This window comes from Planosporangium spinosum (genome assembly GCF_049999945.1).
GTDB lineage: Bacteria > Actinomycetota > Actinomycetes > Mycobacteriales > Micromonosporaceae > Planosporangium > Planosporangium spinosum.
The window spans coordinates 1-57,671 of record NZ_JBLYUB010000023.1; the positions used below are offsets into that span (position 1 = coordinate 1).

A 57,671-nucleotide genomic window follows, 5' to 3' on the forward strand; every position below is an offset into this window, starting at 1 on the left:
CCGAAACCGGCACAGAGCTCGTCGCCGCTTGACCGCCGTTTGTTGTCAGCCCGACGACGAACCGGAAAACTGAACAGCGCACAGAGCCTCACGCAGGCGATCTACACCATCCCACGGGACGTGACCGTTCGGCAGAGTCCGAGCGCGTCCACTGCGGACCAATCTCGATGGGCCGCCGGACACGAGCCGCCCGCCAGGTCACCGCATCGTCTGGTCAGCCTGCCGCACACACATCCGTTTACTGGTACGACGCACTGGCCGGCTGGCCGGCGGGGGAGCGGCGGTGACGGCCCGGCCCGGACTTGACGGCGCCGGCGAAGCGAAGCGTCCATGCACTGCTGACCTGCCAGCGGCTGAGGCGGAGCCGGACATCCGGGTGCTGGTGCCATCCGGTGAGCCGGTGCTCGAGTCGCCGGTGGCGCAGGCGCTACTCGAGCTGATCAAAGTACTCGCCCGGCCGGAAGCGCGGGCGGGGTACGACCACGTACAGACGCCAATGGAGGATCCGTGAAGTTCGCCTTCGCCGGCCGCTGCTCAACAGAGGATCAACAGGATCCCGAGTCGTCGCGGATCTGGCAACGTAGACGAGCGTCCGCATTGATCGAGCCTCGGGGCGGCCGGATCGTCGCCGAGTACTTCGATATCGGACAGAGTCGGTCGCTGCCCTGGCAGCGCCGACCACGGGTCAGCGCGCTGTTGGAGGCGCTGGCCGACCCCAATCGGGGGTTTGATGCGGTGGTGATCGGAGAGCCACATCGGGCCTTCTATGGCAACCAGTTCGGCCTGACCTTCCCGCTGTTCAACCACTACGGGGTCGAACTATGGGTGCCGGAAGTCGGCGGCCCGCTCGACCCGGATAACGAGGCACACGACCTGGTCATGTCGGTCTTCGGGGGAATGAGCAAGAGAGAACGCAACCGCGTCAAGGTCCGGGTCCGGGCGGCGATGGCGGCGCAGGCTCAAGTCGAAGGCCGGTTTCTTGGTGGGCGACCACCCTATGGTTACCAGATCGTGGATGCCGGCCCGCACCCCAATCCGAGCAAGGTCGCCGACGGCCGCCGCCTGCACCGACTCGACCTCGACCCCATGACGGCGCCGGTCGTCGAACGCATCTTCCGGGAGTATCTGGCCGGGAGGGCATCTTCGCGATCGCCGAAGAGCTCACCCGGGATGGCATCCCCTGTCCATCCGCGCACGACCCGGGCCGCAACCGGCACCGCTCCGGGATCGCCTGGTCAAAGATGGCCATCCGCGCGATCCTGACCAACCCCCGCTACACCGGCTACCAATGCTGGAACCGCCAGCGCAAAGACGAGATCCTCGTCAACGTCAAAGACGTCGCGCTGGGCCACACCACCCGGCTGCGCTGGAACACCAGCGACAAGTGGATCCGATCCGACAAGCCGGCGCATGCGGCGATCGTCAACCTGGACACGTTCGATCAAGTCCAGGCCAAGCTGGCCACCCGAGGAGCAACAACCACGCAGGTCAAACCCCGCCGTACCCCACGGCCGTACATCTTCCGCGGCCTGCTGTTCTGCGCGGTATGCGGCCGGCGCATGCAGGGCCAGTGGCTACACGGGATGGCTTACTATCGCTGCCGGTTCCCCGAGGAATACGCTCTCGCCAATAAGCTGGCCCACCCCCGTAACGTCTACCTCCGCCAGGATCACCTCGTCGACCCGCTTGACGAGTGGCTGCTGGCCGCGTTGGCCCCGCACAACCTCGAGGCCACCATTGCTGCGATGGAGGCCGCCCAACCCATCCCTGCGCAGCCGAGTACCGACGCGGCCGACCACATCCTGGCCGAATGCGACCGCAAGATCGCGAACTATCGAGCCCTGCTCGACGCGGGAACCGACCCCAGTCTCGTGGCGGGCTGGATCTCCGAGATCACCGCCATCCGCACGGCGGCGGAGAACCAACGAGATCGCCGCCGCGGCGGCGCGACCGTGCCGGCAAGGCTCACCAAAGAGCAGATTCGCGGTCTGATCACGGCGGTCGGCGACCTCAGAACAGCCCTGCGCCGGGCCGACGCCGCGACCGCGAAAGCGGAGCTGTACCGGCGGCTGCGGATCCGGCTCACTTACGACCCTGGAAAGCAGATCGTCCGGGCTGAGTCAGAACTCAGCCCGGACGACGTAGGCATCGGGTCAGTGTCCGAGGGGGGACTTGAACCCCCACGCCCTATACGGGCACTAGCACCTCAAGCTAGCGCGTCTGCCATTCCGCCACTCGGACCTACCATGCTCCCGGCGCAGCACGACGGGGCGTACTTCCCCGTCGGCCTGGCCGGCCGCACGGAGAATGACTGTACACCCCCGGCGTCGATCATGCGAAACGGCTCGCGGGACTTCTTCCGTCGCACTGGGGAGGGCGCGTCCCGTCGATGGCGCCGGCCGTCGTCACGGGGGCCTGGGTGGCGCCTGCCATGCTCAGGGCGCCCGGTTGACAGCGCTCCACGGCGCGCTGAGACGTTCGTGGTGCGGACAGGCCGGTGGGCCTGGCGGAGGCGCACAACCCTGCCAGGCCCACCGGAGGGCGGGGCTCGCGGCCGGTGGGGAGCCCGGCGCGGCCCCTGTCACTAGCTGAAGATGCTGACACCGCCCGGGCCGACCAGCAGACCGACGATGATCAGCACGATTCCCCACAGCACCTGCGACCGCAGGAGGGCCACGATGCCGGAGACGACCAGTACCACCGCGAGGATCCACAGAAGAGTAGCCATGACCTTTGATTTCCCTTCTTTTCCGATTGATAAACGCTGAGACCTAAAGGTCCTCAGGCCAGGTGGTACGCCCGACTACGACGTCGCGGATCTTGTCCACCACGCCGACCGCCGGGTCGACCACCTTGTTGGCCGGGGGAGTAAGGGGGGTCGCCGGGTGCGGCCGGGTGGGTGCCGCCTCGTGGGCGATCTCGACCCGGTTACCTAGGCGGATCAGCTCGTTCTCGCTGCACCGCTCCCGCAGGCGGGGAAAGATCTCGTACGACGCCCGCTCGGCGTGGCGCGCGACCTGCCGGGTGACGGTGTCGACGAGCCTCGGGTAGGCGGGGTCGTCGACGGGCGTGGTGTGCAGTTCCTTGAGCGTGTGCAGCATCGCCGCGTCCTCGCTGAGTTCCTGGTCGGCGAGGAGGGCGCCGTCAGGGAGGACGGCCCGGGCGGTGGGATAGGTGTACTGCTCGTCCACCGACAGGTGCCGCGACAACATCGCGACCAGGACGTCGGTCAGTGACGGGGTCTCCGCCGGGTCCGTCAGGTGCTCGCCGAGCCGGTTGCACAGGGCGATGATCTGGTGGTGGTCGTCGATCAGAATGTCGACCATGCTGCGGCCGCCCGGATGGACGTCGTCGTCACTGACCGCCGGGGCGGGCGGTAGGGGAGGCAGGGGCGCGGCCACGGATGGGACTCCTTCGGGCGTACTGACGTTGCCCGATCTCTACCCCCACCGCTCGACCGTCAAACCGCAGTTCGAACCAGGCCCGGGGCCGGCGGCCGAACCGCAGCTCGGACCGCGCCCGGGGCCGGCGGCCGAGCCGCGGCCCGGACCGTCGGCTGAACGAGCTCCGAACGCGGCCTTGGTCGGCTGCTGAGCCGCGGTCCGGACCGTCACCTGAGCGGAGTTCGGGACCGGCTCGTGCCGGCCCTCGGGATCGCGGTCCTCACCCGTCCGGATCGCGGTCCGTTCCCGTCCGTGCTTGACGGAACGTGACAGCCCATTCACCAATAGCGAATTCAGTTATGCCCATGGATTCACGTTTCCGTGCGATAAAGAAAGTTACCCCTTGGTAACCCCGCCGCACGAAACGAGGTCCACCCATGAGACTCGTGCGCCCCGGCCTGCTCGCCCTCACCATGGGCCTGGCCACCGCCGTCGCGTCCAGCACCCCGGCCCATGCGGCCGCCGGACCGCCGCCCAGCTCGATGGCGAGCATGGGCGACTCGATCACCCGCGGCTTCAACGCCTGCGGCTGGTTCGTCGACTGCACCTCCCGGTCGTTCAGTACCGGTGACGACACCGGCGTCAACAGCCACTACCTGCGCATCCGGGCGAAGAACAGCGCGATCGGCGGCAGGAACTACAACGACGCCCGCAGTGGCGCCAAGGCCGCCGACATGCCGGGCCAGGCCGACACCGCGGTCTCCCAGCGCGTCCAGTACGTCACGATGCTCATCGGCGCCAACGACGCGTGCACCAGCTCGGAGTCGACGATGACCTCGGTCAGCGCGTTCCGTGCGTCGATCGACACCGCGCTGGGCAAGCTCAAGGCCGGCCTGCCGGGCAGCAAGGTCCTGGTTGTGAGCATCCCCGACGTCAAGCGCCTGTGGGCGGTGGGCAAGGACAACGCCAGTGCCCGTGGCGCGTGGTCGCTGTTCGGAATCTGCCAGTCGCTGCTGGCCAACCCGACCTCGACGGCGGCCACGGACAACGCCCGCCGTGACCGGGTACGCCAGCGGGTGGTCGACTTCAACGCCCAACTGGCGCAGGCGTGCGCCGCGTACGGCTCCGACTGCGCGTTCGACGGCAACGCGGTCTTCGCCTATCCCTTCGTCCTGTCGCAGGTGTCCACCTGGGACTACTTCCACCCCAACGCCAGCGGCCAGGCAGTCCTGGCCCAGGTCTCGTACACCGCCGGCTTCAACTGGTGACACCGGGCCGGACCGGCCGTCCCGCACCGGTGACGCGGGGCCACAAACCCGCCGTCCCGCGCACCGGTGACGGCCCGTCCGGCCAGTGCCGCCGGCCGCCGGCCCCTGCGTGAGCCAGTGCCGCCAGCCGCCGGCCCCTGCGTGAGCCGGAACCGGCGGCGTTCTGCCCGATCGGTGCCGGCTGGTATGAAGAGGGGTATGACCTCACACGACGCCCCGGCGGGCGGCCACCCTGTCAGCGCCGTCGACGAGGTGGTCGAGATCTGCCGCGACCTGCTGCGCATCGACACCACCAACACCGGCGACACCGCCACGAGCGCCGGCGAGCGCGCCGCCGCCGAGTACGTCGCGGAGAAGCTGGCCGAGGTCGGCCTGCAGCCGGAGATCCGGGAGAGCGCGCGGGGCCGCACCAGCGTGGTGGCCCGGTACGAGGGTGCCGACCCCGACCGCGGGGCGCTGCTCATCCACGGCCACCTCGACGTCGTGCCGGCCGACGCGGCCGAATGGTCGGTCCACCCGTTCTCCGGTGAGATCTCCGATGGGTACCTGTGGGGTCGGGGCGCCATCGACATGAAGGACTTCGACGCGATGGCCCTCGCGACGGTCCGGCAGTGGCGGCGGGAGGGCCGGGTCCCCCCACGCGACCTGGTGCTGGCGTTCCTCGCCGACGAGGAGGCCGGGGGGCGCTACGGCGCGCAGTTCATGGTCGACCGGCACCCCGACCTGTTCGAGGGCTGTACGGAGGCGATCGGCGAGGTCGGTGGCTTCTCCTACACCGTCGACCAGGACCTGCGCCTGTACCTGGTGGAGACCGCCGAGAAGAGCATCGAGTGGCTGCGCCTGATCGCCACCGGCCGTCCGGGCCACGGATCGATGATCAACGACGACAACGCGATCACCGCGCTGAGCGAGGCCGTGGCACGGCTCGGCCGCCACCGGTTCCCGGTCGTGATGACCGACACGGTACGTGCCTTCCTGGCCCAGGTCTCCGAGGCGCTGCACATCGAGGTCGACCTCGACGACCCCGAGCTGGCCATCGCCAAGCTCGGCCCGATCGCCACGATCATCGGCGCCACGGTGCGTAACACTGCGAACCCGACCAGGCTCGACGCCGGATACAAGGAGAACGTCATCCCCGGCCGGGCCGTCGCGACCGTCGACTGCCGCGCCCTGCCCGGCCAGGAGCACCTCTTCGAGGAGCAGTTGCGGGCGGTGATCGGCCCGGACATCGACATCGAGTACATCGAGCGGCTGCCCGCGCTGGAGACAACCTTCGACGGCCCCCTGGTCGAGGCGATGGGCGCCGCCCTGCGGGCGGAGGACCCGGCGGCGCGGGCCGTGCCCTACATGCTGTCGGGCGGCACCGACGCGAAGGCGTTCAGCCGGCTGGGCATCCGCTGCTTCGGCTTCGCGCCGCTGCGGCTGCCGGCCGATCTCAACTTCGGGGCGCTGTTCCACGGCATCGACGAACGGGTACCGGTGGACGGGCTAAAGTTCGGCGTGCGCGTGCTCGACCGGTTCCTCGCCGCGAGCTGACACCCGCACAGTCCCGCCGTAGCACCGAGTCGACGCCGCACCCGCGTCGCCGACACCGCACCATCACACCCGAAGGGGAGCGACAGCCATGACCGACCGGCACGCGGAGCTGGACACCGCACTGGAGCGGGTGATCTCCGCCGCCCGGGCCCACCTGGCCGCCGTCAAGGCGGCCGACGGGCGCACCGACGACGACCAGGTGTGGCGCGCCTACGTCGAGCTCAACAACGCCTCGTTCGAGTACGACGAGCTGCTGCTCGACGCGTTCGGCGAGGTGACGCCGTGGGACGTGGACGCGATCGACCCGGACGAGGCCGACCGCCAGTTCGCGATGGGTACCGAGGAGGCCGACGACCCGCACCCGCGGGTGATCTCGGTGCGGCAGCGCCGCGACTACCGGGTACCGAGCGTGAGCGCCCTGCTGCGGATGGCCGAGGCGGCGCGGCAGGCCGGCCCGCACGCCGAGAGCGAGCCGGAGCAGCCGATCGAGTCGGTGGGCGAGGCGCTGCTGGAACTCATGCAGGCCGGCGACGGGTCGCTGGGCGCACTCGACATCCCGGAGCTGGAGTCGCTCAACGGGGTCGTGGTGGTCGCCGAGGTCGGCGCCTCGCTGGACCCGGAGGCGTTCGAGGATCACGACGGCACCGGGCCGTTCCAGATCGAGGCCGATGACCGGCTCGTCGACCGGCTCGACGAGCACACCTATGTGCAGTTCGACACCGACGAGGCTGGCGACGATCGGAGCGACCAGGCGGGCGACCGCGCCTGACCGCCCGGGGCCGGCCGGCCCGGGTCACTACGGCGGGCGCCGTCGGGTCAGTACGACAGGCCGGGCTGCGGCTCGGCGCTGACCCGGCGGCGCAGCATGACCTGCCGCGTGCCGTCGGCGAACAGCCGCACCCGGGCCAGTTCCCAACCGCCGTACTCGGCCTGGATCGTCAACTGCGCCGTCGCCGTCAACCGGTCGACGTTCGACGGCAACCGCAACGGCGCGTACTCGTAGTCCATGGTTAACGATCCTGCCCCGCCGGCGCCGGTTCTGACCAGTACGGCGGGTCAGGTTTGGCGCTCCGGGTATCCCCAGGCGACCGCCGACACGTCGTCGAGGGCGGCGCGGATCTCCGGCGGGAGGTCCACCTCCTCCGCCTGCAGCGCGCCGAGCAGTTGGCCGACGGTACGGGCGCCGAGTACCGGGGCGACGACGCCGGGCCGGTCGCGGACCCACGACAGCGCCACCTCCAGGGGCGACACGCCAAGCCCGGTGGCGGCGGTGACCACCGCCTCGACGATGCCGGCGCAGCGCGCGTCGAGGTAGGGCGCGACGAACCGCTCGAAGTGCGGCGAGGCCGCGCGCGAGTCGGCCGGCATCCCGGTGCGGTACTTGCCGGTCAGGACCCCGCGGCCGAGCGGCGACCAGGGCAGGACGCCGATGCCGAGCGCGGCGCAGGCCGGCAGCACCTCCCGCTCCACGCCCCGCTCCAGCAGCGAGTACTCCACCTGGGCGCTGACCAGCGGGGTGCGGCCCGGCCAGGCGAGCTGCCAGGTGGCGGCGCGGGCGGTCTGCCAGCCCGAGAAGTTGGAGATCCCGGCGTAGCGCACCCTGCCGGTGGCCACGGCGGTGTCCAGCGCGGCGAGCGTCTCGTCCAGGGGCGTGTCCGGGTCGTACCCGTGCACCTGCCACAGGTCCAGGTAGTCGGTGCCGAGCCGGGACAGCGTGGCGTCGAGCGCGCGCAGCAGGTGCGACCGGGAGCCGTCGCGGCGGCGGGCCGCCCCGGGCCGCAGCCCGGCCTTGGAGGCGATGATCAGCTCGTCGCGGGGGACTAGGGCGTCCAGTAGGCTGCCGACGACCGCCTCGGCGTCACCGTCGCCGTACACGTCGGCGGTGTCCAGCAGGTCGCCGCCGGCGTCCCGGAACGTCTTGAGCTGCGCGGCGGCGTCGTCGGTGTCGGTGTCCCGTCCCCATGACATCGTGCCGAGGGCCAGGCGGGAGACCGTCAGCCCGCTTCGGCCGAGCGGTCGCTGTTGCATGGACAGAAACGATACGGCGCGGGTGATCGGAATGGGGCTCCGGCGCCCCGTTACCCTGACGGTGCCCGCCCGTCCGAGGCGCGGCGACTTGCGACTTCCATCCGATTCTCGATGGGGAGACTCCATGCGTCTGGCACTCAATCTCGGCTATCAGACCGCCTGGTCCAGTGCGGCCGATCACCTGGTCCTCACCCAGGAGGCGGACCGCCTCGGTTACTCGACGGTGTGGGTCGCCGAGGCGTACGGTTCGGACGCTCCGACGATGCTGGCCTGGTTCGCCGGCCAGACCAGCCGTATCGAGCTCGGCAGCGCCATCTTCCAGATCCCGGCCCGTACGCCGGCGATGACCGCGATGACCGCCGCCACCCTGGACACGATCTCCGGTGGCCGGTTCCGGCTCGGCCTGGGCGTGTCCGGCCCGCAGGTCTCCGAGGGCTGGCACGGGGTGCGCTTCGGCAAGCCGCTCGAGCGCACCCGCGAGTACGTCGACATCGTCAAGATGGCGCTGTCCCGCAAGAACGTCGAGTACCACGGCAACCACTACGAGCTGCCGTTGCCCGACGGCCCGGGCAAGGCGCTGCGGCTGACCCTGCACCCGGTGCGCGACCAGATCCCGATCTACCTCGCCGCGGTGGGACCGAAGAACCTGGAGCTGGCCGGCGAGATCGCCGACGGCTGGCTGGCGATCTTCTACTCACCGGAGTTCGCGGCCGAGCAGCATGCCCAGATCGCCGCGGGCCGTGCCAGGGCCGGCAAGGACATGACCGGCTTCGACGTGGTGGCCAACGTGCCGACCGTGATCGGCGACGACGTGGAGTCGTGCGCCGAGCTGGTCCGCAACTACGCCGCCCTGTACGTGGGCGGCATGGGCAGCCGGGAGAAGAACTTCTACAACCAGCTCGCCACCCGGATGGGCTACGGCGAGGCCGCCCGCGAGGTGCAGGATCTGTACCTGGCCAAGCGCCACCGCGACGCGGCCGCCGCGATCCCGATGGAGTTCATCGACCGCACGTCGCTGATCGGCCCGGTCGACCGGATCGCCGAGCGGATGCGCGCGTACGCCGAGGCCGGCGTGACCACGCTGTCGGCGGTACTGTTCGTCGGCGACGCCTCCGACGGCGTCCGCGCACTGCGCCAGATCCACGAGGCGTACGCCAAGTCCGGGGTGGGGGAGTAACCGACCGTGCACATCTGGCAGGCGATTCTGCTCGGCATCGTCGAGGGTCTGACCGAGTTCCTCCCGGTGTCGTCGACCGGTCATCTGACCGTCACCGAGAAGCTGCTGGGACTCAAGCTCGACGACCCGGGTCTCACCGCGTACACGGCGATCATCCAGATCGGCGCGATCGCGGCGGCGATCATCTACTTCTGGCGCGACATCGTGCGCTGCATCATGGGCTTCGTGCGCGGCCTGACCAGCGCGCAGGGTCGCCAGTCGGAGGACTGGCGGATGGCGCTCAACGTGATCGTCGGCTCCCTCCCGATCGGCGTGGTCGGGCTGCTCGCCAAGCCGCTGATCGAGGGACCGCTGCGCAGCCTGTGGGTGGTCGCCAACACGTTGATCGCGTGGTGTCTGGTCCTGGTGTACGCCGAGTACCGGGCCACCCAGAAGCGCGCCGAGGGCGACGTGACGCTCAAGGACGCGGTGATCATCGGGGCGGCGCAGAGCCTGGCGCTCATCCCCGGTGTGTCCCGCTCCGGCGCCACGATCAGCGCCGGGCTGCTGCGGGGCATCGACCGGGTGACCGCGACCCGGCTGTCGTTCCTGCTGGGCATCCCGGCCCTGACCGCCGCGGGCCTCCTCGAAGCGGTCAGCCAGGCCGACCAGGTGTCGGCCACGGTGGGCTGGGGCGCGACCGGCATCGGCATCGTGGTCAGCTTCGTGGTCGGGTACGCCTCGATCGCCTGGCTGTTGAAGTTCGTCGCCAACCACTCGCTGGTGTCGTTCGTCTGGTACCGGGTGCTCGCCGGCCTGGCGATCATCGGCCTGCTGGCGGCCGGCGTCGTCACCGCGACCTGATCGGGGCACTCTTCCATGATCATGGGTGCGGGGCCGGGTCGCCACGTAGGCTCCCCGTCGTGACCACCGTCATCCTGCTCCGGCACGGCCGGACCACCGCCAATGCCGACGGCACCCTCGCCGGCCACCAGCCGGTCGGGCTCGACGACCTCGGCCAGTTGCAGGCCAAGGCGGCCGGGGAGCGCCTGGCCGGGGTGCCGCTGGCCGCCGTGGTGACCAGCCCGCTGGCCCGCTGCCGCGAGACCCTCGCGCTGGCGCTGCCCGACGCCCAACCGCGCGTCGACGACCGGTTCATCGAGTGCGGCTACGGCGACTGGGAGGGCCAGTCGCTGGCGAAGTTGGCCAAGGACCCGCTGTGGAAGGTGGTGCAGCAGCACCCGTCCTCGGCGACGTTCCCCGGCGGGGAGCCCCTCGCGGTCATGTCGGCGCGGGCGGTGGCGGCCGTGCGGGACTGGGACGCGCGGATCAGCGCCGAGCACGGCCCGCACGCCCTGTGGCTGGCGTGCAGCCACGGCGATGTGATCAAGGCCATCGTCGCCGACGCCCTCGGCGTACACCTGGACATGTTCCAGCGCGTCGTGGTGGAACCGGCCTCCGTGACGGTGATCAACTACACCCCGCTGCGGCCGTTCGTGGTCCGGCTCAACGACACCGGTAACGCCTTGAGCAGCCTGGTTCCGCGCGGACGGACCCGGCGACGGCGGACCGCGCGCGAGTCCGACGCCGCGGTCGGCGGTGGTGCCGGCGCGCCGGAGGCGTAGCCCGTGATGAGTACCTACCAGCGCGACACGCGGCGCCTGGGCGGATAGGGTCTTCCATATGACCCACCAGGTGTACGCGTTCGAACCGCCGGAGCGGTTCGTGGCCGGAACCGTGGGTGCGCCGGGAGAACGGACGTTCTTCCTGCAGGCCCGCGGGGGCGGCCGGCTGGTTACCGTGGCGCTGGAGAAGGTGCAGGTGGCCCTGCTGGCCGAGAAACTCGACGAGCTGCTCGTCGAGGCGCACCGCCGCTTCGGTGTCGAGTTGCCGCCCACCGACCCGACACCCGCCGACAACGAACCCCTCGAGACCCCCCTCGATGAGGAGTTTCGGGTCGGGACGCTCGGCCTGGCCTTCGACGTCGACACCGCGACCGTCGTCATCGAGGCGATCGCCGTTGGCGAGGGCGAGGCCGAGGAGGAGGAAGACGAAGACGAAGACGACGAGGAACTGGCGGCCGACCGCGACCGGCTACGGGTGCGGCTCACCCCGCAGGCGGCCCGGGCCTTCATCGACCGGGCCCGCAAGGTGGTCGCCTCCGGGCGCCCGCCGTGCCCGCTGTGTGGCCAGCCGCTCGACGCGCGCGGGCATCTCTGCCCGCGGCACAACGGCTACCGTCGGTAACGTGCGGTGACCGTGGATCCGACCGGCGCGGCCCACCAACCGGCCGGCCCGCCGCCGGCTGCGCTCGACGAGTCCGCTGCGCTCACCCTGCTGCGCACCGGAGACCTGGAGTTGGAGGGGCGCCTGGTCGACGCGTCGAACGCCACCCTCCGGGCCGTCATCACCGCCGACGGGGTGACCGCGCGGTGCGTGTACAAGCCGGTCCGCGGCGAGCGGCCGCTGTGGGACTTCCCCGACGGCACCCTGGCCGATCGGGAGGCCGCCGCGTACCTGTTGTCCAGCGGCGCCGGTTTCGACGTGGTACCGCCGACCGTCCTGCGCGACGGTCCGCTCGGACCGGGCATGTGCCAGCTGTGGATCGACGAGGAGCGCCAGGACGAGCCGCTGCTGGGGTTCGTGCCGCACCGGGAGGTGCCGGCCGGCTGGCGCCGGGTCGCCGCCGCGCGTGACGAGCGGGGCCGACCGTACGCGCTGGCCCACGCCGACGACCCGCGACTCGCCCGGATGGCGATCTTCGATGCGGTGGTCAACAACGCCGACCGCAAGGGCGGCCACGTCATCGTCACCGTCGACGGCCGGGTGTACGGCGTCGACCACGGCGTGACCTTCCACACCGAGGACAAACTGCGCACGGTCCTGTGGGGCTGGGTCGGCGAGCCGCTGCCCGCCGAGGGCGTCGAACTGCTGGAGAAGCTGCGCGTCGAGCTGACCGGGCGGCTGGGCGGGACGCTCGCCGAACACCTGACCGAGATGGAGGTCGGCACGCTCGCGATGCGGGTGGACCGGCTGCTGGCCACGCGTTGCTTTCCGCAACCGAGCGAGGAGTGGCCGTCGATACCGTGGCCGCCGATCTGACGGTGTGACCGAACCGTCGGTGCGAAGTGATCGTGCCGGCGACGTGACGGTCGTCGGGCGGCACTACCCTTGACCGCCATGGACTCTTGGTCGGCACCCGATGTCCCCTCGTTGCCCGGCACCGGCGCGACGCTCGCCCTGTACGACTCGGCCCGGCGCGCGGTCGCCCCGACACTCGGTGTGGACTCCGGCCGCCCGGCCACGATGTACGTGTGCGGCATCACCCCGTACGACGCCACCCACCTCGGCCACGCCGCCACGATGATCACGTTCGACCTGGTGAACCGGGTCTGGCGCGACGGTGGCCTGCCGGTGCGGTACGTGCAGAACGTCACCGACATCGACGACCCGCTGTTGGAGCGGGCCGCCCGCGACTCCGAGGACTGGGTCGTGCTGGCCATGCGCGAGACCGCCCTGTTCCGCGAGGACATGGAGGCGCTGCGGATCCTGCCGCCGGAGCGGTACGTGGGCGCGGTCGAGTCGATTCCGCGGATCGCCGAGCGGGTCGACGCCCTGCTCGACCGGGGCGCCGCCTACCGCCTCGAGGACGGCACCGGTGACGTGTACTTCGACATCGGCGCCGCGCCGCGGTTCGGGTACGAGTCGAACCTGAGCCGGCCGGAGATGGTCCGCCTCGCCGCCGAGCGCGGGGGAGACCCGGACCGGCCGGGTAAGCGCGACCCGCTCGACCCGCTGCTGTGGCGCGGGTCGCGCGAGGGCGAGCCGTCGTGGCCCGGCGGCGAGCTGGGACCGGGGCGCCCCGGTTGGCACATCGAGTGCGCGGTCATCGCCATGGAGATCCTCGGCGACACCCTCGACGTCCAGGGCGGCGGCAACGACCTGCTCTTCCCGCACCACGAGTGTTCGGCGGCGCACGCCGAGGTGCTCAGCGGGGTGACGCCGTTCGCGCGGCACTACGTGCACGCCGGCATGATCGGCCTGAACGGCGAGAAGATGTCCAAGAGTCGCGGCAACCTGGTGTTCGTGTCGCGGCTGCGGGGTGACCACGTCGACCCGATGGCCGTGCGGCTCGGCCTGCTCACCGACCACTACCGCGCCGACCGGATGTGGACCGACGACGTGCTCAAGGCCGGACAGCAGCGGCTGGCCCGCTGGCGGGAGGCGGTGGCGGCCCCCGCCGGGCCGTCCGGCGCCGCCGTCCTGGCGGGACTGCGCGAGCGGCTGGCCGACGACCTGGACGCACCGGGGGCGCTCGCCGTCGTCGACGTGTGGGCCGACGCGGCGCTCGCCGGGGACGGCACCGACCCGGCCGCTCCGGCGCTGGTCCGCGCAGCCGTCGACGCGCTGCTCGGCGTCGCGCTTTGATCCCTTGATCCACACAACGTCCGGGAAGGTGTGGTCTCCGGTCGGTCAGGACACCACACCTTCCCGGACGTTGTCCTGACCTTGGGGCGGCCGCGCGGGCCCGGAACGAGCCGAGCGCGATGTCGGGCTTAGCCGAGCGCGATGTCGGGCTCCTCGGGCAGGGCCGGCCGGGCGCCGGGGATCTTGTACTCCTCGGTCAGCGTCGTCATCGGACCCGGCCAGGTCGCCTCGGCGACCTCGATCGGGCGGTGGTCGGCGTCGTAGGCCACGTGCAGCAGCACGAGGACCGGCGTGTCGGGGCGGATCTGCAGCAGCTCCGCCTCCTCCCGGGTGGGCAGCCGGGCGCTGAGCTGGTCGGTGGCGCTGGTGTACACCCGGCCGGTGACCTCCTCGACCTCCTGGTACAGCGGCCGGCCGAAGGTCTGCGGCTGTTCCAGGGAGGTGCCGGCGGTGTCGGCCGGGCGCAGCCAGGAGGCGCCCACCTCGACCGGGGCGTCGCCGGTGCGTACCAGATGCCGGCGGGTGACCAGCTCGGCGCCGGCGGACAGGCCGAACGCCTCGGCCACCTCGGCCGGGGCGGCGGCGCGACCCACGAAGATCAGGTGCTGCCGGTACCGGGCCGCGAGGTCGGCGTGGTATCCGCGCTGGGCGCCGTAGCGGCCCCGGGACAGCCGGTTGAGCCGCCGCTTGGTGCCGCGCACGTACGTGCCGGAACCGGGCTTGGTGATCAACAATCCCTCGACCCGGAGCTGGTCGATGGTGCGCTGCACGGTCTGCTTGGCGACGCCGTACGCCTCGGCCATGGCCGGGATCGACGGTAGCCGCTCGCCGGGAGCCCACTCGCCCCGGTGGATCCGGGCGCGCAGTTGAGCGGCGATCTGGCGGTGCGGGAACTCCGCCGCGCCGGGGTTGATGCTCATGGTCCTCAACCTAGCATCCTAGGACGCCGTACGGGGAGTGGTGCACCTCATCCCGCCCGGCGTGTCGCGGGCTCGCCGGCGCGTCATCGCACCTCGGATCGGTGCGTCATCGCACCTCGGATCGGCGTGTCGCGGACCACAAAGCGCCCATGCGGCGGGATACCAGCGCGTAATGCCGGCCCGACTCTCTAAGGTGGCGACATGCAGGTGACTCAGTCGGCCAAGCTCGCGAACGTCTGTTACGAGATCCGGGGACCGGTCCTGCGCCAGGCGAAGCAGATGGAGGCCGAGGGGCAGCGCATCCTCAAGCTCAACATCGGCAACCCGGCGCCTTTCGGCTTCGAGGCGCCGGAGGAGATCCTGCAGGACGTCATCCTCAACCTGCCCAACGCCCACGGCTACGGCGACTCCAAGGGGCTGCTGTCGGCCCGGCGTGCGGTCGTGCAGTACTACCAGCAGAAGGGCCTGCCCGGCGTCGACATCGAGGACGTGTACCTCGGCAACGGCGTCTCCGAGCTCATCGTCATGGCGATGCAGGGGCTGCTCGACAACGGCGACGAGGTGCTCATCCCGGCGCCCGACTACCCGCTGTGGACCGCGGCGGTCAGTCTCTCCGGCGGCCGGCCGGTGCACTACGTCTGCGACGAGCAGGCCGGCTGGTTCCCCGACCCGGCCGACATCGAGTCGCGGATCACCGACCGTACCCGGGCGATGGTGATCATCAACCCCAACAACCCGACCGGCGCGGTCTACCCCACGGAGCTGCTCGAGCGGCTCGTCGAGATCGCCCGCCGACACAACCTGGTCGTCTTCTCCGACGAGATCTACGACAAGATCCTCTATGACGGCGTGACCCACACCTCGACCGCGACCCTCGCGCCGGACCTGCTCTGCGTGACGTTCAACGGCCTGTCCAAGGCCTACCGGGTCGCCGGGTTCCGCACCGGATGGATGGTCATCTCCGGGGCCAAGCAGCACGCCGAGAGCTACATCGAGGGCCTGGACGTGCTGTCCAACATGCGGCTGTGCCCCAACATGCCGACCCAGTTCGCGGTGCAGACGGCCCTGGGCGGCTACCAGAGCATCGACGACCTGGTCCTGCCCGGGGGCCGGCTGGTCGCGCAGCGCGACACCACGTGGAAGCTGCTCAACGAGATCCCCGGGGTGAGCTGCGTCAAGCCGACCGGCGCGCTGTACGCGTTCCCGCGGCTGGACCCGAAGATGTACCCGATCGTCGACGACGAGAAGTTCGTCATGGACCTGCTGGTGGCCGAGCGGGTCCTCGTCGTGCAGGGGACCGGCTTCAACTGGGGCGCCCCGGACCACTTCCGGATCGTCACGCTGCCCCGGGTGGCCGACCTCGAGGACGCGATCGGCCGGATCGCCCGGTTCCTCAGCCGGTACCGCCCGTAGCGGAACGGCACCCGCGCACACCGGTGCGTCTTCCGGCGTGCGCGGGTGCCGTTCCGGCAGGGTCTACCAGGAGGGGCCGGTCGGCCCGGTGGCCGACGGGCCGGCCTGGCCACCGCGGCGGCGCAGGTACTTCTCGAACTCGTGGGCGATCTCGTCGCCGGAGAGCGGTTGCAGGCCGGCGTCGCCGGAGCGCTCCTCCAGCTCCCGGACGTACTCGGCCAGCTCGGCGTCCTGTTCGGCGGCGGCCCGCAGCCGCTCCTCCCACTCGGCCGACTCCTCGCCCAGGTCGGCCACCGGCACCGGCAGGTCGAGCACGTCCTCGACCCGGTGCAGCAGCGACAGCGTCGCCTTCGGACAGGGCGGGTTGTTGGCGTAGTGCGGCACGTGCACCCAGAACGAGATCGCCGGCAGGTCGGCACGGGTGCAGGCGTCCTGCAGGATGCCGACGATGCCGGTGGGGCCCTCGTACCGGTTGGGGGTCAGGTTGTACTTCTCGATGGTGGCCACGTCGGACGCGCTGCCGGTCACCGGCAGCGGTCGGGTGTAGGGCACGTCGGCGAGCAGCGCGCCGAGCAACACGACCTGGGTCACCTCGAGGCTGTGACAGATCTCCAGGAGCGAATCGCAGAAGGTGCGCCAGCGCATGCTCGGCTCGATGCCGCGGATGAGCACCACGTCCCGGTCGGCGCCGGGTGGGCTGGCGACCGAGAACCGGGTGGTCGGCCACTCGATACGCCGGGTCTCGCCGTCGGCGAGCGCCACGATCGGGCGGTTGACCTGGAAGTCGTAGAACTCCTCGGGATCGATCTCGGTCACCGGGCGGGCATCCCACATCTGCTCCAGGTGTTCCACCGCGGCGGTGGACGCGTCAGCGGCGTCGTTCCACCCCTCGAAGGCGGCGATGGCGATGGGGGAGCGCAGTACGGGGAGGCCGTCGAACTCGGTCACGCTGCCAAGCGTACGTGTCCGTATCGGATTCGGCGCCTCGGCCGCGCCGCCGGCCGTGTCGGAAGGGGCGCGATCCGCGAGGTACGGGTACCGCATGACGGGAGTGAAGTGGGGAATTGCCCTCTTTTCCGGCTAGCCTCTTACGACGTGTCGAGCTCATTGTTCAGTGTGCTGTCGGAGCGGATCCTGGTCGCCGACGGGGCGATGGGAACGATGCTGCAGGCGGCGGACCTGACCCTCGACGACTTCGATGGGCACGACGGGTGTAACGAGGTTCTCAATGTAACCCGTCCGGACGTCGTCCGCAGCGTTCACGATGCATACCTGGCAGCCGGTGCGGACTGCGTCGAGACGAACACGTTCGGTGCCAACCTCGGCAACCTGGGGGAGTACGGGATCGAGTCCCGGATCCGGGAGCTGTCCGAGGCCGGCGCCCGACTGGCGCGCGACGCGGCCGACGCCTGGTCGACACCCGACCAGCCGCGGTTCGTCCTCGGCTCGGTCGGCCCCGGCACGAAGCTCCCGACGCTCGGGCACGCCCCGTACGCGCGGCTGCGCGACGCGTACCGCGAGAACGTCGCCGGCCTGCTCGCCGGCGGGGTCGACGCGATCCTGGTGGAGACCTGTCAGGACCTGCTGCAGGCGAAGGCGGCCGTGATCGGTGCCCGGCGCGCCATGGCGGACGCTGGTAGCACCGTGCCGCTGATCTGCCACGTCACCGTCGAGACCACCGGAACGATGCTGCTGGGCAGCGAGATCGGCGCGGCGCTGACCGCGCTCGAACCGCTCGGCATCGACCTGATCGGGCTCAACTGCGCCACCGGCCCGGCCGAGATGAGCGAGCACCTGCGCTACCTGTCGCGGTACGCCCGGGTGCCGCTGTCGGTCATGCCCAACGCCGGGCTGCCCCAGCTCACCAGTGAGGGAGCGGTCTACCCGCTGACGCCGGACGAACTGGCAGACGCGCTCGACCGGTTCACCGCCGAGTACGGGGTGTCGCTGGTGGGTGGCTGCTGCGGCACCACCCCGGCGCACGTGGCGGCGGTCGCGCGGCGCCTGGCCGGCCGGCCGCCCGCGCCCCGCGAGCCCCGCCCCGAGGCCGGCGTGGCCAGCATCTACCACCACGTACCGTTCGCCCAGGACGCCAGCGTCCTCATGGTCGGAGAGCGCACCAACGCCAACGGGTCGAAGGCGTTCCGCGAGGCGATGCTGGCGCACGACTGGCAGGCCTGCGTGGAGATCGCCCGCAGCCAGGCCCGGGACGGCTCGCACGTGCTCGACCTGTGCGTGGACTACGTCGGCCGGGACGGCGCGGCGGACATGCGCGAGGTGGCCGGGCGGTTCGCCACCGCCTCCACGCTGCCGATCATGCTCGACTCGACCGAGCCGAACGTGATCGAGGCCGGGCTGGAGATGCTCGGCGGCCGCTGCGTGATCAACTCGGTCAACTACGAGGACGGCGACGGCCCCACCTCGCGGTACGCGCGGGTGATGCCGGTCGTGCGCGAGCACGGCGCCGCCGTCGTCGCGCTCACCATCGACGAGGAGGGCCAGGCCCGCACCGCCGAGTGGAAGGTCCGGGTGGCGTCGCGGCTGATCGACGATCTGACCGGCCGGTGGGGCATGCGGCCGGCCGACATCTTCGTCGACTGTCTCACGTTCCCGATCGCCACCGGTCAGGAGGAGACCCGCCGCGACGCGATCGAGACCATCGAGGCGATCCGCCAGATCGCCCGGCGGTACCCGGGGGTCAACTTCACCCTGGGCATCTCGAACGTGTCGTTCGGCCTGAACCCGGCCGCCCGGCAGGTGCTCAACTCGGTGTTCCTGCACGAGTGCGTGCAGGCCGGCCTGACCAGTGCGATCGTGCACGCCTCCAAGATCCTGCCGATCGCCCGTATCCCCGACGAGCAACGCGAGGTCGCCCTCGACCTGGTCTACGACCGGCGCCGCGACGGCTACGACCCGGTCCAGCGGTTCATCGAGCTGTTCGAGGGCGTGGACGCCACCAGCGCCCGCGCCACCCGGGCCCAGGAACTGGCGGGCCTGCCGCTCGACGAGCGGCTCAAGCGGCGCATCATCGACGGTGAACGCAACGGACTGGAGGCCGACCTCGACGCCGCCCTCGACGAGCGCCCGGCCCTGTCGATCATCAACGACATCCTGCTCGACGGGATGAAGGTCGTCGGTGAGCTGTTCGGCTCCGGCCAGATGCAGCTGCCGTTCGTGCTCCAGTCGGCCGAGGTGATGAAGGCCGCGGTTGCCTACCTCGAACCGCACATGGAGAAGAGCGACGCCGGCGGTAAGGGGCGCATCGTGCTCGCCACCGTCAAGGGCGACGTGCACGACATCGGCAAGAATCTCGTCGACATCATCCTGTCCAACAACGGCTACGAGGTCGTCAACCTCGGCATCAAGCAGCCGATCACCGCGATCCTGGAGGCCGCCGAGACCCACGACGCCGACGCGATCGGGATGTCCGGCCTGCTCGTCAAGTCCACGGTGATCATGAAGGAGAACCTGGAGGAGATGAACGGCCGCGGCGTCGCGCAGCGCTGGCCGGTCCTGCTCGGCGGCGCCGCGCTGACCCGCGCGTACGTCGAGGACGACCTGCGCGCCCGGTACGCCGGCGACGTCCACTACGCCCGGGATGCCTTCGAGGGACTGTCGCTGATGGACCGGGTGATGACCGCCAAGCGGGGCGGCGTGGCCGTCGTCGACCCCGAGCGCGAGGCCGCACTCGCCGCCCGCCGGGCCCGCCGGCAGAAGAGCGCGACGGTACGCGAGCAGCTACCCGGCCTCGACGACACCTCGGTCCGCTCCGACGTGGCCGCCGACGCGCCCGTACCGGCGGCGCCGTTCCTCGGTACCCGGGTCGTGCGTGGCATCCCGCTCGCCGACTACGCCGCGCTGCTCGACGAGCGGGCGACATTCCTGGGCCAGTGGGGGCTGCGCGGCGCCCGGGGCGGCGGCGGACCGTCCTACGAGGAGCTGATCGAGACCGAGGGCCGGCCGCGGCTGCGGTACTGGCTGGACCGGCTCGCCGCCGACAAGGTCCTCGAGGCGGCCGTGGTCTACGGGTACTTCCCGGCGTACTCCGAAGCGAACGACCTGGTCGTGCTCGACGAGAACGGGCACGCCGAGGTCGCCCGGTTCACGTTCCCGCGCCAGCGCAGCGAGCGCCGGCTGTGCCTGGCCGACTTCTTCCGCGGCCGCGACTCCGGGCACCTCGACGTGGTCGGCTTCCAACTGGTCACGGTCGGCCAGCCGATCAGCGAGTACACCGCCAAGCTGTTCGCCGGGCACTCCTACCGCGACTATCTGGAAGTCCACGGCCTGTCCGTGCAGCTCACCGAGGCCCTCGCCGAGTACTGGCACAAGCGGATGCGCGAGGAACTGGTCCTGCCCGACGGGCGGCGGGTCGCCGACGACGACCCGGCCGACCTCGACGGGCTGCTGCGCACCGACTACCGGGGTTGCCGGTACGCGTTCGGTTATCCGGCCTGCCCGGATCTGGAGGACCGGACGAAGATCGTGGAGCTGCTGCGGCCCGACCGGATCGGTGTGACGCTGAGCGAGGAGTACCAGCTCATGCCCGAGCAGGCCACGGACGCGATCATCGTGCACCACCCGGAGGCGAGCTACTTCAACGCCAAGTGAGGCGTCCGTCCGCGATCGTGGACGGACAGGCCGGCTTCCGGTCGCCGGCTTGTGACACCGGTGGCGCTCCACCGAGATCGAATGTCACGGATTGGCCCCAAAGCCTTCCCGGGCGTTCCCTCGATCCTTCACCCCGGATTAGATTTCCGCTACTCGATGACGCCATGGACGCCGTCGTACGTGAGGGGTGAGGAATGCAGGCACGAAGGCTGAGGGTGGCGGCTGTCGTCGCCGCCGGCGCGCTGGTGATCGGCGCGGCCGGCTGCGCCGAGAGCAAACGCGGTTCGGAGCCGGCCAAGACCGGAGGCACGTTCGTCTTCGCCGGCGCCGGCGACCCGAAGAACCTCGATCCGATCTTCAACGATGACGGCGAATCGTTCCGGCCGGCCCGTCAGATGTTCGACACTCTGGTCCAGCACAAGCCGGGCACCGCCGAGTTGGCGCCGGGCCTGGCGGAGAAGTGGGAGAGCGACCCGACCGGCAAGGTGTGGACGTTCACCCTGCGCAAGGGGGTCAAGTTCCACGACGGCAGCGACTTCAACGCCGCCGCGGTCTGCTTCAACTTCGACCGCTGGTTCAACATGAAGGGCGCCGCCGCGCAGAGCCAGATGATCTACTACGGCGACGTGTTCGAGGGCTTCGCCAAGAACGAGGGCGACACCACGGGCGAGTCGATCTACGACAAGTGTGAGGCGAAGGACGACGGCACGGCCGTCCTCACGCTCAAGAGGTACAAGGGAGCGTTCCCGGGCGCGTTCGCGCTGACCTCGTTCTCCATCTCCAGCCCGAAGGCGCTGCAGCAGTACGGCGCCGACAAGGTGACCCAGCAGGGCGACTCGTTCGAGTACAGCGAGTACGCCAACGCGCACCCGACCGGTACCGGCCCGTTCACCTACGGCGGCTGGGACAAGGCCAACAACACGATCACGCTGAACCGCAACCCCAACTACTGGGGCGAGAAGGCCAAGGTCGACAAGCTCGTCATCAAGGTCATTAAGGACGAGACGGCGCGCAAGCAGGAACTGCGTGCCGGCACGGTCGACGGTATCGACTTCCCGGCGCCCGCCGACGCCAAGGCGCTGTCCGGCGAGGGCTTCAACGTCCTGGCCCGCCCCGCGTTCAACATCCTCTACCTGGGGATCAACCAGAAGAACAACCCCGCGCTCAAGGATCTCCGGGTGCGCCAGGCGCTGGCGTACGCCATCAACCGCGAGCAGTTGGTGCAGACCAAGGCCCCCAAGGGCGCCGAGGTGGCCAAGGAGTTCATGCCGAAGACGGTCCTCGGGTACGCCGACGACGTCACCGACTACAAGTACGACCCGGCGAAGGCCAAGAGCCTGCTCGCCGAGGCCGGCGCGACCAACCTGACGCTCAACTTCTACTACCCGCCGGACGTCACCCGGCCCTACATGCCCAACCCGCAGGAGATCTTCACCGTCATCTCCAACGACCTGCAGGCGGTCGGCATCAAGGTCACCGGCGTACCGCGGCCGTGGAACGGCGGCTACAAGGACGACGTGCAGAAGCTCGGCAAGCACGACCTGCACATCCTCGGCTGGACCGGCGACTACAACGACCCGGGCAACTTCGCCGGGACGTTCTTCGGCCGCGGCAAGGCGGAGTTCGGTGACGAGGCGATGACCGAGATGTTCGACGTCATCGCCAAGGCCGACGCCGAGCCCGACCAGGCCAAGAAGAAGGCCGCCTGGCAGCAGGCCAACAAGGACATCATGGCCAAGTACCTGCCGGCCATCCCGGTGTGGCACTCGCCACCGTCCATCGTGGTTGGCAAGAAGGTCAAGGGCCTCGTCGCCAGCCCGCTGACCGACGAGCGCTTCAACACCGTCTCCAAGAGCTAACCGGCGATTGACGGCCGGCCCGGGTCGGGGAAACCCGACCCGGGCCGGCCCGATGCAAAGGACAGGTGGTCCCTCAATGCTGCGGGTCGTGATCCGCCGTCTGCTCCAGATGGTGGTCACCCTCATCGCGCTTTCGGCGCTGATTTTCGTCTGGCTGCGAAACCTCCCCGGCGGGCCGGTGGAGGCGCTCCTCGGTGAGCGCGCCACCCCCGAACGCCGCGCGCTGCTGACCAAGGCGCTGGGCTACGACCAGCCGATCTGGGTGCAGTACGGCAAGTTCGTCCAGCGCGTCGTCACCGGCAACTTCGGCAACTCCATCCGCAGCGGCGACAGCGTCACCGACACGATCGGGCGGGCGTTCCCGGCCACGATCGAACTGTCCGTCGCGGCGCTCATCATCGCGGTGGGGCTCGGTATCCCGCTCGGCTACCTGGCCGCCCGCCACCGCGGCCGCCTGGTCGACACCGTCATCGTCATCGGCACGCTGATGGGCATCGCGATCCCGATCTTCTTCATGGGCTACCTGCTCAAGGACCAGCTCACCCAGAACCTGCACTGGTTCCCGCCGTCCGGCCGGCAGTCGATCGGCATCGACGCCACCCGGGTCACCGGCTTCTTCGTCCTCGACGGGATCCTCACCCGCGAGTGGGACGCGGCAGGTGACGCCCTCTGGCACCTGGTCCTGCCGGCGATGACGCTCGCGACCATCCCCCTCGCCGTCATCACCCGGATCACCCGGGCCAGCGTGCTCGACGTCCTGGGCGAGGACTACGTCCGCACCGCGGAGGCGAAGGGCCTGCGTAACCGGACGATCCGCGGCCGGCACGTGCTGCGCAACGCGCTGCTGCCGGTCGTTACGACGATCGGGTTGCAGACCGGCGCGCTGCTCGGCGGTGCCGTCCTCACCGAACGGGTGTTCAACTGGGGCGGGATCGGCTCGCTGATCTCGGACTCCATCTCCGGTAGCCGGGACTATCCGGTGCTGCAGGCGCTCATCCTGCTCGCGGCGCTGGTCTTCGTGCTGGTCAATCTGATCGTCGACCTGTCGTACGCGTTGATCGACCCCAGGGTGCGTGTCGGGTGAAGGCAGTCACGGAACGCACGATCGACAAGCTGGACCGGCTCGCCGCCAGTACGGCCGAGGCCGGCGGCGTCAGCCTGCTGCGCGACGCGCTGCGCCGGCTGTCCCGCAACCCGGTGGCCATCGTGGGCGCCGCGATCGTGCTGCTGTTCATCCTGGTCGCGGCGCTCGCCCCGGTCATCGCGCCGCACGACCCGGTCGCCCGGTACCCGGAACTGACCCACGACCTCACCGTCGACAACATCCCCGGCGCCCGGTCCGGCTTCCCGCTCGGCTCCGACCCGCTCGGCCGGGACTTCCTCTCCCGCATGATCCACGGATCCCGCCAGACCCTCTTCGTCGGCGTCGTCGCGACCGCCCTCGGCCTCGCCATCGGGATCGCGCTCGGCACCCTCGCGGGTGCGTTCCCCGGCCGGCTGGGCAAATGGCTGGACCTGGGCATCATGCGACTGACCGACGTGATGCTCGCGCTGCCGAGCCTGCTGCTGGCCGTCACCCTGGTCGCGCTCGTGGCCCGGCCCAGCCAGTGGACGGTCATCGTCGCGGTGGCGCTGGTCAACGTACCCATCTTCGCGCGGCTGCTGCGCGGTTCCATGCTGGCGCAGCGGGAGAGTGACCACGTCCTCGCGGCCCGGTCGCTCGGCGTCCGGCAGGGCACGATCGTGCTGCGGCACATCCTGCCTAACTCGGTCGGGCCGGTGATCGTACAGGGCACGCTCACCTTCGGCACGGCCATCATCGAGGCGGCCGCACTGTCCTTCCTCGGCCTCGGCGACCCGGACATCAACCGGGCCGAGTGGGGCCAGATGCTCGGCGTCGACGGCGTCCGGTACCTCGAGGTACGGCCCGAACTCGCGTACTACCCGGCCATCGCCATCATCATCGTCGCGCTCGGCTTCACCCTGCTCGGCGAGGCGATGCGCGAGGCCCTCGATCCGAAGAACCGCCGGTGACCCCGCAGAAACTCGGTGCCCACGATGCCACTGCTTGACGTACGGGACCTCAGCGTCGTCTTCAAACGCCGCGGCGAGCAGCCGTTCACGGCCGTCGACGGCGTCAGCTTCAACGTCGAGGCGGGCCAGACCGTCGGCCTGGTCGGCGAGTCCGGCTGCGGCAAGAGCGTCACCAGCCTCGCGATCATGCGGTTGCTGCCCCGGCGCGGCAACACGGTCACCGGCACGGTCCGCTTCGACGGTACCGATCTGCTGCGGCTGTCCGACGACGAGATGCGGGACCGGCGCGGCCGGGACATCGGCATGATCTTCCAGGACCCGCTGTCGTCGCTGAACCCGGTCATCCCGATCGGCGTCCAGGTCGCCGAGGTGCTTCAGCGCCACCAGGGGCAGGACAAGCGCGAGTCCGCCCGCAACGCCCGCAACCTCCTCGACGCCGTCGGCATCCCGGACCCGGACCGGCGGCTCAAGGAGTACCCGCACCAGATCTCCGGCGGGATGCGCCAGCGCGCCCTCATCGCCATGGCGCTCGCCTGTAAACCGCGGCTGCTCATCGCCGACGAGCCGACCACCGCGCTCGACGTCACCATCCAGGCGCAGATCCTCACCCTGCTCAAGGACCTCGTCCACGAGACCGGCAGCGCCCTCATCATGATCACTCACGATCTCGGGGTGGTCGCCGGGCTGTGCGACACCGTCAACGTGCTGTACGCCGGCAAAGTAGTGGAGACCAGCCCACGGCGCCCGCTGTTCGCCGAGCCGCGCCACCCGTACACCAACGGGCTGATGAACTCGATCCCGCGCCTGGACCTGCCACGCGGTGCGCCGCTGACGCCGATCCGGGGCTCGGTCAACGACAACATCCCGTGGCGGGAAGGGTGCGCGTTCGCCCCGCGCTGCGACAACGTGCTCGACGTGTGCCTGGAGGGCACCCCGCCGCTGGCCGACGACGGCTATCAGGGACTGCGCTGCAACAACCCGGTATCCCGGCCGCAGGAGGTGGCGACGCCATGACGACCGCTGTCGAGGCACGGACGCTGATCGACATCCGCAACCTGAAGGTGCACTTCCCGATCTCCAGCGGCGTCCTGTTCAACCGGACCGTCGGGTACGTGTACGCCGTCGACGGGGTCTCGCTGTCGATCCCGAAGGGCGGCACCTACGGCCTGGTCGGCGAGTCCGGCTGCGGCAAGTCGACCCTCGGCCGCGGCCTGCTGCGCCTCGTGGAACCGACCGACGGTGAGATCATCTTCGACGGGCAGGACGTCCGGGCGCTCAGCGGCGAGGCGCTGCGCCGGCAGCGCCGGCGGATGCAGATGGTGTTCCAGGACCCGCTGTCCAGCCTCGACCCCCGCCAGAGCGTCGAGTCGCTGCTCGTCGAGGGGCTCAAGGCGCACGGGCTCGCCAGGGACCGGGCGGCGACGTCACAGCGGCTACGCGAGGTGCTCGACTCGGTGGGGCTGCCGGCGAGCGCGCTGCGGAAGTACCCCCACGAGTTCTCCGGCGGGCAGCGGCAGCGGATCGGGATCGCCCGCGCGCTGATCCTGGGGCCGGAGCTGATCGTCGCCGACGAGCCGGTGTCGGCGCTGGACGTGTCGATCCAGGCGCAGGTGATCAACCTGCTGGCGGACCTGCAACGGTCGCTGGGCCTGACGTACCTGGTGATCGCGCACGACCTCGCCGTCGTCCGGCACATCTCCGACACGGTCGGCGTGATGTACCTGGGCACCCTCGCGGAGGAGGCCGGCGCGGACGAGTTGTACGCGTCTCCGCTGCACCCGTACACGAAGGCGCTGATGTCGGCGGTGCCGGTGCCCAACCCGACCGTCGAGGACCGGCGGGAGCGGATCCTGCTCGCCGGTGACCTGCCGTCGCCGGCCAACCCGCCCAGCGGCTGCCGGTTCCACACCCGCTGCCCGTGGGCGCAGCCGACCCGGTGCTCCGACGAGCGGCCGCAGCTGCGCGAGGTACGCCCGGGGCACCGGGTCGCGTGCCACTGGGCCGAGGAGATCGCCGACGGCCGGATCCGTCCACATGAGGTGGAGCCCGAGCTGGTGCACCCGGAGACCGGACCGGCGGAGCTGCCGGACGACCTGAAACCGCAGGCGATTCTCTAAATTCAGCCGGCCGGGACGGACCCGGCGGCCGGTGCCCTCGCGGCTGCCGCGTGCGCGGCCGTCGCACCCGGGCGGCGGGGTGGCCCAGGGCCACCCCGCCGCCCGGGCCGTTCGCTCAGCTGGGCAGGCCGCCCACCTGGGTGTTGATCCACGTGCGGATCGACGGCAGGTCCTCGTAGATGGACGGGCCGGTGGCGCAGACCGCGCTGCCGTTGCCGGACCGGCTGGTCGCACCGATGAGGTTCCACCTGCCGTTGACCATCCGCACCTGCGGACCGCCGGAGTCGCCGTAGCAGGCGCCGGCGTTGCCGTTGGTGTTGTTGGTGCAGATCTCGTACGGGCCGTTGATTCCCGAGCAGCGGCTGTCGGCGACGATCGACGTGTCGAGCTCGTTGGCGGTGACCGGCGCCGAGCCGCAGCCCTGGGTCGGGCAGGTCTGACCCCAGCCGATGATCCGGGTGGCGGTACCGACCGCGCCGGAGGTGGTCGGGATCGGCGCCGGTGCGTAGCTCACCGAGCTGCCCAGGCGCAGCAGCTTGACGTCGATGCTCGGATGGTTGACCGAGCCGGTTACCGAGACCACGGTCCCGCCGCTGGTGCGGTTCACGCTGCCCACCCGTACCGACGCCGGCGTCGCGCAGTGCTTGGCGGTGACCGCCCAGTTCGCCGTGATCAGCGAGCCGGTGCAGCCGGACACGTACACGAGGAACGGGTAGTTCTCCGACGCCGGCCGGCCGTTGACGACCAACGGTGTGACGTCGGGGTCCGCGGTAGCCTCGGCGTCCGGTGCGGTGCCGGCGTACGCGGGGGTCCACTCGTACGCGCGGGGCCCGGTCGTCTGCAGGGTCGCGAAGTTGCTGTTGACCTCGGCGGTTTCCCGGCTGCTCGGGTAGGCGTTGGTGCACGACACGGGTGCGCTGCTGCCGGACATCAGGTCGCTGCACAGGCCGGTGCGCCGGTCGGGCAGGCCGAGGATGTGCCCGAACTCGTGCGCGGCGATGCGTGGCTGGTAGTAGCCCTGGTTGACCGCCTGACGGCCCATGTACCAGTAGCCGTTACCGAGCGACGAGGTGTACGTGCGCGGCCAGCCGTCGTCGGCGTACACGGTGATGGTGGCCCGCTGGCCGGCCGATACCGGTTGCAGGCGGACGTTGCTGACCCGGCTGTTCCAGATCTGTGCGCCCTGGTTGACGACGGAGACGAACTCCGCCGCGCGGCTGGCGTCGTAGTACAGCACCCGGGGTGCGGCGTGCGCCGGTGCCGCGCCGGCGAGCTGGACCGCCGCGACCACGAGGGTACCGAGCGCCGCGGCCGACAGTCTTCGTAGGGGCATGGGTGACCTCCTGGACGTCATGGGAGGGGCGGTGACCCCGCCCACACGCTACTCAGGAAGTGACGTTCTTCGATATAGCCGTGCCGGAAGATGCCAATCGCGGGTGGTCGCCCGGCCGTCCGACGGTGGGAACCGGCCGAGGAGGTCCCGATGGCCGAAGACCATGAGCCGAGAGTCCGGTTCGCCGCCCGGGAACTCGCGTTCCTGCGGTACGCCCGGTTCGGTGAGCTTCCGACCGGGTCCTGCCCGACGACCAGTGGGAATCCGCGCGCGGGGAGGGGGCGGTAGCCGCGCCGGCCATCCCGTCGCGCAGAGTAGCGTTCACGTCATGGGGAGTGTTGAGTCCAGGTCCCCAGGCCCGGAACGGGACGGGCATACGCTGCCGTACGCCTCGGAGGCCACGCGGCTGGCGAGCCTGGCGGCATGGACATGCCAGGGGCTCAGCCGCGGTGACAAGGTCATTTACGCCGAGACGTGCCACGCGGCGGGTAAGTCAGTGCTGGACGTGGCGGACGGGTGGGGAGCCGCCCTGGCCGGGAGTACGCCGTGCCCGCCCTGACCGTCACCAACCACGTCCACCAGATGCTGCTCTGGGAGTCACCGGATGACCTGCTCACCGCGGCCGTGCCGTTCCTGCGCGCGGGGCTGACCGCCGGCGACGCGGCGATCCTGGCCTGCCGCGACGAGTACAACGCGCTGCTGGCCGGCGCTCTCGGACGGGATCCGCGCGTTGACCGTGTCCGGTCCGCCGGCATCTACACCCGGGCGGCGGTGACCGCCGAGACCTACCGCCGCCTGATCAACCAGCGGATCGACGCCGGCGCCCGACGGGTGCGCGTGGTGGGCGAGCCGAACTTCGGCACGGGCCCTGACGCCTGGGCGGAGTGCGAACGGTACGAGGCGATCGTCAACGTCGCGCTGGCCGCGTGCCGGGTGACGACCACCTGCGCCCTCGACGCCCGGACCCTGCCCGCGCCCGTGATCGAGGACCTGATCACCGCCCACCCGTTCGTGCTCACACCCGCCGGCCGCGTCCCCAACGAACGGTACGTCGACCCCGCGACGTCCCTGCGCCGGTCCGCGCCCGGACCTGACCCGGTGGAGTGGACCGGCCCCGCCGTGGAGTTCGCCGCGGTGACCGATCTCCACCAGGTACCCGATCTGCGTCACCAGTTGCGCGTCGCGCTCGACACCTACGGGGTGGCCCGGCGAATCGGTGAGAACGTCGTGGCCGCGGTCCATGAGCTCGTCGTCAACGGCCTGGTGCACGGCAGAGCACCGGTACGGGTACGGTTCTGGGTCCCACCGGGGAGGCTGGTGTGCATGGTCACCGACACCGGCCAGGGCTTCGACGACCCGCTCGCCGGCTACGCACGCCCGGCCGCCGATAACCCCATCGGCACCGGCACCGGACTGTGGCTGGCCCGGCAACTGTGCGACCGGATCGAGATGGTGCGGACCCGGTCCGGCTTCACCGTGCGACTGTCCATATCGACCCGGGAGGCTAGCTGACGTACCAGCCGACCCCGGGCATCTCGCCGACGGTCGCCCTATCGCGCGCCGAAGTCGGGAACGGTGATCGCGCCGTCCCGGTCGAGCGGGAAGCCGGGATTGTGCGCGATCTCCCAGACGTGGCCGTCCGGATCGGTGAACCAGCCCGCGTAACCGCCGTAGGACGTCTCCGCCGCCGGCCGGGTGATCACGGCACCGGCTTCCGCCGCGACGCGCATCACCTCGTCGACCTCGGTCCGCGAGCGGACGTTGTGCGCCAGGGCGATCGCGCCGAAACCGCCGGTTTCGAAGGCGGCGATACCCGCGTCGGCGGAGAGCTTGTCCCTGCCCCACAGGACGAGCGCGAGCCCACCGGCCTGGAAGAACACCGTCTCTTCGACCTCCTGGCCCCGCCAGCCGAGCCGCTCGTAGAACGTCCGGGACCGCGTGACGTCGGCGACTCCGAGCGTGATCAGGCTGATTCGTTGCTCCATCCCCGCAAGGTACCGCCGGGTGCGTCGCCGGGCGAGCCCGCCCGGGGTACGCACCCGCCGACCCGGACGGCCACCGTCCCGCGCCGCGTCCACCACGGATGAGGGGTGCCGCCGGCGTCGCGGAGGTGATGTGATCGGTACCGCCACGGACGCGAGCGGACGGGACGGATACCGATGGTGTTGCGGGTACGGGGAATCGTGTTGCCCGAGCGTGAGGAGCGGTCCTTCTGGATCGACGGCGGAGTGTTACGGGCCGATCCGGTGCCCGACGCCGACCCGGTCGTCGACGGCGGTTGGCTGTTGCCCGGTCTGGTCGACGCGCACACCCATCCGGGCGCCGAGGAGCCGGGGGACCGGTTCGACGAAGCGCTGCTGCGCCGCCACCTCACCGACCATCGCGACGCGGGGGTCCTGCTGGTGCGCACACCAGGGTCGGCCGCGCGGATACCCGACTGGGTCGACGAGGATCCCGACCTGCCCCGGGTCCGCTCGGGCGGCCGGTGGTTGGCGACTCCCGGGCGGTTCTTCCCCGGCTTCGGCCGGGATGTCACCGAGGACGAGCTGGTGACGGCCGCCGTGGAGGAGGCCACGGCGTCCTCGGGCTGGTGCAAGGTGATCGGTGACTGGAACCATGACCAGCCGGCGTTGCCGCTGCCGGTGCTGACCGCGGTCGTGCACGCGGTGCACGCCGCCGGGGGTCGGGTCGCCGTGCACTGCCAGACGGCCGAGGGCAGCCGGAACGCCGTCGAAGCGGGCGCGGACAGCCTGGAGCACGGCATGCACCTCGACCCCGACCTGCTCGACCGGATGGCGGCGCAGGGCACCGCGTTCGTCCCCACGCTGACCGCCTTCGGCGCCAGCGTGGACCGCGTGCGCGGACGCGAACCCGGCGCCCGGCGGGACTGGTTCCTGACCGGATGGGACGGCATGCTGCGCAACACCCGCGCGGCCCATGAAGCCGGCGTCACCGTGCTGGCCGGCACCGACAGTTTCCCGTGCGGCGCCGTCGCCGACGAGGTGACGTGGTTGATCCGTGCCGGGTTGCCGCCGGACGCCGCGCTGGCGGCCGCGTCGTGGTCGGCACGCGCCTGGTTCGGCCTGCCCGGCCTGGTCGACGGTGCCCCGGCCGACCTGGTCGCCTACGACACCGACCCGACCCTCGATCCGTCGGTCCTGTCCCGTCCGAGCCGGATCATCCTCCGCGGCCGCGTGGTCGCCTGACCGGCGCCGGTACCGGCCGGACGTCACCGCACCGAACGTTTCGCCTCGCCCTTGGCGGGAATGGCCCGGCGCGGGAGGTGTGATGCGCGCACATCGGGATTGGTGGCCGCTGGTCGCCAGCGCCTGGTGGTGGCTGGCCCGCCGAACCCGGCACGGGTAGTGCCGGCATGGAGTTCGGCGTCGGCTACTTCCCGACCCACGACGGCATCGGCCCTGGCCCGCTCGCGCGGCTGGTCGAACAGCGCGGCCAGGACGCGCTGTTCTTCTCCGAGCACACGCACATCCCGGCCAGCCGCCAGACCCCGTTCCCGGGCGGTGAACTGCCGCGGAAGTACTGGCACTGCTACGACCTGTTCGTGGCGCTGACCGCCGCCGCGGCGGCGACCACGAAGCTGCGCGTGGGCAGCGGCATCTGCCTGGTCATCGAGCGCGACCCGATCACCTGCGCCAAGGAGGTCGCCAGCATCGACCACCTGTCCGGCGGGCGCTTCGAGTTCGGTGTGGGCGCCGGCTGGAACCGCGAGGAGATGCGCAACCACGGCACCGACCCGCGCAAGCGGATGGCGATCATGCGCGAACGGGTCGAGGCGATGAAGGCGATCTGGACGCAGGAAGAGGCCAGCTACTCCGGCGAGTACGTCAACGTCGAGCGGATCTGGTCGTACCCCAAGCCCGCCCAGCGGCCGCACCCGCCGGTCCTCGTCGGCGGCGACGGGCCGACCGTGCTCGACCGGGTACTCGCCTTCGGCGACGGGTGGGTGCCGTGGTTTCCCAACTACGGCGGCGACCCGGTGGTCTTCGACCGGGTGGCGGAGCTGCGCCGCCGCGCGGACCGGCCGATCGAGGTGCAGATGCTGGCCGTACCCGCCGACCCGGGAGTACTAGACCGGATGGAACGGGCCGGGGTGCGGCGGGCCGTGCACTGGCTGCCGACCGGGCCGGCCGGTGTGGTGATGCGGGCGCTCGACGAGTGGGAGGACGCGATCGTCACCCTCTGCGGAGGATGAGCCCCCGGGCCACGGCCTCCTGATTGGACCGCCGCGGCAGCGGCGCGCCGTGCGACGATCCGATCGTGGTGACCTCCTCGGCTGTCCTCGGCGTCTTCGCGGTCGCGCTCGCGATGGTGCTGACCCCCGGCCCGAACATGATGTACCTGGTGTCGCGGAGCATCACCCAGGGCCGGCGGGCCGGGGCGATCTCCCTGGCCGGGGTGGCGGTCGGCTTCCTGGCCTACCTGGCCGCGACGAACCTCGGACTGTCGGCGATCTTCGTCGCCGTTCCCGGGCTGTACCTGGCGGTCAAGTTCGCCGGCGCCGGCTACCTGGCCTGGCTGGCCTTCCAGGCGTTGCGGCCCGGTGGCACCTCGGTGTTCGCGCCGGCCCGGCTCGAGCCCGACCCGGCACGCCGGCTGTTCACGATGGGCCTGATGACCAACCTGCTCAACCCGAAGATCGCGGTCATGTACCTGTCGCTGATCCCGCAGTTCGTGCGCCCCGAGGCCGGCCACGTCCTGGTCCAGGGGTTCGTGCTGGGCGCGGTGCAGATCGCGGTCGCGCTGACCGTGAACCTGCTGATCGTCCTGGCCGCCGGCACCATCGCCGGGTTCCTGGCCGGTCGCCCACTGTGGCTGCGCGCGCAGCGCTACCTCATGGGTACGGTGCTCGGCGCGCTGGCCGTCAAGCTGGCGACCGACCACACCCGCCCGGCGCCGGCCTGACCGGCGTCCGTCAGTCACCGGGGCAGCGGTTGTCCCCGCCGCTGTGCTCGACGCAGCGACCGGGCGGTCCCGGGCACGGCGGCCGGCGGCGCGACCACCGACGCCGGGCGGCTATGACCACGCTCACAGCCGTAGGTTTGAGCACGCAGTCGAGATGGTGGGGTGAGTGTGGCGCAATTGGACGCGGTGCTGTTCGACATGGACGGCACCCTTGTCGACAGCGAGAAGGTGTGGGACGTCGGCCTGCGCGAGCTGGCCCGGCAGTACGGGGGAGAGCTCTCCGCCCCGGCCCGGGCCCGGATGGTCGGCACCAGCATGGCGGAGTCGATGGACATCCTGCACACCGACATCGCCCAGCCGTGGCGCGACCCGGAGGCGAGCGTCACCTGGCTGGAGGAGCGGGTCCACGCGCTGTTCACCGCGGGCCTGATCTGGCGGCCGGGCGCCCGGGAACTGCTCGCCGCCGTACGGGCAGCGGGGGTACCCACGGCGCTGGTCACGGCGACCCGGCGGCGACTGGTCGAGGCGGCGCTGGGCACCATCGGCGCGCACAACTTCGACGTTGTGGTCTGCGGCGACGAGGTCACCCACGGCAAGCCCCACCCCGAGCCGTACCTGACGGCCGCCGCGAAGCTCGGCGCCGACCCGTGGCGCTGCGTGGCGATCGAGGACTCGCCGACGGGCCTCACGAGCGCGCAGGCGGCCGGCTGCCGCGTGGTGGCCGTGCCATGCGAGGTGGCCGTGGTCGTCACCGGCGACGTCGTCGAGGTCGCCAGCCTCGAACAGCTCGACGTGGCGGCGTTGCGGAAGCTCGTCACCGGAGACCCGGTCGCCTGACGGGACACGACGGCGGCGCGCGGATGCCCCGTCCGCGCGCCGCCGTCCCCCCGTCACCCCGGCGGGTAGCGCCGGTGCCCCGTGGGCGACCTTTCGTTACTCGTGGGCGATCGCCCCCAGGACGTTGATCCGTGCCGCCCGGATCGCCGGCAGCACCGCGGCGACGACGCCGACCAGTCCGGCGAGGACCAGGTACACCGCCATCCGCGACCACGGCAGCGACAGCTCGGTGAAGCCCTCGTCACGCAGCGCCCGTACCGCCGCCGCACCGAGACCGCTGCCGACCGCGAGGCCCAGCAGCGCGCCGAACACGGAGATCACCACCGACTCGACGGTCACCATGCGCATCATCTGCACCCGGCGCAGCCCGATCGCCCGCAGCAGCCCCAGTTCGCGGGTCCGTTCCAGCACCGACAGCGCGAGCGTGTTGACGATGCCGAGCACGGCGATCAGTACGGCCAGCGCGAGCAGGATCTGGATCATCATCAGGAGGCCGTCGAGCTGCCTGGCCTGCTGGTCGATGTACCCGCTGCGGTCGGTGACGTTGACCTCGGGGCTGTCGGCGAGCAGTGTGTCGATCCGGTCGCGGACGGCCGCCACGCCGGTACCCGGCGCCACCCGCACGTACGCCCACGACGGCTGCGGTACCCGCAGGTCGGGTATGACCGACGGGGACAGCATGATGCTGTTGAACACGTCGTTCCTGGCCAGTACGGCCGCGACCGTCATGGTGTGCGGAGCCCCGCGCGACAGCTGCACCGTGACGGTCGAACCGGCGTGCAGGTTCAGCGTCTTCGCGCGCGCCTCGTCCAGCACGAGCTGGTCGGGGCCGAGCGTGGCAATGGTGCCCTCCGTGGCCCGCAGCGGGAACATGTCGGCCAGCGCGGGCAGGTCGGTCACGACGCTGACCCCCCAGCCCTTGCCGTTGACCATCGCCCGGTCGTAGTACTCGCCGGCGACGGCGCGTACCCCGGACATCCGCCTGATCTGGTCCAGGACCGCGGCGTCGAACGTCGGCGGCATCTCGGCCATCTGGTCGCCCGACACGATCAGGTCGGCCTTGACCAGCGTGTCGCCCTGCTTGTGCATCGTGGTCTTCGCCGAGGCCAGGACCACGTTCACCCCGGTGATCAGGGCCAGGCCGACCATGAGCGCGGCGGCGGTGATCGCGGTACGCCGGGGGTTGCGTCCGGAGTTGAGCCGGCCCAGCTTGCCCGGCACCGACCACGAGAACAGCAGGCCCAGCAGTGATACCACCGGGCGGGCCAGCACCGGCGTCAGCAGCGCGACACCGATGAAACAGACCAGGACGCCGCTGAGGATCAGTGCCAGGGTGCTGCCGTGCGCCCGGCCCGACAGCCCGTACCCGAGGATCGCGGCCCCGACCGCGGCCACCAGGCTGCCGGCGACGGTGATCTTTGTCAGCGGCCGGTCCGGGGTGGCGACCTCCTGCAGCGCGGCCACCGGCGGGATCCGGGAGGCGCGCAGCGCCGGCAGCAACGCCGCGACGAGGGTGACGAGCAGGCCCACCGCGAACGCGCCGATGACGGCCGCCGCCGGTACGCCGATGCTCGCCAGCGGCAGGTCGGCGCCGCCGAGGTGGCCGAACAGCCAGGCCAGTCCGGCGCCGACGCCGATCCCGGCGGCCAGTCCGACCACGGACGCGACGAGGCCGATGATGGTCGCCTCGACCAGGACCGCGCCGATCATCTGGCGGCGGCTGGCGCCCACCGCGCGCATCAGAGCCAGTTCCCTGGTGCGCTGCGCGACGATGATCGAGAAGGTGTTGAGGATCAGGAACACGCCGACGAACAGCGCCACCCCGGCGAAGCCGAGCAGGATGTTGTTGAAGAAGCTGAGGCCCTGGCGGAAGTCGCCGACCGTCTCGTCCTGCAGTTGCTTGCCGGTCTTGACGACGTAACCGTCGCCGACCGCCGCGCGGACCGCGTCGCGCACCTTCTCCGGGCTCTGCCCGGACGCGGCGGTGACGTCGATGCTCGAGTACGTACCCGGCGCGCCGAGCATCAGCTCCTGCGCGACCGGCTCGGTGAAGTCGACCTCCATCGCCCCGCCGATCGAGTCCCGGTCGCCGCTGTAGCCGAAGATGCCGACGAGGGTGAAGGTCTTCTTCGGCTGCAGGGTGAGCACACCGACGCGGTCGCCCACCGTGATACCGGCGGCCTTCGCGAGCGCGGCGTTGACGGCGATCTCGTCGGCGGCCTGCGGGCCGCGCCCCTCGCGCAGCTGGACCAGCTCGGAGGTACCGGTCCAGTTGGCGCCCAGCCGGGGTGGTCCGAACGACGTGACGACCTTGCCGTTCCTGCCGATGACGCGGGCGCCATCGGCGGCCGCCACCCCGGTCGCCGACGCCACGCCGGGCGCCGACCGTACCTTCGCGACGAGGTCGGCGGGCAGGTTGGTGGGCCGTTCACCGCTGTCGACGCCGGCCACCGCCGGCTTCGCCCTCACCTGTACGTCGGTGCCGGCGAAGACGCTGGCGAACAGGCTGTCGAACGAGCGTCCCAGCGTATCGGTGAGCACGAACGCCCCCGACACGAACATCACCCCGAGGACCACCGCGAGACCGGACAGGACCAGCCGCAGCTTGCGGGACAGGACGCTCTTGAGCGTGGCGCGGAGCATGGTCAGGCCACCGCCGCCAGCGAGTCGAGGCGCTTCATCGTGTCGAGAACGGCGTCCGCGGTGGGTGCCGTCAGTCCGGTGACGATCTGGCCGTCGGCGAGGAAGATGACGCGGTCGGCGTAGGAGGCGGCGTTCGCGTCGTGGGTGACCATGACGATGGTCTGGCCGAATTCGCGGACGGAGTTGCGTAGGAAGCTCAGGACCTCGGCGCCGGAGCGGGAGTCGAGGTTGCCGGTGGGTTCGTCGGCGAAGATGACTTCCGGTCGGCTGACGAGGGCGCGGGCGCAGGCGACGCGTTGTTGTTGTCCGCCGGACAGTTGGGTGGGGCGGTGGCGGAGGCGGTCGCGGAGGCCGACGGTGTCGATGACGGTGTCGAACCACTGGCGGTCGGGTTTGCGGCCGGCGATCGACAGTGGCAGCAGGATGTTCTCCTCGGCCGTGAGCGTGGGCAGCAGGTTGAACTGCTGGAAGATGAACCCGACCTGGTCGCGGCGCAGCCGGGTCAGACCACGGTCGCTCAGGCCGGTGATCGGTGTGTCGCCCACGTACACCTCGCCGCGGGTGACCGAGTCCAGCCCGGCCAGGCAGTGCATCAGGGTCGACTTGCCCGAGCCCGACGGCCCCATGATGGCGGTGAAGCGGCCCCGTTCCAGCTCCACGCTCACCCCGCGCAGCGCCGCCACCTCGGCCTCGCCGCTGCCGTACACCTTCCACACGTCGACGGCGCGTGCCGCCGCGTCGCCGGTACGCGCCCCGTCCGTCCTGAGTGCTCCACCCATCGTGAGTGTCACCGGTCCTCCTTCGGTCATCGCGGTTCCACACTCATCGTCGCGGCGCTGACGTGCGGTTTCGTCGCTCTCTCGGTGGAGGCCGCCACCGGTTTCCGGCTCGGGGTCCGCCCGCACCGCCCCTCAGGGAAAATCCCGGATACGCCGCCGGCCACGGTGGCCGCCGGCACCGCCGATCCGCGTCCCACCAGGCGTTCCGTCGCTCAGGGGAGCCCGGAGAGGGCCGTTTCATCCCACCGGGGTGCCGCCCCCGGTCGGGCGGGCCGGGACGCCCGTGGCGGAGGGCGGCTGCCGTGGCGTACGTGGCGCGGTGGAGGTGCCCGGTACAGACGAGGGCGCCCCTTCCACCGCGCGGTGGAAGGGGCGCCCTCGTCGGGTCACCGGCCTACTCGTACGCGATCGCGTTCAGCACGTTGAGCCGGGCCGCCCGGATCGCCGGGATGATCGCCGCGACCACGCCGACGAACGCGCCGGCCACGACATAGCCGATCATCAGGCCCCACGGCAGCGACAGCTCGGTGATCCCCTTGTCCTTGAGGGCGTGGACCACGGCCGCCCCGAGCCCGGCGCCGACGGCGATGCCGAGCAGCGCGCCGAACAGGGAGATGACGACCGACTCGACGGTGATCATCCGCATCGTCTGGGCGCGGCGCAGCCCGATGGCCCGCAGCATGCCGAGTTCGCGGGTGCGTTCGAGGACCGACAGCACCAGCGTGTTGATGATGCCGAGGACCGCGATGAGCATGGCCACGAACAGCAGTACCTGCACGATGGTCAGCACGATGTCGAAGATCTGCATCTGGTTGCCCAGCCACTCGTCGCGGGTCGCCGCGCTGACCTCCGGGCTGTCGGCGAGGATCCGGTCGACCTCGCCCTTGACGGCCGTCGCGTCGGCACCGGGCCGCAGCTTGACGAACGCCTCGACGGCCGTGGGGGCACGGAACCCGGCCATCGCGTCCTGCCAGGAGATCAGGAAACTGCCACTGCCCACCCCGGTGGCGGTGTAGATGCCGGCCAGGCGGAACTGGCGAGCCTCGCCGCGGGGTAGTTGGACCGGGACCGGGTCGCCGACCTTCCACTTGCGGTTCTTCGCCGTGTTGTCGTCGACGATGAGGTCACCGGCGCCCAGCGTGTCGATCCGGCCCTCCTTCGCGGTGAGCTTGAGGATCCGGACCGCGGCCGCCTGGTCGTCGAAGGCTCCGAGGTACCGCTGCGTGCCGCCGACCGTCGCCATGTCGTACGTCTCGCCGGCGACCGAGTCCACGCTGGACAGCGCACGTACCTGCCGCAGCGCCGCCGGGTCGATCGCCGGCGGGATCGCCGACGTCTGCTGGCCGGAGATGACCAGGTCGGCAGCGAGCTGCTTGTCGATGACCTTGCTGACGCTGTCGCTGACCGACGTGAAGATCGTGCTGATGCCGGTGACCAGCGCGATGCTGATCATCATCGCCGCTGCGGTGATCGCGGTACGGCGCGGGTTGCGCGCGGAGTTGCGCCGCCCCAGCTGCCCCGGTACCGACCAGGCGAACAGCCGTCCCAGCAGCGACACGATCGGCCGGCCCAGTAGCGGGGTCAGCAGCGCGACCGCGATGAACGTGGTGAAGACGCCGCCGACCACCCACCAGATGGTGTTGCCGTGCGCCTTGCCCGACAGGCCGAACGCGAGCGCGCCGCCGCCGGCGGTCAGCAGGGCACCACCGGCGACGGTCAACCGGGTCAGCGGCCGGTCGGCGGTGTTGGCCTGGCGCATCGCGGCGACCGGAGGCACCCGCGAGGCCTGGAAGGCCGGCAGCAGGGCGGCGGTGATGGTCACCCCGACCCCGACGACGAACGACACGATCCACGCCGCCGGCGGTACCCCGATCCCGGCGACCTGCAGGTCGCCGGTGAGCCTGGCCAGCGCGAACGCTCCGCCGGAGCCGATCCCGACGCCCAGGCCGAGGCCGATCAGCCACGACACGACACCGATCACCGAGGCCTCCAGCAGCACCGACCCGATCATCTGGCCCCGGCTGGCGCCCATCGCGCGCAGCAGCGCCAGCTCCTGGGTGCGCTGCGCGACGATGATCGAGAAGGTGTTGAGGATCAGGAACACCCCGACCAGCAGGGCCACGGCCGCGAAGCCGAGCAGGATGTACGTGACGAACGACAGCCCCTTCTTGATCTGGTCGGACTGCTTCTTGGCCAGATCCTTACCCGTGTCGACCTGGTACGCCGTGCCCAGCTCGGTGCGCAGGGCGTCGCGTACCTTCGTCAGATCCCGCTTGTCGGTGACCTTGACGTCGATGACGTTGTAGACGCCGGTTGCGCCGAGCATGAGCCGCTGGGCCACCGGCTCGGTGAACGCGATCATCTGCTCGCCGCCGACGGAGTCCCGGCCACCCTGGTATCCGATGATGCCCACCACCGTGAACATCTTCTTCGGCTCGAGGGTGAGGACTCCGATCTGCTCGCCGATGGTGAAGTTGCCGGCCTTGGCCAGGCCGGCGTTGATGACGATCTCGTCGTCGGACCGCGGGCCGCGGCCTTCGCGCAGCGAGACCAGGTCGTCCTCGCCGGTCCAGTTGGTGCCGAAGCGGGGAGCGCCACCGCCGGCGCCGCCCACGACCTTGCCGTTGTGCCCGACGGCCCGGGCGCCCTCGGCCGCGACCGAACCGGTCGCCTTCGCCACGCCGGGGACCGCCGCCACCTTCTTCACCACGCCAGCCTCGATGGTGGCCGCTGTCGCGGGAGCGTCGTCGGCGCCGCCGTTCACCTTCGGCTTGGCGCTGACCTGGATGTCGGTGTAGTCGTACACGCTGGTGAACAGCGAGTCGAAGGTGCGTCCCAGGGTGTCCGACAGGACGAACGCCCCCGACACGAACATCACCGCCAGGACGACCGCGAGGCCCGACAGCAGCAGTCGCAGCTTGCGGGACAGCAGGCTCTTGAGAGTCGCGCGCAGCATCACACGGCCCCGTCGAGCAGGTCGGCGGCGGCCACGTCGAGGCGCTTGAGCCGGTCGAGGACGGCCTCGGCGTTCGGGTCGCGGAGCTCGTCGACGATCCGGCCGTCGGCGAGGAAGATGACGCGGTCGGCGTAGGAGGCGGCGTTCGCGTCGTGGGTGACCATGACGATGGTCTGGCCGAATTCGCGGACGGAGTTGCGTAGGAAGCTCAGGACCTCGGCGCCGGAGCGGGAGTCGAGGTTGCCGGTGGGTTCGTCGGCGAAGATGACTTCCGGTCGGCTGACGAGGGCGCGGGCGCAGGCGACGCGTTGTTGTTGTCCGCCGGACAGTTGGGTGGGGCGGTGGCGGAGGCGGTCGCGGAGGCCGACGGTGTCGATGACGGTGTCGAACCACTGGCGGTCGGGTTTGCGGCCGGCGATCGACAGCGGCAGCAGGATGTTCTCCTCGGCCGTGAGCGTGGGCAGCAGGTTGAACTGCTGGAAGATGAACCCGACCTGGTCGCGGCGCAGGTCCGTGAGGGCCCGGTCACCCAGCCCCGTCACGCGCGTGTCACCGACGAAGACCTCTCCCCGGGTGACCGAGTCCAGCCCGGCCAGGCAGTGCATCAGGGTCGACTTGCCCGAGCCCGACGGCCCCATGATGGCGGTGAAGCGGCCCCGTTCCAGTTCCACGCTCACCCCGTGCAGCGCGATGACCTGGGCCTCGCCGCTGCCGTACACCTTCCACACATCCACCGCACGAGCGGCGGCGTCCGCCGCCGTCGAGAGCGTCGCGGTCACGTTTCGTCCCTTCGAGAGATCCCCGTTTCATTCCACACCCGACGGTAGGTGGTGTGCGCGACCCGCGAGTCGTCCGCGGGGATGCTCGTCACGTACTTCTCGCGGGGGAGGGAACCTCCCCCTGGCGGTGGTCGGCCGTTCGGCGCGGATCAGCAGTACGTCCGGCGGGTGCGGTCAGCCGTTCGGTGCGGGTCCGCCGCGCGCCCGTTCGTTGGGCGGTCCGCAACGCGCCGTCCCTCGGGCGGTCAGCCGCGCGGACGCACCAGCCCGCTCTCGTACGCGAGCACGACCGCCTGTACCCGGTCGCGCAGGCCAAGCTTGGTCAGCACGTGCCCCACGTGCGTCTTCACGGTCGTCTCGCTGACCTGCAGTGCCCGCGCGATCTCAGCGTTGGACAGTCCCCGGGCGACCTGCACCAGGACCTCCCGTTCGCGCTCGGTGAGCGTCTTGAGGTCCGGCGGCGGGGCGGCGTCCGGGTCGGGCAGCGTCTCGGCGAACCGGTCCAGCAGTCGCTTGAGGATGCGTGGCGCGACGACGGCCTCGCCGGCGGCGACCGTACGGATCGCGGTGACCAGGTCCTCGGCCGGAACGTCCTTGGCCAGGAAGCCGCTGGCGCCCGCGCGCAGCGCGCCGACGACGTACTCGTCCAGGTCGAACGTGGTCAGGATCAGCACCCGTACCGGCAGCCGCGCCGCCACGATCGACCGCGTCGCCGCCACGCCGTCCATCCGGGGCATCCGGATGTCCATGAGCACCACGTCGGGCAGCAGGCGGCGGGCCAGGTCCACGGCCTCGGCGCCGTCCCCGGCCTCGCCGACCACGTCGAGGCCCGGCTCGCCGCCGAGCACCATGCGGAACCCGGTACGCAGCAGCGGCTGGTCGTCGGCGAGCAGTACCCGCACCGGCCTCGATTCGCTCACTGGCTTCCCCCGTCCAACGCCTCGACGGGGATTCTCGCCGACACCCGGAACCCGCCGCCGGGCCGGGGGCCGGTCCGGATGGTGCCGCCGTAGAGGGTGACCCGTTCGCGCATGCCCAGCAGGCCGTGGCCGACCGGCCCGCCGCCCGGCCGCGGGCCCCGCCCGGTGTCGCAGACCTCCAGGGTCAGCCAGTACATGCCGATGTCGAGTCGTACCTCGGCGGTGGCCGAACCGGCGTGCTTGAGCGCGTTGGTCAGCGCCTCCTGCACGATCCGGTACACCGTGAGCGCCACGGCCGGGTCGAGCGCACCGGCGTCGCCGTCAACGCGCAGGGTGACCGGCAGGCCCGCCTCCCGTACCTGTTCCACCAGGCCGGCCAGGTGCGCCAGGCCCGGCGGCGGCGCCAGTTCGCCGGCCGGTTCCTGGTCGGTGCGCAGCACGTCCAGCAGGCGTCGCATCTCCCGCAGCGCCGTCCGGCCGGTCTCCTCGATCGTGGCCAGCGCCTCGTCGGCGGCGGCCGGGTCGCGGTGCAGGGCACGGCGTGATCCGGTCGCCAGCACCCCCATCACGGCGACGTGATGGGCGACCATGTCGTGCAGTTCGCGGGCGATGCGCCGCCGCTCGTCGGCGACCGCCTGCGCGGTGAGGGCCTGCTGGTTGTGCTCGGCGTCGCGAGCCCGGTCGACGAGCGCGGCGACGTAGGCGCGGCGATGGTGTACCGTCCGGCCGGCGGTGACGCACAGCAGCACGGTCATCAGCAGGAACACGACGAAGTACAGGGGCTCCAGTTGCATCGGCGGCAGCCGGGTGTCCAGCACGGTCAGCCCGGCGACCAGCGGGGGCGCCCACAGCAGGACCGCGACGAGCACCGCCCGCCGCAGCGACAGCCACGCGGCGGCCGTGTAGGTCAACACCACGACGGTCACCGCCTCGACCTGCAACAACCGGGGAACCAGGAGTGACACCAGCGTGTGCGTCGTGAGCAGCGCGACGGCCAGCATGGTGGCGCGCCGCCGCAGCGCGATCGTGGCCATCGCGAGCGCGGTCCACAGTAGCCCGACCGCCATCGGCGACGGCCACGATCCGCCCGGACGGCATATCCACAGCATCGCAACGCCGCTGTACAGCAGCAGGGCCAGCAGCCCGTCGGCGAGTACCGGGTGGGTGCGCAGGTAGCTGCGCGGCTCCTGCCAGACGGTCATGGCTTGAGACGGTAGCCGGCCGGCGGTCGGGCGGGGTCGTCGCCGTAGTGGAGGGTGTCTCCTCCCTGGGGAGGAGACACCCGGCGGAGACCCGGCGAATTGCGCCCGGCGGGGATCCTCACGGGTGTGCCCGGCGGGGATCCTCACGGGTGTGCCCGGCAAGGGCTGCCCGGGACCGTCCGCGGGCGGTCACGCCGCGCCCGGTGTCTCTTCCCCGGTGGGTCCGGGCGCGCCGGGGGCGACCGTCGTCGATGGATAGGGCGGCGGGCTGCCGCCGAACTCCGGGCAGTGTGCCTGGTGGGCGCACCAGCCGCAGAGCCGGCTCGGCTTGGGGCGGAAGTCGCCGGTCGCGGTCGCCCGCTCGATCGCCTGCCAGAGCGCCAGCAGGTTGCGCTCGAATCGCAGCAGCTCGTCGGCGTCCGGGCTGTAGTCGCAGACCTCGGTGTCGCGCAGGTAGAGCAGGCGCAGCACCCTCGGCACGACGCCGTGGATGCGCCAGAGCACCAGCGCGTAGAACTTGAGCTGGAACAGCGCGCGTGCCTCGAACGCCTCGCGTGGCGCGCCGCCGGTCTTGTAGTCGACCACGCGCAGGTCACCGGCGGGGGAGATGTCGAGCCGGTCGACGTAGCCGCGGATGAGCAGCCGGCCGTCGATCGTCGACTCGATCAGCGTCTCGCGCTGGGCGGGCTCCAGGCGGCGCGGGTCCTCCATCGCGAAGTACCCGGCGAGCAGTTCGGTCGCCGAGGCGAGGAAGGCTTCCGGCGTCAGAACCGTGGTGGACCGGCCTTCCGGGGCCGACGGTGCCGACACCGCGGGGGGTGGTGCGAACAGTCCGGCCAGCTCGGCCTGCTCGGCCAGCAGCCGCTCCCACTGCGGCGCCACCAGCTCCGCGGCCCGTTCGGGCGTGCGCTCGGCCGCGGGCAGGTCGAAAAGCCGCTCCAGGACGGCGTGCACCAACGTGCCGCGGACCTGGTCGGCGGTGGGCTGCTCGGGAAGCCGGTCGATGGTGCGGAAGCGGAACAGTAGGGGGCAGGTCTTGAAGTCGGCGGCCCGGGACGGCGACAGGGATGGCAGCCGAGGCTGTTGGTCCGCCGTGGGCTTCCCTGCCGTGGACTCCTCCGTGGGCTTCCCTGCCGTGGGCTTCTCCGTGGGCTTCCCTGCCGTGGACTTCTCCGTGGGCTTCTCCGCGGTGGGCTCTTCTGTGGGCTCCGCCGGGTCTCGCACCATTTCGACCGTCATGGGGGACAGGCTAGGCCAGCCCCCCGACGAAACCGCTCCGGCCGGGCCACGATGTCGGCCACACTCCCGGGTTCACGTCTCGGGGCGGAGGCGGCGCGCAGATCACCGCAATGACGCAGATATTGCTGCTTCCGGCGGCTCCGATGCCGCAATGTTCGCGACATTGCGCCGATCGTGGCGCGGGCGCTGGCGCGGCGCACGGATCGCGGCGCTGGCGCGGCGCACGGATCGCGGCGCTGGCGCGGCGCACGGATCGCGGCGCCGGCCGACGCGCCGGTCTCGGGGCCGGCCGACGTACCGGTCCCGGGGCCGGCTGAACCGTCAGCCCACCCTCGCCGGGTGGCGATCCGCCGACCCTCCCGACGGTTGCCCCGTAGCCTCGGGTGAGGATGTGGTGGAGTCCAGCGCGGCGCCCCTGCCGCGAAATCGTTCAGCTCGGAGGAGACCGCACGGTGACCGTTCCCTACCCCACCACTGCGAACACGCCCGGCGGCGCGGGCCCGAACGCCGCCGATGGTGGCGTGCCGTCCGTCCGGCGGGGGCCGTTCCAACCGGGGGACCGGGTGCAGCTCACCGACCCGAAGGGGCGTATGCACACGATCGTTCTCGAGCCGGGTAAAACGTTCCACACCCACCGTGGCGGTGTCGAGCACGACGACCTGATCGGACGCCCGGACGGTAGCGTCGTGACCTCCGGTGGCGGCACCGCGTACCTCGCGCTGCGCCCATTGCTCGCCGACTACGTCCTGTCCATGCCGCGCGGCGCCCAGGTGATCTACCCCAAGGACGCCGCACAGATCGTGGCGATGGGGGACGTGTTCCCCGGTGCCAGGGTGCTCGAGGCCGGCGCCGGTTCGGGTGCGCTGACCTGTTCGCTGCTCCGGGCGGTCGGCCCGACCGGCGAGGTGGTCTCCTACGAGCTGCGCCCCGAGTTCGCTGAGATCGCTCGTCGCAATGTGGAGGCGTTCTTCGGTACCGTGCCCTCCAACTGGACTCTTCGCGTCGGTGACGTGGCGAGCTGTGACGAGACGGAGTTGGACCGGATAATCCTTGACATGCTCACCCCGTGGGAGGTGCTCGACATGGTTGAGCGCGCTCTCCTGCCGGGCGGCGTCCTGATCGGGTACGTGGCGACCACGCCTCAGCTGTCCGAACTGGTCGAGGCGCTGCGCGAACGGGGTGGGTTCACCGAGCCGCGAGCCTGGGAGAGTCTCGTGCGGGACTGGCATGCCGAGGGACTGGCCGTCCGGCCGGACCATCGTATGATCGCCCACACCGCGTTCCTGGTGAGCAGTCGGCGCCTGGCGCCGGGCGTGGTCGCCCCGCCCCGGCGGCGCAAGCCGAGCAAGGGCGCCGAGGCGTACGCGCTGCGCCGAGCGGCCGCGGCCGCGATGGCCGCCACCGACGGCACCGCCGGCGGTGGCGACGGGCCAGCCGGTACCCACGGCCCCGCCGGTGCGCAGGGATCCGCCGCCGGTGGCTTCCGCGGTAAGGACGACCTGGAGGTGACATGACCCGGCCCAGCTTCGGCAGCGAGATCCCCGCGGTCTTCCCGGACTGGTCGCCTTACCAGGACCTGGACTCGGCGGCCCGCGCCTACCTGCGCGACCCCGAGATCGCCCTGGACTCGCTGGCGGGTGTGCTGCGGGGCTCCAGCGTGCTGGGTTTCACCCTGGAGCGGTTCGTCAACGAGGTCAACGGCGTGTGGCAGGAGGTCGTCGTCTGCGACGGCACCCGGCTGGTGCTCTGGCACGGTGAGGACGTGCCGCCCGGTGACGGCCCGCCCGGCTCGATGACCTCCTCGGTACGGGTGGTCGCGCTGTCGGCGGTCACCGAGGTGGGCTGCCGGCGGCGCCTCACCCGGACCCCGACCGGGGCGGTGCGGGTCGACAGCATCGATGTGTACCTGCTGCTCACGTCGCTGGACGAGGGCGGGGGTGCGTTGTCGGGCGAGGAGTCGACCCCCGGCGCGCCGCGCCACGACGCGCTGCGGTTCGGCAAGACCCTCGACGACGGCGGCGCGGGGCAGATCGGCCGGTTGGAGGAGTTCGCTCGACTGGTCGCGTCGCTGGTCGGCCGCCCGATGATCTGAGTTCACCGGTGCGTCGGGGTGACCGGATTACGCGGGTCTCTGCGCGCGGTTGCCGGTGTTCTCCCCCCGGCCGCCGGTCCGGCGGCTGCTCCTGGCTGCCGTCGACAGGTGTTCCCGGCCCCGCACGGGGGCCGGGGCGCGGTCAGTCCTCGGCGTTCGGTCCGGCCACCGGGGCGTCGTCGGAGGTCCGGTGCACGTGGATGCACTCGCCCGGGCACTCCTTGGCCGCGTCGATGACCTCGAGGCGCAGGTGGGCCGGCACATCGACGCGGCTGCCCTCGGCGACCTGCAACTCGCCCGAGTCGTCCTTGACGTACGCCAGGCCGTCGACGTCGAACTCGAAGACCTCCGGGGCGTACTGGACACACAGTCCGTCGCCGGTGCACAGCTTCTGGTCCACCCAGACCTGCAGCTCATCGGTATCGACAGTCATAATGTCCCTCCCAGGCATGCCTCCGTGCCGACGCTACCCGATGAGACATCGAGGGCGCGCAGCGCCTCGACCGGATTGGTAACACATCACGCCGTGGCGTTTGGTACGGGGCTGATTGGGCGATCAGCAGTTAGTGTTAGAGCACGACGTTCAAAGCCCCGGGGAGGTGGGACGTGGCACGCAGCGACGACGCGGAGACGCGCGCCGCACGGTGGGAGAAGGATGCCCACGATCTCTCCAACCAGGTCGCGTTCCTGCAGGAAGAGATCGCCCTGCTGCGGCGCAAACTGACCGAGAGTCCGCGACACGTCCGCCAGCTTGAAGAGCGGCTGGCGGCGGCTCAGGCTCAGATTGCCCGGATCACGGAGAACAACGAGCGCCTGGTCGCCACGCTCAAGGAAGCGCGCGCGCAGATCATTACGCTCAAGGAGGAGGTCGACCGCCTGGCGCAGCCGCCGAGCGGGTACGGCGTCTTCCTCACCAAGCATGACGACGGCACTCTGGACGTCTTCACCGGCGGTCGGAAGCTGCGCGTCGCGGTGTCCCCGACGATCAACGTCGAGGAGTTGCGGCGTGGCCAGGAGGTCTTGCTCAACGACGCGCTCAACGTCGTCGACGCGTTCGGCTTCGAGCGCAGCGGCGACGTCGTCATGCTCAAGGAGGTCCTCGACGGGGGCGACCGTGCCCTGGTGATCTCCCATGCCGACGAGGAGCGCATCGTGCTCCTGGCCGACACGCTGCTCGACACGCCGCTGCGGGCCGGAGACTCGCTCATGATCGAGCCTCGGTCGGGGTACGCGTACGAGCGGATCCCCAAGAGCGAGGTCGAGGAACTGGTCTTGGAGGAGGTCCCCGACGTCGACTACTCCGACATCGGGGGGTTGTCCCGTCAGATCGAGCAGATCCGCGACGCGGTGGAGCTGCCGTTCCTGCACGCCGACCTGTTCCGGGAGCACCAGCTGCGCCCGCCGAAGGGCGTCCTGCTCTACGGCCCGCCCGGCTGTGGCAAGACGCTCATCGCCAAGGCGGTGGCGAATTCCCTGGCCAAGCAGATCGCCGAGAAGCGTGGTGAGGAGAAGCGAGCCAGCTACTTCCTCAACATCAAGGGCCCTGAGCTGCTCAACAAGTACGTCGGTGAGACCGAGCGGCACATCCGGCTGATCTTCCAGCGGGCTCGGGAGAAGGCCGGCGAGGGTACCCCGGTCATCGTGTTCTTCGACGAGATGGACTCGGTGTTCCGCACCCGTGGCTCCGGTGTCTCCTCGGACGTGGAGAACACTATCGTTCCGCAGTTGCTCAGCGAGATCGACGGTGTCGAGGGCCTGGAGAACGTCATCGTCATCGGCGCCTCCAACCGGGAGGACATGATCGACCCGGCGATCCTGCGGCCGGGCCGGCTCGACGTCAAGATCAAGATCGAGCGTCCGGACGCCGAGGCGGCCAAGGACATCTTCAGTAAGTACATCCTGTCCGGCCTGCCGTTGCACGCTGACGACCTGGCCGAGCACGGCCGGTCGCACGAGGCGACGGTGGCGGCCATGATCGACGCGACCGTGATGCGGATGTACGCCGAGACCGAGGAGAACCGCTTCCTGGAGGTCACCTACGCCAACGGTGACAAGGAGGTTCTGTACTTCAAGGACTTCAACTCCGGCGCGATGATCCAGAACATCGTCGACCGCGGCAAGAAGATGGCCATCAAGGACTTCCTGTCCACCGGCCAGAAGGGGCTGCGCCTGCAGCATCTCCTCGACGCCTGCGTCGATGAGTTCCGCGAGAACGAGGATCTGCCCAACACGACCAACCCGGACGACTGGGCCCGGATCTCCGGCAAGAAGGGCGAGCGGATCGTGTACATCCGCACGCTCGTCTCCGGCGGCAAGGGCGCCGAGTCGGGTCGGTCGATAGAGACCGCTACCAACACCGGTCAGTACCTGTAGGTCCCTGGCGTTTCGGGGCGTCCGCTGTCGCGGGCGCCCCGTTGCCGTCACCGGGATCGGCAGGGTAACCGGCCGGTACCCGCGGTGACGGTGTGGCGGCACCGGTGGCGTGGGGCACGTCAGGTCACCGCTTCCCGCCGCGGCGCCGTAGGCTCGTGGGATGGGCGGGGCGACGGCCGGGCCGGGGTAGCCGGTACGGGCGAGGCGAGGGAGCGGGATGAGCGGGCGAATCGGCGGGCGCAGTGCGCAAATCGCGTGCGGCGGGCGAATGGGGCATAGCGAGCGAGTCGTGCGCAGTGGGCGGATCGGCGGCCGTGGCGCGCACGGCTCCCCACGCGCTGCCGAGTGGAGCGAGGTGGCGGCATGAGCGTCCGACGGGTGATGGGCACCGAGGTCGAATACGGCGTGTCCGTGCCGGGGCAACCCGGCGCCAACCCGATGGTGACGTCGTCGCAGGTCGTCAACGCGTACGGCGCGCGGCCCGAACTGACCAGGGGCGGGCGCGCCCGGTGGGACTACGAGGAGGAGTCGCCGCTTCGGGACGCCCGCGGCTTCAGCTACTCCGGCGCCCTCTACGACCCGGCCGAGGCCCTTGCCGACGAGGACCTCGGCCTGGCCAACGTGATACTGACCAACGGTGCCCGGCTGTACGTCGACCATGCCCACCCGGAGTACTCCACGCCCGAGGTGACCAACCCGCGTGACGTGGTGCTGTGGGACAAGGCGGGGGAGCGGGTGATGGCCGAGGCCGCCCGCCGGGCGGCGACCATCCCGGGCACCCACCCGATCCACCTTTACAAGAACAACACCGACAACAAGGGCGCCAGTTACGGCGCCCACGAGAACTACCTGATGCGCCGGTCGACGCCGTTCGCCGACATCGTGGTCCACCTGACGCCGTTCTTCGTCACCCGCCAGATCGTGTGCGGCGCCGGCCGGGTCGGCATCGGCCAGGACGGGTCCACGCCCGGGTTTCAGATCTCGCAGCGCGCCGACTTCTTCGAGGTCGAGGTGGGGCTGGAGACCACGCTCAAGCGGCCGATCATCAACACCCGCGATGAGCCGCACTCCGACGCCGACAAGTACCGCCGGCTGCACGTCATCATCGGCGACGCCAACCTCTCCGAGATCTCCACGTACCTCAAGGTCGGCGCCACCTCGCTGGTGCTGGCGATGATCGAGGAGAAGGCGCTCCCCGGCGACCTGGGTATCGCCGACCCGGTCAGTGAGCTGAAGGCGGTCAGCCATGACCCGTCGCTCAAGCACCTGATCCGGATGCGCGACGGGCGCCGACTGACCGCACTGGACATCCAGTGGGCGTTCTATGAGCGGGCACGGGCGTTCGCCGAGGCACGCCGGGGCGAGGACGGCACCGAGGAGATCACGTTCGACGTGCTCGACCGGTGGGAGAGCGTCCTCGACCGGCTCGGGCGTGACCCCGGGCTGTGCGCCGACGAGCTGGACTGGGTGGCGAAGCTGCGCCTGCTGGAGGGCTACCGCGAACGGGAGTCGCTCGGGTGGGCGTCACACAAGCTGCAACTGGTCGACCTGCAGTACTCCGACGTGCGGCCGGAGAAGGGGCTCTACCACCGGCTCGTCGCCCGGGGCTCGATGAAGACCCTGTTCAGTGAGGACGAGGTACGCCGGGCGATGGTCGAGCCGCCGGAGGACACCCGGGCCTACTTCCGGGGCCGGTGCCTGGCGCAGTACGCCTCCGAGGTGGTCGCGGCGAGCTGGGACTCGGTCATCTTCGACATCGGCCGGGAGTCGCTGGTCCGGGTGCCGATGATGGAGCCCGAGCGGGGGACCAGGAAGCACGTGGGCACCCTGTTCGACCGCTGCGCCAGCGCCAAGGACCTGCTTGAGGCGATCACTTCCGGGTAACGTCGGAGGATCGCGGTACGTTGTTGGCACGCACACGAAGGCACGCACCGGCAGCGCGCTAGAGGAGGGCCCTGAGGATGGCAACTCGTGAACCCGGCGGACAGTCGCAGTCCGGCCGTTCCCGCCGTGACCAGGAAATCGACGAGACGCCGGCCCCAGAGGCCAGCGCCGAGGTCGCTGAGCGGCACGAACAGTTGAGTGAGGACGTCGACGACCTGCTCGACGAGATCGACTCGGTTCTCGAAGAGAACGCAGAGGAGTTTGTCCGTGGTTATGTGCAAAAGGGCGGGGAGTAGGACATAGCCGTAAAAAACGGACGTGCCTCGACCGTTGGATGACAAGGACGGACTGCGTCGTTGTCGGGATTGCGGTGAGCGCAAGCCGCTGGCTGAATTCTGTAGCAACCTACGACGCCCCGACGGCAAGGGCAGCTACTGCAAGCCGTGCTTCAACGTACGGTCCAGAGCGAGTTACGCGAAGCGGATCGGTGAGAAGTTCGGCAGGTCGGTAGCGGTGGCCCGGCAAGTGCCCGAGGGCCACCGCTACTGTCCGGACCGCACGGGGAGGTCAGGCCGATCGAGGACGTTCCGCGCAACCGATCCGCCGGCACCGGCTGCGCGTCCTCCGGTAAGCCGCGCCACCACACGCGCACCAGGGCGGCCAGGGAGCGGCCGTACGGCAGCAGTACCCGGGAGCGCCACCTGAGACGTCGCTTACGGCCTCGGCCAGAAGGAGTTCGAGACGCACCTGGCCGAGCAGGGCGGCGTCTGCGCGATCTGTGGCACGCCCGACCCTGAGCATGTTGACCACGATCATGTATTCGGTAACGTACGTGGCGTCCTCTGCTTCAACCGCAACGGTGGACTCGGTCAGTTCAAGGACGACATCCAGAACCTGAGCAAGGCGATCAGTTAAGCAAGGCGATCAGTTACCTGAAAGGAACCACGTGGCAGCGGGTCTCGATCCATCCGGGCGTCTACCGGTTGTCTTCACCACGCCGGCAACCTCGTCGTTCACCGAGTTCTTGAGCCTCGCCGCGCCGGACCTGCTGCCGGGCCGGCGCCCGCTGCCCGCCGGGGCGTCCGCCGACGTCTCGCCGCACGCGACCACGATCGTGGCGCTGACCTGTGCGGACGGTGTGGTCATGGCCGGCGACCGCCGGGCCACCATGGGTAACCTCATCGCCAGCCGCGACATCGAGAAGGTCTTCGCTGCCGACGCCTACTCGCTGGTCGGCATCGCCGGCACCGCGGGGGTGGGCATCGAGCTGATGCGGCTGTTCCAGGTCGAGCTCGAGCACTACGAAAAGATCGAGGGCACGATGCTCTCGCTGCACGGCAAGGCCAACCGGCTGGCCACGATGATCCGCAACAACCTTGGCGCGGCGCTCCAGGGCCTGGCCGTGGTGCCGCTGTTCGCGGGCTTCGACGTGGAGGCCGAGGACGCCCGCCACGCCGGCCGGATCTTCAGCTTCGACATCGCCGGCGGCGTCTACGAGGAGAAGGGCTTCGACGCCATCGGCTCCGGGTCGCTGTTCGCCAAGTCGGCGCTGAAGAAGCGGTACCGCCCCGGAATTGCCGTCGACGAGGCGGTCCGGCTGGCGATGGAGGCGCTCTACGACGCCGCCGACGACGACACCGCGACCGGTGGCCCCGACCTCACCCGCCGGATCTTTCCGGTGGTGATGACCGCGACCGCGGACGGCTCGCGACGGCTGACCGACGAGGAGTCCGCCGTGGTGGCCGAAGCCGTGGTCCGCGACCGTATGGAGAACCCGGGCGGCTGACGCCGCCCACCCCGCACGCAAGCCGACGATCGCCGTAAAGGAGACGCAAGCCGCCGTGGCCATGCAGTTCTATGCCTCGCCCGAGCAGATCATGCGGGACCGCTCGGAGTACGCCCGCAAGGGCATCGCCCGTGGTCGCAGCGTCGTCGTGCTCACCTATGAGGGTGGGGTCCTCTTCGTCGCCGAGAACCTGTCGACCGCCCTGCACAAGGTCAGCGAGATCTATGACCGGATCGGGTTCGCCGCCGTCGGGCGGTTCAACGAGTTCGAGAACCTGCGGGCCGCCGGCATCCGCCACGCGGACTTCCGCGGGTACGCCTACGACCGCCGGGACGTGACGGGGCGGGCGCTGGCAAACGCGTACGCGCAGACCCTCGGCGCCATCTTCACCGAGCAGTCCAAGCCGTTCGAGGTGGAGATCTGCGTCGCCGAGGTCGGTACCCGGCCGGAGCGGGACGAGCTCTATCGGCTGACCTACGACGGCTCGGTGTACGACGAGTCGGACACCGGCACGATCGCCATGGGTGGGCAGGCGGAGGCCATCTCCGAGGCGCTGCGCGGCAGTCACCGCCGCGACATGACGTTGCAGGAAGCGGTACGCCTGGCGGTGGACTCGCTCGGCAGCGTCGGTGGCGAGGGTGGCCAGCCGCGCAAGCTCGAAGCCGGCCAGCTCGAGGTCGCCGTGCTCGATCGCCGGCGCACCGGGCGTGCGTTCCGGCGTCTCACCGGCGCCGCACTCGCTCCGCTGCTCGCCCCCGCTGGCGGTGCCGAGGGTGGAACGGGTGACAAGGGTGCCGAGGAGGCCGGCGAGGCGCCGTCGATCGCCGAGCCCGGTACGTCGCCTGCGGACAAGTCGCCGGGCGGGGTGGACCCGCTCGCCGAGGGCGAGGCCTGACCGGCCTGCCGGGTCCGTCGTCGTCAAGATCCGCGCACCGCGGAGTCAAGATCCGCGCAAGGTCGCACGTATTGCTGCTTCCCGGAGCGCTGATACCGCAATGTTCGCGACCTTGCGCGGATCTTGACCGCTGGGGCGGTCACGGATCTTGGCCCCTGGGGCCGTCGCGGATCTCGACCGTCCGGACGGGGTCCGCGACGGCGGACGCTGCTTCAGACCAGCGGTTCGGCCTCACCGGGTCGGGTCGGGGGCGGCAGCAGCCCGCGTTCACGGTTGAGTGTCTCGGCATCACGGATGGCGACCGCGCGGGCCAGTTCGGTGACCCGCTGCTCGCTTTCCCGCAGTCGCAGATAGAAGTTGAGGACCGCGAACACGAACGCCACGATCAGCCCGTACAGCAGCAGGTCCGCGCCGCGACCGACGCCGACGAGATGTGCCACCCAGGTGGTGGCTTCGGGATTGACCACCGCGATGGCGTTCAGCATCAGGAACACGATGAACGCCAGCCGCTTGCCGGCCTGCATGCGGACGCCGTGCTGACCGCGGATGAACACCATGAGGAAGCCGAGGATAGCGGCCAGCAGGAACGCCTTGATCAGGATCTGCATGTCGTCACTTCCCACGCCGTGACATCGAGACATCGAACAGGATGTTGACGCCGTTGATCAGTGACTGACCCTTGGCCCGCGAGTAGTCGGTGTAGAGGATCGTCACCGGCTGCTCCACGACGCGCCACGGGGAGCGGGCGAGGACCGTGGCGATCTCGGAGGCGTGCGCCATGCCGTTCTGGGTGATGTGCAGCCCCTCTGCCGGCTCCCGACCGAACACCCGCAGGCCGTTGTGCGCGTCGGTGAGCTTCAGCCGGCGGGCGGTCGGGCTGAGGGCGACCACGGTACGCAAGACGACGCGCTTGATCCACGGAACGGCGGCCGCGTCGCGGAGGAAGCGGGATCCCAGGACCACGTCGGCGGTGCCGGACCGGGCCACGTCGAGCATCGCGGACACGTCCTCGACGCGGTGCTGGCCGTCGGCGTCGAAGGTGACGAAGTACCGGCCGCCGGTGCGGGCCAGCGCGTAGCGCAGGCCGGTCTGCAGCGCCGCGCCCTGCCCCATGTTGATCGGGTGGCGCACCAGGTGGGCGCGGGTGCCGAGGATCTCCGCGGCGGAGGAGTCGGTGCTGCCGTCGTCGACGCACACGATGTTGGGGAAGGTCGCGAGAACCTTCTCCACGACGTCGGCGATCACCTTCTCCTCGTTGTAGACGGGGATGACGACCCACACGTCCCTGTTGCCCTGGACCACCCGCTCACCTCTCGAGGCCGTACGCCGCGGCAATGATAACGGCGCCGCGGTTGCCGTCATGATCTACGCCGGTGGGCGTGCGAGCCGGCGGTGTGCCCGCCACCACGACCGGCCGCCATGAACACCGGCCGGTCGCGCTCGATCAGGTGGAACGTGAATCGTCGCGGGAGAACCCGCACCGGTCCACCGCGCCGGAGCCGCGACATGGACCCGCATGCCTGCTCCGCCGCCGTGCCCGGATCGACGGTTCGGTGTCCTGATGGTAGGCGAGGCGCGCCGCGGCGCGGCAGCGAACCCGTCGGCGTCGCCGGTGCGGGCGGTGGCCGCCGGTGTCGGCGTGGGCGGTGGCCGCCGGTGTCGGCGTGGACGGTGGCCGCCGGTGTCGCCGGCACCATCTGTATCGCGACAATGGTACAAATGTTGCTACGACTGGACGCCGGAGGTGCCGGCGGTGGTCTGTGGCGGGTGAGCAGTGATGATCATTCAGGTGGACCCGGCGTCCCCGGTGCCCCCGTACGAGCAGGTACGGGCCAGAATCGCGACGCTGGCCCGGGACGGTGAGCTGCCGGCCGGCACGCGGCTGCCGACGGTCCGCCAGCTCGCGGCTGACCTCGACCTCGCGGTCAACACCGTGGCGCGGGCGTACCGGGAGTTGGAGACGGCCGGCCTGGTCGAGACCCGGGGCCGGCACGGCACGTTCGTCACGCCCCGGGCCGGCGGCGTGCCGGCGGAGGCCCAGCGGCTCGCGACCCGGTACGCCGAGGAGACCCGCCGGCTCGGGCTGAGTCCCGCGCAGGCGCTCGGGCTGGTCCGCGCGGCGCTGGGGCAGGCCGGGCCGGCGGAGAGCGCACCGCGCTGACGACGGCGGACGTCGACACGTGCCGGTGCGGTCCGATCGACTGGTGACCTCCGGTGACGATGTGGCCACGGTACGTCCGAAAAATCAATCATGATCTGGGGCCACTCGCTACGGCGGGAATGTGCCTCCGGCGGCTAATGTCTTTCCATGGACCGGCGCATCTTCGGACTGGAGACCGAGTACGGGGTCACCTGTACCTATCGAGGGCAGCGGCGGCTGTCCCCGGACGAGGTGGCGCGTTACCTTTTCCGACGGGTCGTGTCGTGGGGCCGTTCGAGCAACGTGTTCCTGCGCAACGGCGCGCGGCTTTACCTTGACGTCGGATCGCACCCGGAGTACGCGACTCCCGAGTGCGACTCAGTCCCCGACCTGGTCGTGCACGACCGTGCCGGCGAGCGCATCCTCGAAGGCCTGCTCGTCGACGCCGAGAAGCGCCTGCATGACGAAGGCATCGCGGGCGAGATCTACCTGTTCAAGAACAACACCGACTCCGCCGGCAACTCGTACGGCTGCCATGAGAACTATCTGGTCAGCCGGCACGGCGAGTTCGGGCGGCTGGCCGATGTACTCATCCCGTTCCTGGTCACCCGGCAGCTCATCTGCGGCGCCGGCAAGGTGCTGCAGACCCCGAGGGGGGCCGTGTACTGCCTGTCGCAGCGGGCCGAGCACATCTGGGAGGGGGTCTCGTCGGCCACCACCCGAAGCCGGCCGATCATCAACACCCGGGACGAGCCGCACGCCGACGCCGAGCGGTACCGGCGGCTGCACGTCATCGTCGGCGACTCCAACATGAACGAGGTCACCACGCTGCTCAAGGTGGGCAGCGCCGACATCGTGCTGCGGATGATCGAGGCCGGTGTCCCGGTGCGTGACCTCACCCTGGAGAACCCGATCCGGGCGATCCGGGAGGTCAGCCATGACATCACCGGGCGGCGCAAGGTGCGGCTCGCCAACGGCAAGGAGTGCAGCGCGCTCGAGATCCAGCAGGAGTACTACAGCCGGGCGACCGAGTTCGTCGAGCGGCGTGGCTCGGACGCCGCCACCAAGCGGGTGGTGGAGTTGTGGGGCCGAGTCCTGCACGCGGTGGAGACCGGCGACCTGTCCGGGGTGGACCGTGAGATCGACTGGGTCACCAAGCTCCGAATGATCGAGGGGTACCAGCGCAAGCACGACCTGCCGCTGTCGCACCCCCGGGTGGCCCAGATGGACCTCGCCTACCACGACCTGCGGCGCGGCCGGGGTCTGTACGCGCTGCTGGAGAAGCGGGGCGCGGTCGACCGGGTGGCCACCGACGTGGAGATCTTCCAGGCGAAGGAGACCCCGCCCCAGACCACCCGGGCCCGGCTGCGCGGGGAGTTCATCCGGCACGCGCAGGAGCGCCGCCGGGACTTCACCGTCGACTGGGTGCACCTCAAGCTCAATGACCAGGCACAGCGGACGGTGCTGTGTAAGGACCCGTTCCGAGCCTACGACGAGCGGGTCGACCGGTTGATCGCCAGCATGTGACTGGCGGGTAGCAAGCCGGTAGGCTCGGCGGCGCGATGGCAAACGATGAATCCGCCGCCGAGCCGACGCCTGCGCTCCGCTCGCCCGCGCCCGCGCCTTCCGAGCCTCCGCCGGCGCCTCCTGCGCCCGCGGAGGCGCCGGCGATCCCTGTGGGCGTAACCGTGTCCACGCCGTCGGCTGCCGCCGGCGACGCCGTGGACACGACGCCGTCGACGATCCCTGTGGGCGTAACCGTGTCCACGCCGTCGGCTGCCGCCGGCGACGCCGTGGACACGACGCCGCCGACCTCCGCGGGCGCGCCCGCGGAGGTGACTCCCGCAGTCTCGCCGCCGGACGTTCCCACCGCGCCGACGGACGGCGGGGATACGCCATCCACCGTGCCGCCGGACGTTCCCACCGTGCCGGACGGCGGGGGTACGTCCCCCGACAGGGCGGTGGGCACCGGCGGCACGGTGGGCGACGAGAGCGCGCCGCCCGCCCGACCGGGCGCGGCGCTCACCGCGCACCCGCTCGTCGCCCGGATCCGTGACCTCGCGGCCACGGGGTCACAGCGGGTGCGGTTCGCCGTCGCCGCCGGCGCGGCGGCCCTGGTGCTGCTCGTCGGATTCGTCTC

General features: G+C 70.8%; 52 protein-coding genes, 1 tRNA gene and 1 pseudogene (1 of these 54 running past the window's edge). 35 read left to right on the forward strand and 19 right to left on the reverse strand.

The window, feature by feature from the left end; all coding sequences use genetic code 11:
* Positions 1-507: 507 nt before the first annotated feature.
* Together ACNTMW_RS25600 and ACNTMW_RS25605 are read left to right on the forward strand one after the other, a co-directional pair.
* The gene (locus ACNTMW_RS25600) at positions 508-1,263 is read left to right on the forward strand and encodes a recombinase family protein (protein ID WP_426636359.1); all 756 of its coding nucleotides are present in this window, start codon (positions 508-510) and stop codon (positions 1,261-1,263) included.
* A pseudogene (locus ACNTMW_RS25605) lies at positions 1,176-1,616 on the forward strand (recombinase family protein); the annotation flags it as partial. The gene ACNTMW_RS25600 and the pseudogene ACNTMW_RS25605, both read left to right, overlap by 88 nt.
* 541 nt (positions 1,617-2,157) lie before the next feature.
* Here ACNTMW_RS25605 and ACNTMW_RS25610 read toward each other — a convergent pair.
* The 3 genes from ACNTMW_RS25610 to ACNTMW_RS25620 form a co-directional block, all read right to left on the reverse strand.
* Positions 2,158-2,241 (reverse strand) — tRNA-Leu (locus ACNTMW_RS25610).
* Positions 2,242-2,584: 343 nt separating this feature from the next.
* Positions 2,585-2,728, reverse strand: a complete 144-nt coding sequence (locus ACNTMW_RS25615; protein WP_426636361.1) for a GPGG-motif small membrane protein — start codon at positions 2,726-2,728, stop codon at positions 2,585-2,587.
* Between the two features lie 43 nt (positions 2,729-2,771).
* On the reverse strand, positions 2,772-3,401 hold the full coding sequence (locus tag ACNTMW_RS25620) for a hemerythrin domain-containing protein (protein WP_426636362.1): 630 nt from the start codon (positions 3,399-3,401) through the stop codon (positions 2,772-2,774).
* Positions 3,402-3,820: 419 nt separating this feature from the next.
* On the opposite strand from ACNTMW_RS25620, the gene ACNTMW_RS25625 reads away from it, so the two are divergent.
* The 3 genes from ACNTMW_RS25625 (at position 3,821) to ACNTMW_RS25635 (ending at position 6,956) form a co-directional block, all read left to right on the forward strand.
* Entirely contained in the window at positions 3,821-4,651 is an 831-nt protein-coding gene (locus ACNTMW_RS25625; protein WP_426636363.1) for an SGNH/GDSL hydrolase family protein, read from the forward strand.
* Positions 4,652-4,849: 198 nt separating this feature from the next.
* The gene (locus ACNTMW_RS25630; protein WP_426636364.1) at positions 4,850-6,187 is read left to right on the forward strand and encodes a M20/M25/M40 family metallo-hydrolase; all 1,338 of its coding nucleotides are present in this window, start codon (positions 4,850-4,852) and stop codon (positions 6,185-6,187) included.
* 88 nt (positions 6,188-6,275) lie between these two features.
* A complete protein-coding gene (locus ACNTMW_RS25635; protein WP_426636365.1) occupies positions 6,276-6,956 on the forward strand; it encodes a hypothetical protein in 681 nt (226 codons plus the stop codon).
* A 47-nt stretch (positions 6,957-7,003) separates the two neighbouring features.
* Here ACNTMW_RS25635 and ACNTMW_RS25640 read toward each other — a convergent pair whose 3' ends face one another.
* Positions 7,004-7,195, reverse strand: coding sequence for a DUF5703 family protein (locus tag ACNTMW_RS25640; RefSeq protein ID WP_426636366.1), 192 nt, complete (start codon positions 7,193-7,195; stop codon positions 7,004-7,006).
* A 48-nt stretch (positions 7,196-7,243) separates the two neighbouring features.
* Positions 7,244-8,215, reverse strand: coding sequence for an aldo/keto reductase (locus ACNTMW_RS25645; protein WP_426636367.1), 972 nt, complete (start codon positions 8,213-8,215; stop codon positions 7,244-7,246).
* A gap of 124 nt (positions 8,216-8,339) precedes the next feature.
* Between ACNTMW_RS25645 and ACNTMW_RS25650 the strand changes: the two genes are divergently transcribed.
* From ACNTMW_RS25650 to mshC, 6 genes are all read left to right on the forward strand, one after another.
* Positions 8,340-9,392 (forward strand): LLM class F420-dependent oxidoreductase, encoded by a 1,053-nt coding sequence (locus tag ACNTMW_RS25650; protein WP_426636368.1) that lies wholly within the window; start codon positions 8,340-8,342, stop codon positions 9,390-9,392.
* 6 nt (positions 9,393-9,398) lie between these two features.
* Positions 9,399-10,235: an undecaprenyl-diphosphate phosphatase gene (locus ACNTMW_RS25655; RefSeq protein ID WP_426636369.1), complete on the forward strand. Its 837-nt coding sequence runs from the start codon at positions 9,399-9,401 to the stop codon at positions 10,233-10,235.
* A 59-nt stretch (positions 10,236-10,294) separates the two neighbouring features.
* A complete protein-coding gene (locus ACNTMW_RS25660; protein WP_426636370.1) occupies positions 10,295-10,996 on the forward strand; it encodes a histidine phosphatase family protein in 702 nt (233 codons plus the stop codon).
* Between the two features lie 58 nt (positions 10,997-11,054).
* Positions 11,055-11,618 carry a DUF3090 domain-containing protein gene (locus ACNTMW_RS25665; RefSeq protein ID WP_426636371.1) on the forward strand — a complete coding sequence of 188 codons (564 nt, stop codon included), beginning with the start codon at positions 11,055-11,057 and terminating at the stop codon, positions 11,616-11,618.
* A 12-nt stretch (positions 11,619-11,630) separates the two neighbouring features.
* The gene (locus tag ACNTMW_RS25670) at positions 11,631-12,473 is read left to right on the forward strand and encodes an SCO1664 family protein (RefSeq protein WP_426636453.1); all 843 of its coding nucleotides are present in this window, start codon (positions 11,631-11,633) and stop codon (positions 12,471-12,473) included.
* 78 nt (positions 12,474-12,551) lie between these two features.
* Positions 12,552-13,799, forward strand: a complete 1,248-nt coding sequence (gene mshC / locus ACNTMW_RS25675) for a cysteine--1-D-myo-inosityl 2-amino-2-deoxy-alpha-D-glucopyranoside ligase (protein WP_426636372.1) — start codon at positions 12,552-12,554, stop codon at positions 13,797-13,799.
* A 128-nt stretch (positions 13,800-13,927) separates the two neighbouring features.
* On the opposite strand, the gene ACNTMW_RS25680 is transcribed toward mshC, so the two are convergent.
* The gene (locus ACNTMW_RS25680; protein ID WP_426636373.1) at positions 13,928-14,719 is read right to left on the reverse strand and encodes a GntR family transcriptional regulator; all 792 of its coding nucleotides are present in this window, start codon (positions 14,717-14,719) and stop codon (positions 13,928-13,930) included.
* Between the two features lie 201 nt (positions 14,720-14,920).
* On the opposite strand from ACNTMW_RS25680, the gene ACNTMW_RS25685 reads away from it, so the two are divergent.
* On the forward strand, positions 14,921-16,132 hold the full coding sequence (locus tag ACNTMW_RS25685) for a pyridoxal phosphate-dependent aminotransferase (protein ID WP_426636374.1): 1,212 nt from the start codon (positions 14,921-14,923) through the stop codon (positions 16,130-16,132).
* A 63-nt stretch (positions 16,133-16,195) separates the two neighbouring features.
* Here ACNTMW_RS25685 and ACNTMW_RS25690 read toward each other — a convergent pair whose 3' ends face one another.
* Entirely contained in the window at positions 16,196-17,080 is an 885-nt protein-coding gene (locus tag ACNTMW_RS25690) for a PAC2 family protein (protein ID WP_426636375.1), read from the reverse strand.
* Positions 17,081-17,227: 147 nt separating this feature from the next.
* Between ACNTMW_RS25690 and metH the strand changes: the two genes are divergently transcribed.
* From metH to ACNTMW_RS25720, 6 genes are all read left to right on the forward strand, one after another.
* Positions 17,228-20,740: a methionine synthase gene (gene metH / locus ACNTMW_RS25695; protein ID WP_426636376.1), complete on the forward strand. Its 3,513-nt coding sequence runs from the start codon at positions 17,228-17,230 to the stop codon at positions 20,738-20,740.
* Positions 20,741-20,934: 194 nt separating this feature from the next.
* A complete protein-coding gene (locus tag ACNTMW_RS25700; RefSeq protein WP_426636377.1) occupies positions 20,935-22,599 on the forward strand; it encodes an ABC transporter substrate-binding protein in 1,665 nt (554 codons plus the stop codon).
* A 76-nt stretch (positions 22,600-22,675) separates the two neighbouring features.
* Positions 22,676-23,683 carry an ABC transporter permease gene (locus tag ACNTMW_RS25705; protein WP_426636378.1) on the forward strand — a complete coding sequence of 336 codons (1,008 nt, stop codon included), beginning with the start codon at positions 22,676-22,678 and terminating at the stop codon, positions 23,681-23,683.
* The gene (locus ACNTMW_RS25710; protein ID WP_426636379.1) at positions 23,680-24,633 is read left to right on the forward strand and encodes an ABC transporter permease; all 954 of its coding nucleotides are present in this window, start codon (positions 23,680-23,682) and stop codon (positions 24,631-24,633) included. Before ACNTMW_RS25705 ends, ACNTMW_RS25710 begins: the two co-directional genes overlap by 4 nt.
* Before the next feature lie 24 nt (positions 24,634-24,657).
* Positions 24,658-25,647 (forward strand): ABC transporter ATP-binding protein, encoded by a 990-nt coding sequence (locus ACNTMW_RS25715; protein WP_426636380.1) that lies wholly within the window; start codon positions 24,658-24,660, stop codon positions 25,645-25,647.
* Positions 25,644-26,750: an ABC transporter ATP-binding protein gene (locus tag ACNTMW_RS25720; protein ID WP_426636381.1), complete on the forward strand. Its 1,107-nt coding sequence runs from the start codon at positions 25,644-25,646 to the stop codon at positions 26,748-26,750. Before ACNTMW_RS25715 ends, ACNTMW_RS25720 begins: the two co-directional genes overlap by 4 nt.
* Positions 26,751-26,865: 115 nt before the next feature.
* On the opposite strand, the gene ACNTMW_RS25725 is transcribed toward ACNTMW_RS25720, so the two are convergent.
* On the reverse strand, positions 26,866-28,104 hold the full coding sequence (locus tag ACNTMW_RS25725) for a snapalysin family zinc-dependent metalloprotease (protein WP_426636382.1): 1,239 nt from the start codon (positions 28,102-28,104) through the stop codon (positions 26,866-26,868).
* Between the two features lie 129 nt (positions 28,105-28,233).
* Here ACNTMW_RS25725 and ACNTMW_RS25730 point away from each other — a divergent pair, with 129 nt between their 5' ends.
* Both ACNTMW_RS25730 and ACNTMW_RS25735 read left to right on the forward strand, forming a co-directional pair.
* Positions 28,234-28,371, forward strand: coding sequence for a hypothetical protein (locus ACNTMW_RS25730; protein WP_426636383.1), 138 nt, complete (start codon positions 28,234-28,236; stop codon positions 28,369-28,371).
* Positions 28,372-28,629: 258 nt separating this feature from the next.
* Entirely contained in the window at positions 28,630-29,595 is a 966-nt protein-coding gene (locus ACNTMW_RS25735) for an anti-sigma factor RsbA family regulatory protein (protein WP_426636384.1), read from the forward strand.
* Between the two features lie 38 nt (positions 29,596-29,633).
* Here ACNTMW_RS25735 and ACNTMW_RS25740 read toward each other — a convergent pair whose 3' ends face one another.
* Positions 29,634-30,068, reverse strand: a complete 435-nt coding sequence (locus ACNTMW_RS25740) for a VOC family protein (RefSeq protein ID WP_426636385.1) — start codon at positions 30,066-30,068, stop codon at positions 29,634-29,636.
* Between the two features lie 198 nt (positions 30,069-30,266).
* On the opposite strand from ACNTMW_RS25740, the gene ACNTMW_RS25745 reads away from it, so the two are divergent.
* From ACNTMW_RS25745 to ACNTMW_RS25760, 4 genes are all read left to right on the forward strand, one after another.
* Positions 30,267-31,289: an amidohydrolase family protein gene (locus ACNTMW_RS25745; RefSeq protein ID WP_426636454.1), complete on the forward strand. Its 1,023-nt coding sequence runs from the start codon at positions 30,267-30,269 to the stop codon at positions 31,287-31,289.
* Between the two features lie 167 nt (positions 31,290-31,456).
* Positions 31,457-32,296 (forward strand): LLM class F420-dependent oxidoreductase, encoded by an 840-nt coding sequence (locus ACNTMW_RS25750; protein ID WP_426636386.1) that lies wholly within the window; start codon positions 31,457-31,459, stop codon positions 32,294-32,296.
* A gap of 65 nt (positions 32,297-32,361) precedes the next feature.
* Positions 32,362-33,006, forward strand: coding sequence for a LysE family translocator (locus tag ACNTMW_RS25755; protein WP_426636387.1), 645 nt, complete (start codon positions 32,362-32,364; stop codon positions 33,004-33,006).
* A gap of 186 nt (positions 33,007-33,192) precedes the next feature.
* Positions 33,193-33,843, forward strand: coding sequence for an HAD family hydrolase (locus tag ACNTMW_RS25760; protein WP_426636455.1), 651 nt, complete (start codon positions 33,193-33,195; stop codon positions 33,841-33,843).
* 96 nt (positions 33,844-33,939) lie between these two features.
* Here the strand turns inward: ACNTMW_RS25760 and ACNTMW_RS25765 are convergent, their stop codons facing one another.
* The 7 genes from ACNTMW_RS25765 to ACNTMW_RS25795 all read right to left on the reverse strand — a co-directional run bounded on the left by ACNTMW_RS25765 (position 33,940) and on the right by ACNTMW_RS25795 (position 44,361).
* A complete protein-coding gene (locus ACNTMW_RS25765) occupies positions 33,940-36,486 on the reverse strand; it encodes an ABC transporter permease (protein WP_426636388.1) in 2,547 nt (848 codons plus the stop codon).
* A gap of 2 nt (positions 36,487-36,488) precedes the next feature.
* Positions 36,489-37,265, reverse strand: a complete 777-nt coding sequence (locus ACNTMW_RS25770; RefSeq protein ID WP_426636456.1) for an ABC transporter ATP-binding protein — start codon at positions 37,263-37,265, stop codon at positions 36,489-36,491.
* 394 nt (positions 37,266-37,659) lie between these two features.
* Positions 37,660-40,221 carry an ABC transporter permease gene (locus ACNTMW_RS25775; protein WP_426636389.1) on the reverse strand — a complete coding sequence of 854 codons (2,562 nt, stop codon included), beginning with the start codon at positions 40,219-40,221 and terminating at the stop codon, positions 37,660-37,662.
* Positions 40,221-41,000 (reverse strand): ABC transporter ATP-binding protein, encoded by a 780-nt coding sequence (locus ACNTMW_RS25780; protein ID WP_426636390.1) that lies wholly within the window; start codon positions 40,998-41,000, stop codon positions 40,221-40,223. The genes ACNTMW_RS25775 and ACNTMW_RS25780 overlap by 1 nt, the downstream gene beginning before the upstream one ends.
* A 245-nt stretch (positions 41,001-41,245) precedes the next feature.
* Complete coding sequence (locus tag ACNTMW_RS25785) at positions 41,246-41,920, reverse strand: response regulator (RefSeq protein WP_426636391.1); 675 nt, start codon at positions 41,918-41,920, stop codon at positions 41,246-41,248.
* On the reverse strand, positions 41,917-43,122 hold the full coding sequence (locus tag ACNTMW_RS25790) for a sensor histidine kinase (protein ID WP_426636392.1): 1,206 nt from the start codon (positions 43,120-43,122) through the stop codon (positions 41,917-41,919). The genes ACNTMW_RS25785 and ACNTMW_RS25790 overlap by 4 nt, the downstream gene beginning before the upstream one ends.
* Before the next feature lie 189 nt (positions 43,123-43,311).
* Positions 43,312-44,361, reverse strand: coding sequence for a RecB family exonuclease (locus tag ACNTMW_RS25795; protein WP_426636393.1), 1,050 nt, complete (start codon positions 44,359-44,361; stop codon positions 43,312-43,314).
* Positions 44,362-44,813: 452 nt separating this feature from the next.
* Between ACNTMW_RS25795 and ACNTMW_RS25800 the strand changes: the two genes are divergently transcribed.
* Together ACNTMW_RS25800 and ACNTMW_RS25805 are read left to right on the forward strand one after the other, a co-directional pair.
* On the forward strand, positions 44,814-45,875 hold the full coding sequence (locus ACNTMW_RS25800) for a tRNA (adenine-N1)-methyltransferase (protein ID WP_426636394.1): 1,062 nt from the start codon (positions 44,814-44,816) through the stop codon (positions 45,873-45,875).
* On the forward strand, positions 45,872-46,453 hold the full coding sequence (locus ACNTMW_RS25805; protein ID WP_426636395.1) for a hypothetical protein: 582 nt from the start codon (positions 45,872-45,874) through the stop codon (positions 46,451-46,453). Before ACNTMW_RS25800 ends, ACNTMW_RS25805 begins: the two co-directional genes overlap by 4 nt.
* A gap of 142 nt (positions 46,454-46,595) precedes the next feature.
* Here ACNTMW_RS25805 and ACNTMW_RS25810 read toward each other — a convergent pair whose 3' ends face one another.
* Complete coding sequence (locus ACNTMW_RS25810; RefSeq protein WP_426636457.1) at positions 46,596-46,889, reverse strand: ferredoxin; 294 nt, start codon at positions 46,887-46,889, stop codon at positions 46,596-46,598.
* Between the two features lie 170 nt (positions 46,890-47,059).
* Here ACNTMW_RS25810 and arc point away from each other — a divergent pair, with 170 nt between their 5' ends.
* From arc to prcA, 6 genes are all read left to right on the forward strand, one after another.
* Positions 47,060-48,826: a proteasome ATPase gene (arc, locus tag ACNTMW_RS25815; protein ID WP_426636396.1), complete on the forward strand. Its 1,767-nt coding sequence runs from the start codon at positions 47,060-47,062 to the stop codon at positions 48,824-48,826.
* 363 nt (positions 48,827-49,189) lie between these two features.
* Positions 49,190-50,710, forward strand: a complete 1,521-nt coding sequence (gene dop, locus ACNTMW_RS25820; protein ID WP_426636397.1) for a depupylase/deamidase Dop — start codon at positions 49,190-49,192, stop codon at positions 50,708-50,710.
* 77 nt (positions 50,711-50,787) lie between these two features.
* Positions 50,788-51,006: a ubiquitin-like protein Pup gene (locus ACNTMW_RS25825; RefSeq protein WP_426636398.1), complete on the forward strand. Its 219-nt coding sequence runs from the start codon at positions 50,788-50,790 to the stop codon at positions 51,004-51,006.
* A gap of 451 nt (positions 51,007-51,457) precedes the next feature.
* The gene (locus tag ACNTMW_RS25830) at positions 51,458-51,625 is read left to right on the forward strand and encodes an endonuclease domain-containing protein (protein WP_426636458.1); all 168 of its coding nucleotides are present in this window, start codon (positions 51,458-51,460) and stop codon (positions 51,623-51,625) included.
* A 31-nt stretch (positions 51,626-51,656) separates the two neighbouring features.
* The gene (gene prcB / locus ACNTMW_RS25835) at positions 51,657-52,496 is read left to right on the forward strand and encodes a proteasome subunit beta (protein ID WP_426636399.1); all 840 of its coding nucleotides are present in this window, start codon (positions 51,657-51,659) and stop codon (positions 52,494-52,496) included.
* 55 nt (positions 52,497-52,551) lie between these two features.
* A complete protein-coding gene (prcA, locus tag ACNTMW_RS25840; RefSeq protein ID WP_426636400.1) occupies positions 52,552-53,391 on the forward strand; it encodes a proteasome subunit alpha in 840 nt (279 codons plus the stop codon).
* 212 nt (positions 53,392-53,603) lie between these two features.
* Here the strand turns inward: prcA and ACNTMW_RS25845 are convergent, their stop codons facing one another.
* Entirely contained in the window at positions 53,604-53,999 is a 396-nt protein-coding gene (locus ACNTMW_RS25845; protein WP_426636401.1) for a DUF2304 domain-containing protein, read from the reverse strand.
* Positions 54,000-54,003: 4 nt separating this feature from the next.
* On the reverse strand, positions 54,004-54,693 hold the full coding sequence (locus ACNTMW_RS25850; RefSeq protein WP_426636402.1) for a glycosyltransferase family 2 protein: 690 nt from the start codon (positions 54,691-54,693) through the stop codon (positions 54,004-54,006).
* A gap of 475 nt (positions 54,694-55,168) precedes the next feature.
* Between ACNTMW_RS25850 and ACNTMW_RS25855 the strand changes: the two genes are divergently transcribed.
* From ACNTMW_RS25855 to ACNTMW_RS25865, 3 genes are all read left to right on the forward strand, one after another.
* A complete protein-coding gene (locus ACNTMW_RS25855) occupies positions 55,169-55,552 on the forward strand; it encodes a GntR family transcriptional regulator (RefSeq protein ID WP_426636403.1) in 384 nt (127 codons plus the stop codon).
* 147 nt (positions 55,553-55,699) lie between these two features.
* Entirely contained in the window at positions 55,700-57,058 is a 1,359-nt protein-coding gene (pafA, locus tag ACNTMW_RS25860) for a Pup--protein ligase (protein WP_426636404.1), read from the forward strand.
* Positions 57,059-57,435: 377 nt separating this feature from the next.
* Positions 57,436-57,671: the start of a hypothetical protein gene (locus ACNTMW_RS25865; protein ID WP_426636405.1), read on the forward strand. 544 nt of this gene lie beyond the right edge of the window; 236 of the gene's 780 nt are visible here — the first part of the coding sequence; its start codon is at positions 57,436-57,438; its stop codon lies off the right edge, out of view.

Excerpts from the sequence above, each read along its gene's own strand:
- ACNTMW_RS25615 (WP_426636361.1), bottom strand. The coding sequence starts at position 2,728 with ATGGCTACTCTTCTGTGGATCCTCGCGGTGGTACTGGTCGTCTCCGGC.
- ACNTMW_RS25625 (WP_426636363.1), top strand. The coding sequence starts at position 3,821 with ATGAGACTCGTGCGCCCCGGCCTGCTCGCCCTCACCATGGGCCTGGCC.
- ACNTMW_RS25630 (WP_426636364.1), top strand. The coding sequence starts at position 4,850 with ATGACCTCACACGACGCCCCGGCGGGCGGCCACCCTGTCAGCGCCGTC.
- ACNTMW_RS25635 (WP_426636365.1), top strand. The coding sequence starts at position 6,276 with ATGACCGACCGGCACGCGGAGCTGGACACCGCACTGGAGCGGGTGATC.
- ACNTMW_RS25640 (WP_426636366.1), bottom strand. The coding sequence starts at position 7,195 with ATGGACTACGAGTACGCGCCGTTGCGGTTGCCGTCGAACGTCGACCGG.
- ACNTMW_RS25645 (WP_426636367.1), bottom strand. The coding sequence starts at position 8,215 with ATGCAACAGCGACCGCTCGGCCGAAGCGGGCTGACGGTCTCCCGCCTG.
- ACNTMW_RS25650 (WP_426636368.1), top strand. The coding sequence starts at position 8,340 with ATGCGTCTGGCACTCAATCTCGGCTATCAGACCGCCTGGTCCAGTGCG.
- ACNTMW_RS25665 (WP_426636371.1), top strand. The coding sequence starts at position 11,055 with ATGACCCACCAGGTGTACGCGTTCGAACCGCCGGAGCGGTTCGTGGCC.
- mshC (WP_426636372.1), top strand. The coding sequence starts at position 12,552 with ATGGACTCTTGGTCGGCACCCGATGTCCCCTCGTTGCCCGGCACCGGC.
- ACNTMW_RS25680 (WP_426636373.1), bottom strand. The coding sequence starts at position 14,719 with ATGAGCATCAACCCCGGCGCGGCGGAGTTCCCGCACCGCCAGATCGCC.
- ACNTMW_RS25685 (WP_426636374.1), top strand. The coding sequence starts at position 14,921 with ATGCAGGTGACTCAGTCGGCCAAGCTCGCGAACGTCTGTTACGAGATC.
- ACNTMW_RS25700 (WP_426636377.1), top strand. The coding sequence starts at position 20,935 with ATGCAGGCACGAAGGCTGAGGGTGGCGGCTGTCGTCGCCGCCGGCGCG.
- ACNTMW_RS25705 (WP_426636378.1), top strand. The coding sequence starts at position 22,676 with ATGCTGCGGGTCGTGATCCGCCGTCTGCTCCAGATGGTGGTCACCCTC.
- ACNTMW_RS25715 (WP_426636380.1), top strand. The coding sequence starts at position 24,658 with ATGCCACTGCTTGACGTACGGGACCTCAGCGTCGTCTTCAAACGCCGC.
- ACNTMW_RS25720 (WP_426636381.1), top strand. The coding sequence starts at position 25,644 with ATGACGACCGCTGTCGAGGCACGGACGCTGATCGACATCCGCAACCTG.
- ACNTMW_RS25725 (WP_426636382.1), bottom strand. The coding sequence starts at position 28,104 with ATGACGTCCAGGAGGTCACCCATGCCCCTACGAAGACTGTCGGCCGCG.
- ACNTMW_RS25730 (WP_426636383.1), top strand. The coding sequence starts at position 28,234 with ATGGCCGAAGACCATGAGCCGAGAGTCCGGTTCGCCGCCCGGGAACTC.
- ACNTMW_RS25740 (WP_426636385.1), bottom strand. The coding sequence starts at position 30,068 with ATGGAGCAACGAATCAGCCTGATCACGCTCGGAGTCGCCGACGTCACG.
- ACNTMW_RS25750 (WP_426636386.1), top strand. The coding sequence starts at position 31,457 with ATGGAGTTCGGCGTCGGCTACTTCCCGACCCACGACGGCATCGGCCCT.
- ACNTMW_RS25765 (WP_426636388.1), bottom strand. The coding sequence starts at position 36,486 with ATGCTCCGCGCCACGCTCAAGAGCGTCCTGTCCCGCAAGCTGCGGCTG.
- ACNTMW_RS25770 (WP_426636456.1), bottom strand. The coding sequence starts at position 37,265 with ATGGGTGGAGCACTCAGGACGGACGGGGCGCGTACCGGCGACGCGGCG.
- ACNTMW_RS25775 (WP_426636389.1), bottom strand. The coding sequence starts at position 40,221 with ATGCTGCGCGCGACTCTCAAGAGCCTGCTGTCCCGCAAGCTGCGACTG.
- ACNTMW_RS25790 (WP_426636392.1), bottom strand. The coding sequence starts at position 43,122 with ATGACCGTCTGGCAGGAGCCGCGCAGCTACCTGCGCACCCACCCGGTA.
- ACNTMW_RS25795 (WP_426636393.1), bottom strand. The coding sequence starts at position 44,361 with ATGACGGTCGAAATGGTGCGAGACCCGGCGGAGCCCACAGAAGAGCCC.
- ACNTMW_RS25805 (WP_426636395.1), top strand. The coding sequence starts at position 45,872 with ATGACCCGGCCCAGCTTCGGCAGCGAGATCCCCGCGGTCTTCCCGGAC.
- dop (WP_426636397.1), top strand. The coding sequence starts at position 49,190 with ATGAGCGTCCGACGGGTGATGGGCACCGAGGTCGAATACGGCGTGTCC.
- ACNTMW_RS25825 (WP_426636398.1), top strand. The coding sequence starts at position 50,788 with ATGGCAACTCGTGAACCCGGCGGACAGTCGCAGTCCGGCCGTTCCCGC.
- ACNTMW_RS25845 (WP_426636401.1), bottom strand. The coding sequence starts at position 53,999 with ATGCAGATCCTGATCAAGGCGTTCCTGCTGGCCGCTATCCTCGGCTTC.
- ACNTMW_RS25855 (WP_426636403.1), top strand. The coding sequence starts at position 55,169 with ATGATCATTCAGGTGGACCCGGCGTCCCCGGTGCCCCCGTACGAGCAG.
- pafA (WP_426636404.1), top strand. The coding sequence starts at position 55,700 with ATGGACCGGCGCATCTTCGGACTGGAGACCGAGTACGGGGTCACCTGT.